At 62.5% G+C, this 56,575-nt stretch carries 52 protein-coding genes and 4 pseudogenes; 33 read left to right on the top strand and 23 right to left on the bottom strand.

Going from position 1 to position 56,575, the window contains the following annotated elements:
• Positions 1-111: 111 nt before the first annotated feature.
• Together J5Y06_RS17805 and J5Y06_RS17810 are read right to left on the bottom strand one after the other, a co-directional pair.
• On the bottom strand, positions 112-912 hold the full coding sequence (locus J5Y06_RS17805) for a hypothetical protein (protein WP_209336546.1): 801 nt from the start codon (positions 910-912) through the stop codon (positions 112-114).
• A gap of 409 nt (positions 913-1,321) precedes the next feature.
• Positions 1,322-1,636, bottom strand: a complete 315-nt coding sequence (locus J5Y06_RS17810) for a hypothetical protein (protein WP_209336547.1) — start codon at positions 1,634-1,636, stop codon at positions 1,322-1,324.
• Between the two features lie 589 nt (positions 1,637-2,225).
• Between J5Y06_RS17810 and J5Y06_RS17815 the strand changes: the two genes are divergently transcribed.
• The 19 genes and pseudogenes from J5Y06_RS17815 (at position 2,226) to J5Y06_RS17905 (ending at position 22,021) form a co-directional block, all read left to right on the top strand.
• Positions 2,226-2,651, top strand: a complete 426-nt coding sequence (locus tag J5Y06_RS17815; protein ID WP_209336548.1) for a hypothetical protein — start codon at positions 2,226-2,228, stop codon at positions 2,649-2,651.
• Positions 2,652-2,770: 119 nt separating this feature from the next.
• Positions 2,771-3,835 (top strand): mechanosensitive ion channel family protein, encoded by a 1,065-nt coding sequence (locus J5Y06_RS17820; protein WP_209336549.1) that lies wholly within the window; start codon positions 2,771-2,773, stop codon positions 3,833-3,835.
• 64 nt (positions 3,836-3,899) lie between these two features.
• Positions 3,900-4,079, top strand: a pseudogene (locus tag J5Y06_RS23605) (hydantoinase/oxoprolinase N-terminal domain-containing protein); the annotation flags it as partial.
• A 232-nt stretch (positions 4,080-4,311) separates the two neighbouring features.
• On the top strand, positions 4,312-6,351 hold the full coding sequence (locus J5Y06_RS17830) for a hydantoinase/oxoprolinase N-terminal domain-containing protein (protein ID WP_209336551.1): 2,040 nt from the start codon (positions 4,312-4,314) through the stop codon (positions 6,349-6,351).
• A 75-nt stretch (positions 6,352-6,426) separates the two neighbouring features.
• Positions 6,427-8,598: a malate synthase G gene (locus tag J5Y06_RS17835; protein ID WP_209336552.1), complete on the top strand. Its 2,172-nt coding sequence runs from the start codon at positions 6,427-6,429 to the stop codon at positions 8,596-8,598.
• Positions 8,599-8,606: 8 nt separating this feature from the next.
• On the top strand, positions 8,607-9,272 hold the full coding sequence (gene tsaB / locus J5Y06_RS17840) for a tRNA (adenosine(37)-N6)-threonylcarbamoyltransferase complex dimerization subunit type 1 TsaB (RefSeq protein ID WP_209336553.1): 666 nt from the start codon (positions 8,607-8,609) through the stop codon (positions 9,270-9,272).
• Positions 9,273-9,281: 9 nt separating this feature from the next.
• Positions 9,282-9,782 (top strand): ribosomal protein S18-alanine N-acetyltransferase, encoded by a 501-nt coding sequence (rimI, locus tag J5Y06_RS17845; RefSeq protein WP_209336554.1) that lies wholly within the window; start codon positions 9,282-9,284, stop codon positions 9,780-9,782.
• A complete protein-coding gene (olsA, locus tag J5Y06_RS17850) occupies positions 9,779-10,585 on the top strand; it encodes a lyso-ornithine lipid O-acyltransferase (RefSeq protein ID WP_245248071.1) in 807 nt (268 codons plus the stop codon). The genes rimI and olsA overlap by 4 nt, the downstream gene beginning before the upstream one ends.
• Positions 10,586-10,616: 31 nt before the next feature.
• Positions 10,617-12,005: a tRNA (N6-isopentenyl adenosine(37)-C2)-methylthiotransferase MiaB gene (gene miaB / locus J5Y06_RS17855; protein WP_209336555.1), complete on the top strand. Its 1,389-nt coding sequence runs from the start codon at positions 10,617-10,619 to the stop codon at positions 12,003-12,005.
• An 86-nt stretch (positions 12,006-12,091) separates the two neighbouring features.
• On the top strand, positions 12,092-13,072 hold the full coding sequence (locus J5Y06_RS17860; RefSeq protein WP_209336715.1) for a PhoH family protein: 981 nt from the start codon (positions 12,092-12,094) through the stop codon (positions 13,070-13,072).
• Positions 13,069-13,605 carry an rRNA maturation RNase YbeY gene (ybeY, locus tag J5Y06_RS17865; protein WP_209336556.1) on the top strand — a complete coding sequence of 179 codons (537 nt, stop codon included), beginning with the start codon at positions 13,069-13,071 and terminating at the stop codon, positions 13,603-13,605. The genes J5Y06_RS17860 and ybeY overlap by 4 nt, the downstream gene beginning before the upstream one ends.
• Positions 13,592-14,656 (top strand): hemolysin family protein, encoded by a 1,065-nt coding sequence (locus tag J5Y06_RS17870; protein WP_385932576.1) that lies wholly within the window; start codon positions 13,592-13,594, stop codon positions 14,654-14,656. The genes ybeY and J5Y06_RS17870 overlap by 14 nt, the downstream gene beginning before the upstream one ends.
• A 70-nt stretch (positions 14,657-14,726) precedes the next feature.
• Entirely contained in the window at positions 14,727-16,307 is a 1,581-nt protein-coding gene (gene lnt, locus J5Y06_RS17875) for an apolipoprotein N-acyltransferase (protein WP_209336557.1), read from the top strand.
• 98 nt (positions 16,308-16,405) lie between these two features.
• A complete protein-coding gene (locus J5Y06_RS17880) occupies positions 16,406-16,816 on the top strand; it encodes a helix-turn-helix domain-containing protein (protein ID WP_209336717.1) in 411 nt (136 codons plus the stop codon).
• 117 nt (positions 16,817-16,933) lie between these two features.
• Positions 16,934-18,196 carry a methionine adenosyltransferase gene (gene metK / locus J5Y06_RS17885; RefSeq protein ID WP_209336558.1) on the top strand — a complete coding sequence of 421 codons (1,263 nt, stop codon included), beginning with the start codon at positions 16,934-16,936 and terminating at the stop codon, positions 18,194-18,196.
• Positions 18,197-18,203: 7 nt separating this feature from the next.
• Entirely contained in the window at positions 18,204-18,938 is a 735-nt protein-coding gene (trmB, locus tag J5Y06_RS17890; RefSeq protein WP_209336559.1) for a tRNA (guanine(46)-N(7))-methyltransferase TrmB, read from the top strand.
• 96 nt (positions 18,939-19,034) lie between these two features.
• Positions 19,035-19,985 (top strand): Bug family tripartite tricarboxylate transporter substrate binding protein, encoded by a 951-nt coding sequence (locus J5Y06_RS17895; RefSeq protein ID WP_209336560.1) that lies wholly within the window; start codon positions 19,035-19,037, stop codon positions 19,983-19,985.
• Positions 19,982-20,467, top strand: a complete 486-nt coding sequence (locus J5Y06_RS17900; protein ID WP_209336561.1) for a tripartite tricarboxylate transporter TctB family protein — start codon at positions 19,982-19,984, stop codon at positions 20,465-20,467. The genes J5Y06_RS17895 and J5Y06_RS17900 overlap by 4 nt, the downstream gene beginning before the upstream one ends.
• Before the next feature lie 9 nt (positions 20,468-20,476).
• Positions 20,477-22,021 carry a tripartite tricarboxylate transporter permease gene (locus J5Y06_RS17905; RefSeq protein WP_209336562.1) on the top strand — a complete coding sequence of 515 codons (1,545 nt, stop codon included), beginning with the start codon at positions 20,477-20,479 and terminating at the stop codon, positions 22,019-22,021.
• A 67-nt stretch (positions 22,022-22,088) separates the two neighbouring features.
• On the opposite strand, the gene J5Y06_RS17910 is transcribed toward J5Y06_RS17905, so the two are convergent.
• Positions 22,089-22,253, bottom strand: a complete 165-nt coding sequence (locus J5Y06_RS17910; RefSeq protein WP_209336563.1) for a hypothetical protein — start codon at positions 22,251-22,253, stop codon at positions 22,089-22,091.
• Between the two features lie 244 nt (positions 22,254-22,497).
• On the opposite strand from J5Y06_RS17910, the gene rimP reads away from it, so the two are divergent.
• From rimP to J5Y06_RS17970, 12 genes and pseudogenes are all read left to right on the top strand, one after another.
• Positions 22,498-23,145, top strand: coding sequence for a ribosome maturation factor RimP (gene rimP / locus J5Y06_RS17915; protein WP_209336564.1), 648 nt, complete (start codon positions 22,498-22,500; stop codon positions 23,143-23,145).
• Positions 23,146-23,191: 46 nt separating this feature from the next.
• Positions 23,192-24,784 (top strand): transcription termination factor NusA, encoded by a 1,593-nt coding sequence (nusA, locus tag J5Y06_RS17920; RefSeq protein ID WP_209336565.1) that lies wholly within the window; start codon positions 23,192-23,194, stop codon positions 24,782-24,784.
• A 12-nt stretch (positions 24,785-24,796) separates the two neighbouring features.
• Positions 24,797-25,468, top strand: a pseudogene (locus J5Y06_RS17925) (RNA-binding protein); the annotation flags it as partial.
• The gene (gene infB / locus J5Y06_RS17930; protein WP_209336567.1) at positions 25,465-28,053 is read left to right on the top strand and encodes a translation initiation factor IF-2; all 2,589 of its coding nucleotides are present in this window, start codon (positions 25,465-25,467) and stop codon (positions 28,051-28,053) included. The pseudogene J5Y06_RS17925 and the gene infB, both read left to right, overlap by 4 nt.
• A 49-nt stretch (positions 28,054-28,102) precedes the next feature.
• A complete protein-coding gene (locus J5Y06_RS17935) occupies positions 28,103-28,648 on the top strand; it encodes a hypothetical protein (protein WP_209336568.1) in 546 nt (181 codons plus the stop codon).
• Between the two features lie 36 nt (positions 28,649-28,684).
• Positions 28,685-29,095, top strand: a complete 411-nt coding sequence (rbfA, locus tag J5Y06_RS17940) for a 30S ribosome-binding factor RbfA (protein WP_209336569.1) — start codon at positions 28,685-28,687, stop codon at positions 29,093-29,095.
• On the top strand, positions 29,095-30,036 hold the full coding sequence (gene truB, locus J5Y06_RS17945; RefSeq protein ID WP_209336570.1) for a tRNA pseudouridine(55) synthase TruB: 942 nt from the start codon (positions 29,095-29,097) through the stop codon (positions 30,034-30,036). Before rbfA ends, truB begins: the two co-directional genes overlap by 1 nt.
• A 66-nt stretch (positions 30,037-30,102) precedes the next feature.
• Complete coding sequence (corA, locus tag J5Y06_RS17950; RefSeq protein ID WP_209336571.1) at positions 30,103-31,179, top strand: magnesium/cobalt transporter CorA; 1,077 nt, start codon at positions 30,103-30,105, stop codon at positions 31,177-31,179.
• A gap of 80 nt (positions 31,180-31,259) precedes the next feature.
• Positions 31,260-32,984, top strand: a complete 1,725-nt coding sequence (locus J5Y06_RS17955; RefSeq protein WP_245248073.1) for a sensor histidine kinase — start codon at positions 31,260-31,262, stop codon at positions 32,982-32,984.
• A 137-nt stretch (positions 32,985-33,121) separates the two neighbouring features.
• Positions 33,122-33,391 carry a 30S ribosomal protein S15 gene (rpsO, locus tag J5Y06_RS17960; protein ID WP_209336572.1) on the top strand — a complete coding sequence of 90 codons (270 nt, stop codon included), beginning with the start codon at positions 33,122-33,124 and terminating at the stop codon, positions 33,389-33,391.
• 284 nt (positions 33,392-33,675) lie between these two features.
• A complete protein-coding gene (pnp, locus tag J5Y06_RS17965) occupies positions 33,676-35,820 on the top strand; it encodes a polyribonucleotide nucleotidyltransferase (RefSeq protein ID WP_209336573.1) in 2,145 nt (714 codons plus the stop codon).
• A gap of 74 nt (positions 35,821-35,894) precedes the next feature.
• Entirely contained in the window at positions 35,895-36,905 is a 1,011-nt protein-coding gene (locus J5Y06_RS17970) for a class I SAM-dependent methyltransferase (RefSeq protein ID WP_209336574.1), read from the top strand.
• Positions 36,906-36,913: 8 nt separating this feature from the next.
• Here J5Y06_RS17970 and J5Y06_RS23480 read toward each other — a convergent pair whose 3' ends face one another.
• The 5 genes and pseudogenes from J5Y06_RS23480 to fabA form a co-directional block, all read right to left on the bottom strand.
• Positions 36,914-37,726, bottom strand: coding sequence for a putative bifunctional diguanylate cyclase/phosphodiesterase (locus tag J5Y06_RS23480; RefSeq protein ID WP_342453455.1), 813 nt, complete (start codon positions 37,724-37,726; stop codon positions 36,914-36,916).
• Between the two features lie 68 nt (positions 37,727-37,794).
• Positions 37,795-38,430, bottom strand: a pseudogene (locus J5Y06_RS23485) (GGDEF domain-containing protein); the annotation flags it as partial.
• Between the two features lie 103 nt (positions 38,431-38,533).
• Entirely contained in the window at positions 38,534-39,343 is an 810-nt protein-coding gene (fabI, locus tag J5Y06_RS17980; protein ID WP_209336575.1) for an enoyl-ACP reductase FabI, read from the bottom strand.
• Positions 39,344-39,357: 14 nt separating this feature from the next.
• Positions 39,358-40,578 (bottom strand): beta-ketoacyl-ACP synthase I, encoded by a 1,221-nt coding sequence (gene fabB / locus J5Y06_RS17985; protein ID WP_209336576.1) that lies wholly within the window; start codon positions 40,576-40,578, stop codon positions 39,358-39,360.
• A 35-nt stretch (positions 40,579-40,613) separates the two neighbouring features.
• A complete protein-coding gene (fabA, locus tag J5Y06_RS17990; protein WP_209336577.1) occupies positions 40,614-41,141 on the bottom strand; it encodes a 3-hydroxyacyl-[acyl-carrier-protein] dehydratase FabA in 528 nt (175 codons plus the stop codon).
• Positions 41,142-41,349: 208 nt separating this feature from the next.
• Between fabA and irrA the strand changes: the two genes are divergently transcribed.
• Entirely contained in the window at positions 41,350-41,784 is a 435-nt protein-coding gene (gene irrA / locus J5Y06_RS17995; protein WP_209336578.1) for an iron response transcriptional regulator IrrA, read from the top strand.
• A gap of 29 nt (positions 41,785-41,813) precedes the next feature.
• Here the strand turns inward: irrA and J5Y06_RS18000 are convergent, their stop codons facing one another.
• Positions 41,814-42,371: an SH3 domain-containing protein gene (locus J5Y06_RS18000; protein ID WP_209336579.1), complete on the bottom strand. Its 558-nt coding sequence runs from the start codon at positions 42,369-42,371 to the stop codon at positions 41,814-41,816.
• 158 nt (positions 42,372-42,529) lie between these two features.
• On the opposite strand from J5Y06_RS18000, the gene J5Y06_RS18005 reads away from it, so the two are divergent.
• Positions 42,530-43,531 carry a 2-hydroxyacid dehydrogenase gene (locus J5Y06_RS18005; protein WP_209336580.1) on the top strand — a complete coding sequence of 334 codons (1,002 nt, stop codon included), beginning with the start codon at positions 42,530-42,532 and terminating at the stop codon, positions 43,529-43,531.
• On the opposite strand, the gene J5Y06_RS18010 is transcribed toward J5Y06_RS18005, so the two are convergent.
• From J5Y06_RS18010 to J5Y06_RS18070, 14 genes and pseudogenes are all read right to left on the bottom strand, one after another.
• Positions 43,528-43,938, bottom strand: coding sequence for an aconitase X swivel domain-containing protein (locus J5Y06_RS18010; RefSeq protein WP_209336581.1), 411 nt, complete (start codon positions 43,936-43,938; stop codon positions 43,528-43,530). The genes J5Y06_RS18005 and J5Y06_RS18010 overlap by 4 nt on opposite strands.
• The gene (locus J5Y06_RS18015) at positions 43,935-45,185 is read right to left on the bottom strand and encodes an aconitase X (protein ID WP_209336582.1); all 1,251 of its coding nucleotides are present in this window, start codon (positions 45,183-45,185) and stop codon (positions 43,935-43,937) included. Before J5Y06_RS18015 ends, J5Y06_RS18010 begins: the two co-directional genes overlap by 4 nt.
• The gene (locus tag J5Y06_RS23140; protein ID WP_245248092.1) at positions 45,182-45,571 is read right to left on the bottom strand and encodes a GNAT family N-acetyltransferase; all 390 of its coding nucleotides are present in this window, start codon (positions 45,569-45,571) and stop codon (positions 45,182-45,184) included. The genes J5Y06_RS18015 and J5Y06_RS23140 overlap by 4 nt, the downstream gene beginning before the upstream one ends.
• Positions 45,572-45,661: 90 nt before the next feature.
• Positions 45,662-46,417, bottom strand: a pseudogene (locus J5Y06_RS23145) (molybdopterin-synthase adenylyltransferase MoeB); the annotation flags it as partial.
• Between the two features lie 39 nt (positions 46,418-46,456).
• Positions 46,457-47,599 carry a DNA replication/repair protein RecF gene (gene recF, locus J5Y06_RS18025; RefSeq protein ID WP_209336584.1) on the bottom strand — a complete coding sequence of 381 codons (1,143 nt, stop codon included), beginning with the start codon at positions 47,597-47,599 and terminating at the stop codon, positions 46,457-46,459.
• Positions 47,600-47,622: 23 nt separating this feature from the next.
• Complete coding sequence (gene dnaN, locus J5Y06_RS18030) at positions 47,623-48,741, bottom strand: DNA polymerase III subunit beta (RefSeq protein ID WP_209336585.1); 1,119 nt, start codon at positions 48,739-48,741, stop codon at positions 47,623-47,625.
• Positions 48,742-48,915: 174 nt separating this feature from the next.
• Positions 48,916-50,394, bottom strand: coding sequence for a chromosomal replication initiator protein DnaA (dnaA, locus tag J5Y06_RS18035; protein WP_245248094.1), 1,479 nt, complete (start codon positions 50,392-50,394; stop codon positions 48,916-48,918).
• An 860-nt stretch (positions 50,395-51,254) separates the two neighbouring features.
• The gene (gene rpsT, locus J5Y06_RS18040) at positions 51,255-51,527 is read right to left on the bottom strand and encodes a 30S ribosomal protein S20 (protein ID WP_209336587.1); all 273 of its coding nucleotides are present in this window, start codon (positions 51,525-51,527) and stop codon (positions 51,255-51,257) included.
• Positions 51,528-51,677: 150 nt separating this feature from the next.
• Positions 51,678-52,451, bottom strand: a complete 774-nt coding sequence (locus J5Y06_RS18045) for an enoyl-CoA hydratase (protein ID WP_209336588.1) — start codon at positions 52,449-52,451, stop codon at positions 51,678-51,680.
• A 47-nt stretch (positions 52,452-52,498) separates the two neighbouring features.
• Positions 52,499-53,389: a bifunctional DNA-formamidopyrimidine glycosylase/DNA-(apurinic or apyrimidinic site) lyase gene (mutM, locus tag J5Y06_RS18050; protein ID WP_209336589.1), complete on the bottom strand. Its 891-nt coding sequence runs from the start codon at positions 53,387-53,389 to the stop codon at positions 52,499-52,501.
• Complete coding sequence (locus J5Y06_RS18055; protein WP_209336590.1) at positions 53,382-54,614, bottom strand: phosphopentomutase; 1,233 nt, start codon at positions 54,612-54,614, stop codon at positions 53,382-53,384. Before J5Y06_RS18055 ends, mutM begins: the two co-directional genes overlap by 8 nt.
• A 62-nt stretch (positions 54,615-54,676) precedes the next feature.
• On the bottom strand, positions 54,677-55,306 hold the full coding sequence (locus J5Y06_RS18060) for a TadE/TadG family type IV pilus assembly protein (RefSeq protein WP_245248075.1): 630 nt from the start codon (positions 55,304-55,306) through the stop codon (positions 54,677-54,679).
• Positions 55,299-55,895 (bottom strand): TadE/TadG family type IV pilus assembly protein, encoded by a 597-nt coding sequence (locus tag J5Y06_RS18065; RefSeq protein WP_209336591.1) that lies wholly within the window; start codon positions 55,893-55,895, stop codon positions 55,299-55,301. The genes J5Y06_RS18060 and J5Y06_RS18065 overlap by 8 nt, the downstream gene beginning before the upstream one ends.
• Before the next feature lie 127 nt (positions 55,896-56,022).
• Complete coding sequence (locus J5Y06_RS18070) at positions 56,023-56,442, bottom strand: pilus assembly protein N-terminal domain-containing protein (RefSeq protein WP_209336592.1); 420 nt, start codon at positions 56,440-56,442, stop codon at positions 56,023-56,025.
• Positions 56,443-56,575 lie beyond the last annotated feature (133 nt).

A 56,575-nucleotide genomic window follows, 5' to 3' on the forward strand; every position in this document is an offset into this window, starting at 1 on the left:
ATCGACGACTACTGTGAAGTCCACCCGCACTCCGGTCTCAAGTTCCGCTCACCACGCGAGTTCCTGCGCCTCAGTGCTTAAACCAACCGCCGCCTGTCCGGTGAAACGGGGTCAACTCCAGCTGTCTGCTAGGTAGCGGTTCCAGATGATCGGTTCAAGTCGCCTCATTTTCCGGAAGCTTGTATGCGATTGTGTCATCTCGACACCCATGTCGCGGATCAGAAAATAATGAACCGCAGAAATGTCGATCAATGTGCAATCTTTGGCTTGCAATCGCTCTCGGATGGCAGGTGAAAAATTACGTCTCTCATTTAGACGAAACTCGATGATTTCGCTGGTAGAGATTGTGCTTAAAAAGGCTGAGTCTTTTGGGTTGATGGCAGAAACAAAGCCATTTTCAACTCCAATGGGAACTTTGATCCTTATTCTAAAGTAGTGGTCGCCTACGTTCTGCCTCATGCGATTGAAAAATTTGTCGCTAATATTGATTATAGTACCTGTTTCGCCATCCCCATCGATAGTCGAATACTGAAGTTCATCATCTGAGCATCGCCAAACAAAAAACTGAACTCGCTTGCTCTCTGGTTCGGAGGCCTCAAAGCATTTTCCGCCATCTACCATGCTCCCGGGTATAAGGGTTTGGTTGAAGATCGCTGATAAAGTCGACGTATCATGCATCACCTCAAACAAGTCATTTACCTGCTCTGGTTCAGCAACGAATGGTAAGCTGATTGACAGGGAACGTAGAGCTCGCAACTCTTCAAAACGAAATCCGATGTCAAACAAGTCAAAGTGTTTGTGCTTTTTACGCTGCCCGTTTCGCCAAATATTTATGTGTACCTCGGCACGAGGCGCGTAACCGGCTGCATCGATCGGAAAAGTGTCATGCCAGACGGCGATGCTGCCACGCATAAGGAATCAAGCTCGGTCTATCTTGATTGGGATGGTGTGCTCGCAATCGTTAATCTAGAGTGATTGTTGTTCGGCTCGGTGCGTTGAAAAAAGCTCAACAAGGCTACTCGTTTACAAACGATATTATACGCCTGGTAGCTCTTCCCTCATGGGGGCGCAAAGAAAATCCTCCACCCAATCCATCCACGCCCCTACCTTCCCCGCCTATCCTCCACTTATCGCTCTCACGGGAACTCTGGTGCGCACCGGGGAAGGGGAGGGCAGCGGTGTCCGGGTTGGTTGCGCAAACGGTAGCGCGATCTGGAGGTAATCAGTCCCCGCAAACCCGAGCGTCGGGTCGTTCACCTCAAATAAAAAACCCCGCCGTCTCCAGCGGGGCTCCACCTCTTCCTGATCCCGTCATCCGACCCTAGTACACATACCGGCCGTTACGCACCTTCCGCGCGATGTTGCGCGAGGCGCGGTCCTGTTGGCGCTCGATGCGGCGGCGTTCGCGTGGGGTGATGTAGCCGTCGCGGGCAGCGCGCCATTGCGAGCGGTCGATGCGGCGCTGTTGCCGCTCGATCTGGCGCATCTCCTGGCGGGTCAGGTCGCCGCGCACCGCGCCGCGGAGGATGCGGTGCTCCTGCCGGTATTCCCGCGCTTCTGTACGATAGGTTTGCGCGAGGCTGGGCACCGCCGACGCGATCACAAGCGCCAGGGCGCCGAGGATGACGTGCTTCATAAAACTTCTCCTGTTGCGGTTGGCACGAAGGCCAAGCTGCTGCAGCAACGTTGAAGCGTCGCGGAAGGATGCCTGGGCGCGGATCACATCGTGTGACAGCGCGAGCCGGTGGACGGAAAGGCAGGCCAACCCCGCGTGAACCCGCCGCGCCCCAAAATTCGGTCCACGCCCCTTGGCTCCCGTCCTATGCTCACCCCGTTCTTCCAGCCGGGATCGCCGATCATGACGGTGGTTGGCGAGGAAGAACCGGCGTTTCGGCGCCGGCCTGACGTGGGCCGGAACCGGAGCGGGCGTGAGACCAAGGTCGCGGCTATCCCCTTCCCGCTAAGGCAGCGGGGGCGTGGCGCGAAGGCCACTTAAGCCAGGGGGCCACAAACCCCGCGGCGAAGCGGACGCGGCGTTTCACTCCCAGCGCTGAACGGGCGGTCGCGAGATCGCAAACAAAACCTCAACGAGCGATCCCGCGACCGCCCGTTTCCCGGACCCATGATGGTGGAACCCGCCGGCAAAAAGCCCGCGGGGCGCTGCCCTCTGCGCGGGCGACAACCACCGAGAAACCCCTCGAAACGGCAAGAAAGGAAGCGCGGGCATGGATTGCGCGGCGTGGATCAAAAGGTGGGAACAAGACAACGGCCCGGCCACCTGGGCGGCCTACCAATGGGGCAGCCCCGCAAACCCGGGTGGCGTGTTGCGCCCGTTTCGCCGCTGCCGGCGCTGGTCGAACGCGCAATGGTTCACCAAGCGCCAGCTCAACGCGATCGACTGGATGGTGGACACGCCGCCGGGCTTGCGCACCCTGGTGGTCGTGGATGAAGCGGGCTTCTGGCAAACCTGCGACCGCGGGCGCTGCCGGCGCGACCGGCGCTGCATGGGCTGGATGGCGGGTGACGACGATGCGGTTCCGCCCTGCTGCGATGCAAGCGAGCGTTTCCGTCTCGTGGAGGAAAAGCGGCTGGTGCGCGACGCCGCCACCTGGGCGCTCCTGCGCGAAAGGCGAAGCGAAAACGAGGGGTAGGGGCGGCGCAGACGCGTCAGCCGGAACTTGGCAGCAGGAGGCGGCGTTGCGCAGGCAACAAATCGTGCTCGACGGGAAGGAGGGCGCGGTGTTGCTCGTGAAAGGAAACCGCGCCGCCCATGCAAGCCTTTGCCCAGGAAACCGCGCCCGCTGCGGGTGGCGTCGCCGGCCCGGCGGCCCCCGTCACCGCCACGACCCCGCCGCCGGATGCGCCGGAAACGGTCGACCAGGCGGTGAACCTCGACCCCGCTTACATGCTCGACAAGGTGGAAAGCTGGGTGGTGGGGTTCCAGCGCCTGCTGCCCAACATCGCGGTGGCGCTGGTGGTGTTTGCGCTGTTTTTCCTCGTGGGCTGGCTGGTCCGCCGCTCGTTTCTGCGCTGGGCCGCGCTGCACGACCGCGACAATCTCGGCGATGTGCTGGGCTCGTTTTTGCGCTGGATCATCGTGGCCGCCGGCACGCTGATTGCGCTCACCATCGTGATCCCGTCCTTGAAACCCGGCGACCTCGTGGCGGGTCTGGGCATCGGTTCGGTGGCAATCGGCTTTGCCTTCAAGGACATCCTGCAGAACTGGCTGGCCGGCCTCCTGCTCCTGATCCGCCAGCCGTTTCGTCCCGGCGACCAGATCGTGGTGAAGGATTATGAAGGCACGGTGCAGCGCATCGAAACCCGCGCCACGATCATCAAGACCTACGACGGCCGTTCGGCAATCATCCCCAATGCCGACGTGTATTCCAACGCGGTGATCGTCAACACCGCCCACCAGACCCGCCGCTCCGATTATGATGTCGGGATCGGCTATGGCGACAGCATCGATGAAGCCCGCGCGGCCATTCTCGAAGCCGTCAGTGGCATCGACGGCGTGGAAGCCAATCCGGCACCGGAAGCCCTGGTCTGGGATCTTGCGGCGTCCACGGTGAACCTGCGCGTGCGCTGGTGGACCAATTCGGTGCGCACCGATGTGGTGCATGTGAAGGCGCAGGTGCTGGAAGCGATCAAGAAGGCGCTCGATGCGGCTGGCATCGACATGCCGTTTGAAACGCAGGTCATGCTGGTTCACGACCAGACCGACGAAGACGACGGTATCCGCGGCAAGCAGCGCGAGGGCTGGCCGAAAAAACGCGGCGCCGATGCTCCGCGTCCGGTGCGTCACCTGCGCGGGGAGGATGCGGCGAAAAGCTGACCTTGGAGCGGGCGAAGCGATGCACTAAAGCGGGGCTCGGCCTTCCTCATCCGGTTCCCCGTTCATGCCTGATCCCTCCGCCGCCCCGCTCTTTTCTGGCCCGTTGTTCCTGGGCATCGACACGGGCGGCACCTACACCGACGCCGTTCTTTGGACGCCGGAGGGCGGGAACAAGGGCACCGTGATCGCCAAGGCCAAGGCGCTCACCACCCGCCACGATCTGGCAGAAGGCATTGCGGGTGCGGCCGGCATCGACATGCCGTTTGAAACGCAGGTCATGCTGGTTCACGACCAGACCGACGAAGACGACGGTATCCGCGGCAAGCAGCGCGAGGGCTGGCCGAAAAAACGCGGCGCCGATGCTCCGCGTCCGGTGCGTCACCTGCGCGGGGAGGATGCGGCGAAAAGCTGACCTTGGAGCGGGCGAAGCGATGCACTAAAGCGGGGCTCAGCCTTCCTCATCCGGTTCCCCGTTCATGCCTGATCCCTCCGCCGCCCCGCTCGTTTCTGGCCCGTTGTTCCTGGGCATCGACACGGGCGGCACCTACACCGACGCCGTTCTTTGGACGCCGGAGGGCGGGAACAAGGGCACCGTGATCGCCAAGGCCAAGGCGCTCACCACCCGCCACGATCTGGCAGAAGGCATTGCGGGTGCGGCCGGCCGGGTGTTGCAAGCCGCGGAAGTTGCGCCGGGCGAAATCAAGCTGGTGTCCATGTCCACCACGCTCGCCACCAACGCGCTCGTTGAAGGCCAGGGCGGCCGCGTGCTTCTGGTGATGGTGGGCTTCGGGGAAGTCGATCTTGCTCGCGACGGACTGAAGGAGGCGCTGGGGTCTGATCCCATTCTTTTCCTGCCCGGCGGCCACGATGTCCACGGCAACCCCACGCCGCTGGACACAAGCGCGCTGGAAACGGCGCTCCCGGACCTGGCGCAAAGCGTTTCGGGTGTGGCCGTGTGCGCTTATTTCGCCACCCGCAACCCCGCCCATGAACTCGCGGTGCGCGACCTGATCCGGGCCCGCACGGGCCTGCCGGTGACAACCAGCCATGAGCTCACCTCAAAGCTCGGTGGTCCCCGCCGTGCGCTCACCACGCTCCTCAACGCCCGCTTGATTGCCATGATCGACCGCCTGGTCGCCGCCACCGAAGGCTGGCTCGATCAGCAGGGCATTCGCGCCCCGCTGATGGTGGTGCGCGGCGATGGCGCCCTGGTATCTGCCTCCTTCGCTCGAAACCGGCCCATCGAAACCATCCTGTCCGGCCCGGCCGCCAGCCTGGTTGGCGCGCGCCACATGACCGGCCTCGACGATGCGCTGGTGTCGGATATCGGCGGCACCACGACAGATGTTGCCGTGCTCGACAAGGGCCGTCCGCGCCTTGACCCGGAGGGTGCAACGGTTGGCGGGTTCCGCACGATGGTTGAAGCGGTCGCCATGCGCACCTTCGGTTTGGGCGGCGACTCGGAAGTGGCGCTCGACGATGACGGCCTCGCGCTCGGCATCAAGCTGGGTCCGCGCCGGCTTGTGCCGCTGTCGCTGCTCGGCCAGGCACATGGCCCTCTCGTGCATGAAGCGCTGGAACGGCAGTTGCGAACGCCCAATCCCGGCCGGATGGATGGTCGTTTTGCCTTGCGCACCGGCGTGCCCGACCATTTGGCCGCTGGCCTGACTGCCCCAGAGGCCAGGCTTTACGACGCGATCACCGCGACCCCCCAGCCGCTTGATCGCCTGCTCACCTCCACCGCGCAGGTCGCCACCCTCAACCGTCTGGTCGGGCGAGGCCTGATCCACGTCAGCGGCTTTACCCCGTCGGACGCCGCGCATGTGCTCCGGCTTCAGTCGAACTGGGATCATGGCGCTGCGGATCTTGGCGGGAAACTCTTTGCCCGACGCAAAAGCGGCCGTGGCCAGCCGGTCGCGCCCGATGCCGAAACCCTGTCTGGCCGCGTGCTGGCGGCACTCACCCGTCGCTCCGCAGAAGTGATCCTCGAAACAGCCTTCGCGGAAGACGGCCTCGACGGTCCCGCAACGGTCGCCCACCCGCTGGTCCAGAACGCCTTGAACGGACGCGGAGGGATTGCCGGGATGAGCCTTGCGGTGGATCGCCCCGTGATTGGTTTGGGCGCGTCCGCCCCGTTGCATTACGCAACACTGCCGGATCTGCTCAACCAAGGCTGCGTGGTGCCGGAAGATACGGACGTCGCCAATGCGCTCGGTGCCGTGGTCGGCCAGGTTCGCGTGTCGGTGGAAATCCGCGTTAGCCAACCCAAGGAAGGCCTGTTTCGCGCCAGCCTTGGGGAACGGCAGGCCGATTTCAACGCGGAAGCACCGGCTATGGCTGCAGCCGAGGATTATGCGCGCTTGATCGCCGTTGAACGCGCAGGGCAAGCGGGCGCTCAGGACCCGCAGATCACGATCAACCACGACGTGAGCGCTGCCACTGTTGAGGATCAGCGCACCTTTATCGAGGCGATCATCACGGCGACCGCAAGCGGCCGCCCGCGGATTGCCGTTTGAAGCGACGGTGAATTGACCGTCCCCGGCGAAGATGGTCAAAGCGGCGAAGGGCGCTTTTGCAAGGGAGGAACGCTGGTGGCAGATCGTTTGGAAATCCACGGCTTGAAGGTGGATGCGGCGCTTGCGGCTTTCGTTCGCGACGAAGCGCTGCCGGGCACCGGTGTTGAGGAAGATGCGTTCTGGACCGGCTTTGCGAACCTTCTTGCCGATCTCGCGCCGAAGAACCACGCGCTGCTTGCAAAGCGCGACGAGCTTCAGGCCAAGATCGACCAGTGGCATCGCGACAAGGGTGCGCCGTCCGACATGGCCGCTTACCAGGCTTTTCTGCGCGAGATCGGCTATCTTCTCCCCGAAGGTGAAGACTTTTCCGTCGCCACGGAGAATGTTGACCCCGAAATCGCCAGCGTCGCGGGCCCGCAGCTCGTTGTTCCGGTGATGAACGCCCGTTATGCGTTGAACGCCGCCAATGCCCGCTGGGGCTCACTCTATGACGCCCTCTACGGCACCGATGCCGTTTCTGAAGAAGACGGCGCGGAAAAAGGGCGGGGCTACAATCTCAAGCGCGGCGAAAAGGTCATCAACTGGGTGCGCGATTTCCTGGATCGCGCCGTGCCGCTTGAGCATGTGTCCTGGAATGACGCCACCAAGCTCACGATCACCGATGGCGTGCTGACGGTCGGCACCGATATCCAGCCGGCCGGCCTCGAAGATCCCGGCCAGTTTGTCGGCTATCTCGGCGAGCCCGCGCGTCCCGAGCGCATCTTGCTGGTCAAAAACGGCTTGCACATCGAGATCCTGATTGATCCCCAAACGGAAATCGGCCGATCGGACAAGGCAGGCATTTCCGATGTTCATCTGGAGTCCGCGCTGACCACCATCATGGACTGCGAGGATTCCGTCGCCGCCGTGGATGCCGAAGACAAGATCACCGTGTACCGCAACTGGCTCGGCCTGATGAAGGCTGACCTGGCGGAAGAAGTGACCAAGTCAGGCAAGACCTTTACCCGCAAGCTCAACCCGGACGAGGACTTCATTGCGCCCGATGGCGGCAACCTTCCGGTGCGTCGCCGCTCCTTGATGCTGGTGCGCAATGTCGGCCACCTCATGACAAATCCTGCGATCCTCTTGGCTGACGGTTCGGAAGTGCCGGAAGGCATCATGGACGCCGTAATGACGGCGATGATCGCGCTGCACGACATCGGTCCGGACGGCAGGCATTGGAATTCGCCGGAAGGCTCGATCTATGTCGTGAAGCCGAAGATGCATGGGCCCGAAGAAGTGGCCTTTGCCGTGGAAATCTTCGCCCGTGTCGAGGACCTGCTCGGCTTGGAGCCGAACACCATCAAGATGGGCATCATGGATGAGGAACGGCGCACCACCGTCAACCTCAAGGAATGCATTCGCGCGGCACGGGATCGCGTCGTTTTCATCAATACCGGCTTCCTCGATCGCACCGGCGACGAAATGCACACCTCGATGGAAGCGGGTCCGATGATCCGCAAGGGCGACATGAAGCAGGCTGCCTGGATCCAGGCCTATGAAAACTGGAACGTTGATGTCGGCCTCGCCTGCGGTCTCGCTGGCCACGCGCAGATCGGCAAGGGCATGTGGGCGATGCCCGACCTCATGGCAGCGATGCTGGAACAAAAGATTGGTCATCCCAAGGCCGGCGCAAACACCGCCTGGGTGCCTTCCCCCACTGCTGCGACCCTTCACGCGACCCACTACCACACGGTCGATGTCCGCTCCGTGCAAAAGCAGATCAGGAACCGCGAGCGCGCCAAGCTGGAGGACATCCTGTCCGTGCCTGTCGCAACACGGCCGAACTGGACGCCTGATGACATTCAGAAGGAACTCGACAACAACGCTCAAGGCATCCTTGGCTACGTCGTGCGCTGGGTCGACCAGGGCGTCGGCTGTTCCAAGGTGCCGGATATCAACGACATCGGCCTGATGGAGGACCGCGCGACCTGCCGCATTTCCTCTCAGCACATGGCGAACTGGCTGCGCCACAAGGTGGTCAGTGAGGAACAGGTGACCGAAACCATGAAGCGCATGGCCGCGGTGGTGGATCGCCAGAACGAAGGCGATCCGCTTTACCAGCCGATGGCGAAGAACTTCGACGCGTCGATCGCCTTCCAGGCCGCATGCGACCTCGTGTTCAAGGGCACCGAACAGCCGAACGGCTATACCGAGCCGGTTCTGCATCGCCGGCGACTGGAGCTGAAGGCGGCGGGCAAATCCTGACCTGAACGATGCTGCTCGCGATCGACACATCAGCGAATCTCTGCGCCGTCTGCGTGTGGGAAGGCAATGCTGCGCTCGCGAGCATCACGGAGGACATCGGCACGGGTCATGCCGAGCACCTCATGGGCATGATCGATGAGGTGCTGGCGCAAGCAGAAGCAACTTACGGGGACCTCAGCCGGATCGGCGTGGTGATCGGCCCCGGATCGTTCACCGGCGTTCGGGTCGGCGTTTCCAGCGCACGCGGCCTCGCGCTGGCGCTGAGCATCCCGGCAGTGGGTGTCACCACGCTCGAAGCATTGGCGGCAGAAGCGCGTGCAGCTGGAGCTGCCCACCCGACGCTGGCGGTGATCGATGCGCGCCGAGACCAGTTCTATTCCGCGCTTTATGATGAACACGGCTCCGAGCTGCTGCGGCCCGCGGTTCTGGACATTGAGAACACAACAAGCCGTTTGCCGGCAGGGGATCTCGTGCTGACCGGCTCCGGAGCATCCGTTTTTGCCGATCGGCTCGGCCACTCGGGTCTTGGATCGGGGGCCACGGCTTCCATCGACACCTACGCGCGGTTGGCCGCAGCCAAAGCCGTAGTCGCGGAAAAGCCAAAGCCGCTTTACCTGCGCGGCGCCGATGCAAAGCCGCAGGCAAGCTTTGTTTTGCCGAGCCGGGAAGGCTGAACACGCGCCATGCGGTTGCCGTTTCTTCGTCGCGAGCATGCCATCCTCGACTTGGAAGCCGACGATTGCGCTGCCATTGCCAGGCTGCATGCGGAGGATTTTGGCCGCCCCTGGTCAGCCGAGGAGTTCGAGGCGCTGCTGGCGCAGGATACTGTGTTCGGTTTTTCTGCCCGCGAGATCGGCAATCCCCGCCTCGGTCTTGTCGGCTTCGTGCTGGCGCGATTGGCGGCGGGGGAGGGTGAGATCCTGACCGTCGCGGTGGCACGCTCTCATCGCGGGGTCGGCCTTGGCCGCGCCTTGATGGACGCAGTTTTGCGGAAGCTCCACAGCGAGCGCGCCGAAGAACTGTTTCTTGAAGTGGACGAAACCAACGCACCGGCGATCGCGCTTTACAAGCGCCTTAGCTTCAAGGAAGTCGCGCGTCGGCCAGGTTACTACGAGCATGAAGGCCGCCGGCGCACGGACGCCGTGGTGATGCGCCGCGATCTGCGCCGGACCAGACCCGCTTGAACGAAAAGCTCCGCTTCTGCTGGACGATCGCAGCGGTCATCCTGCTGACGCTTCTTCTTGCGCCCTACCAAGCCCTGGCCCATTGGACGGGATGGATGGACCCAACTGCAGCGCCACGACTGTGGTATCGCTGTGCTGCACGGATCCTGCGGTTGCGCATCCACACCTTTGGCCGCGTGGAAGAAGGGCGGCCTTTGCTGATCGCCGCCAATCACAGTTCCTGGACCGATGTGATCGTGCTGGGATCGATCTTCAAGGGCAGTTTCATCGCCAAGGGAGAAGTGGGCCGCTGGCCTGTGGTCGGTTTTCTGGCGCAGCTGCAAGGAACGGTGCTTGTGGACCGCCAAAACAAGCGCAGTTCGGGCAGCCAGGTGAGCGAACTTGCCGGCAAGCTCGCCGGAGGGCGCGCCATGCTCCTGTTTGCGGAAGGCACGACATCGGATGGCACCAACATCCTGCCCTTCAAGACGACGCTGTTCGGAGCGGCAAAGACTGCCGTCACGGAGGCCGGTGCGCCAGAGGTTCTGATCCAGCCGGTGGCAATTGCCTACACGCGGACAGGCGGCTTGCCGATGGGGCGGCGTTTGCGGGGGCTGTGTGCCTGGACCGGCGATGAAGAACTGCTGCCCCATCTGACCACGCTTCTGCGGCTGCCGCCGATCGACGTGGAGGTGCATTGGGGTGAACCGGTTGCGTTCACTGCGACGACCGATCGGAAAACGGCGAGCCGCGAGGTGGAACAACGCGTCCGCGCGATGTTTGCTGCCGCGCTTGCCACGCCTGTGCCATCATCGCGCGGTTGAGGCGGGGTCGGAAAACCAGTAGAAGCCGCCCATGAACCAGGTCGCCCCGATCATCACCGCTGACGCCGAGCCGCTCCCGACGCCCAAGAAGGTGTTCGTGAAGACCTATGGCTGCCAGATGAACGTTTACGACTCGCAGCGCATGAGCGATGCGCTGGCGGCAGACGGGTATGTCGGCACCGAGGTCATGGAAGATGCCGACCTTGTGCTCCTCAACACCTGCCACATCCGTGAAAAAGCGGCCGAAAAAGTATATTCCGAGCTCGGCCGCATCCGCGACCTGAAGAATGAGCGCCGTGCCGAAGGCCGCAATCTCGTGATCGGCGTGGCCGGGTGCGTTGCCCAGGCGGAAGGCGAGGAAATCATCCGCCGCGCTCCCGCAGTGGATCTCGTGATCGGACCGCAAACCTACCATCGCCTGCCCGACGCGATCCGGCGCGTTCGCGCCGGCGGCAAGGTCGTCGAGACGGAATACGCGCTCGAAGACAAGTTCGAGCATTTGCCGGCACCGGCGCGTAAGGTCGTTCAAAGTCGCGGGGTGACAGCCTTCCTGACCGTTCAGGAAGGCTGCGACAAGTTCTGCACCTTCTGCGTGGTGCCGTATACGCGCGGATCCGAAACTTCGCGCTCCGTGGCGCAGATCGTGGCCGAAGCCGAGCAATTGGCAGGGGCGGGTGTTCGCGAAGTGACGCTGCTCGGCCAGAACGTCAATGCCTGGCACGGCGAAGGCCCGGATGGCCGCGACTGGGGCCTGGGGCAACTCCTGTTCCGCCTCGCTGAGATCCCCGGCATCGCACGCCTGCGCTACACAACCAGCCATCCGCGGGACATGGACGACGCGCTGATTGCCGCCCATCGCGACCTGCCGCAGCTGATGCCCTACCTGCATCTGCCGGTGCAATCGGGCTCCGACCGCATTCTCAAGGCAATGAACCGTCGGCATACGGCGGCCGATTATCTTCACCTGATGGACCGTATTCGGACTGCGCGGCCTGATATCGCCTTGTCGGGCGATTTCATTGTCGGCTTCCCCGGAGAAACGGAAGAAGACTTTGCCGACACGCTCCAACTGGTGCGCGAGGTCGGCTACGCGCTGGCATTTTCGTTCAAATACTCGCCGCGGCCAGGCACCCCAGGTGCATCCATGAAGGATCATGTGGATGAAGCGGTGAAGACCGAACGCCTGGTGCGGCTTCAAGCAGCGCTGGCCGAGGAGCAGGCGAAATTCGTCAACAGCTTGATCGGCAAGACGATCTCCGTTCTGATCGAGAAGCCCGGTCGGCAAGCGGGGCAGATCGTGGGCCGTTCTCCCTGGCTGCAGCCAACGATTGTTGATGAAAGTGCCGGGCGAATCGGTGACATTATCGATGTGCGGGTACACGGCACGGGCTACAACAGCCTGTTTGCCGACCCTATTTAAGCTCCGGGCCGCCAGTGGCCTTCGAGAAGGAGACGCGGTTGACCGCAAAGGCAGACGTCAAGACGAGCCCGGCCGGCGCTTCCGATATGGCGCACATCGTTTTAACCTTCGACAACAACCGTTTTGCCAGCGCGCTCTATGGCCAGTTCGATGAGAACCTGGCCCGCTTCGAGCAAAAGCTCGGAGTGGACCTGCGCTCCAAGGGCAACCAGTTGTCGATCCGGGGTGAGCCGACGGCCGCTGAACAAGCGCGTCGTGCGCTCGACCAACTTTATGGCATGCTGCAAAAGGGCGCGGAGATCGGCCAGTCCGATGTGGATGGCGCAATTCGCATGGCGATGGCGACGGACGACCAGCTGAGCCTGCCCACGCTTGAAAAGAAGGGGCGGATGTCGGCCGCGCAGATTTCCACCCGCAAGAAGACGATCTATGCCCGCTCGGCCAACCAGGACGCTTATATGCGCGCGCTGGAGCGGTCGGAGCTGGTTTTCGGCATCGGTCCGGCTGGCACCGGTAAAACGTACCTCGCCGTAGCCCATGCCGCGATGCTGCTTGAACGAGGCCTGGTGGAGCGCATCATCCTGTCGCGCCCGGCCGTGGAAGCGGGCGAGCGCCTGGGCTTCCTCCCCGGCGACATGAAGGAAAAGGTCGATCCGTATCTGCGGCCGCTTTACGACGCGTTGTACGATATGATGCCGGCTGACAAGGTCGAGCGGGCAATTGCCGCCGAGGTGATCGAGATCGCGCCGCTTGCCTTCATGCGTGGCCGCACGCTGGCGCATTCCGCGGTGATCCTGGACGAAGCCCAGAACACCACGCAGATGCAGATGAAGATGTTTCTGACGCGCCTGGGTGAAAACAGCCGCATGATCGTCACCGGCGATCCCTCCCAGATCGACCTTCCACCGCATACGAAGTCCGGGCTCGTGGAAGCCTTGAAGGTCCTGGACGACGTTCCAGGCATCGTGAAGGTCCGGTTCGAGGACAAGGACGTCGTGCGCCATCCTTTGGTTGCAGAGATCGTGCGGGCTTACGACCGCGCCGGCAATGGTGGTCCAGCGGTTTGAGCCTGCCGGAGATTGCGGTCGAGCTTCAGGTCGAGGCCGGCGACTGGGGCGATGAAGCAGCGCTCAGAAAGGTTGCGGCAAGCGCCGTGACTGCCACCTTCAGCGCGCTCGCCACCAATGGCGGCGAAAGCGAGATTTCGCTCCTTTTCACCGACGACGACGCCGTTCAAGACCTCAACCGGGAATGGCGCGGCAAGGACAAGCCAACCAACGTCCTGTCCTTTCCCGCCTTTCCTGTGGCACCGGGCGATCCGCTTCCGCCGATGCTGGGCGACATCGTGCTTGGGTGCGAAACGGTTGCCGCCGAAGCGCGCGACGAGAACAAGCCCTTCGACCACCATATGACGCATCTTCTTGTTCACGGTGTTCTTCACCTCCTCGGATATGATCACGAAGACGAGGAACAAGCGGAGGAGATGGAAGGTTTAGAGGTGCGGATTCTCTCAAGCCTTGCCATTCCCGATCCCTATGGCTACTTGAAGACCTCGCGATCAACACGGACCGGCGATTGGCCGGAAGATGATGAACGATAAAGACATAGCCGTCGCTGGCCACGAGCCGAGCAGCGGATCGCCCGACCAGAAGGAAGACGGGCCGAGTAGTCAGGCCGAGACCACAAGTCTCAGGCGGCCCTTGATTGACCATATCGTCAGCTTCTTTCGTCCGAGGAACGGCACGTCTTCGCTGCGCGAAGATCTGACGGATGCCCTTGCTGAGACCGAGGATGAGACCGGCGACGCGGCGTTCACGCCGCTGGAAAGGGCGATGCTCAACAACGTGCTGTCGCTTCGCGACGTGCGCGTGGAAGACGTCATGGTGCCGCGCGCCGACATCGATGGTGTGGACATCACCACTTCGCTCGGCGATCTCCTGCGGGCTTTCCAGGAAAGCGGCCATTCCCGTATGCCGGTTTACTCGGAATCGCTCGATGATCCGCGCGGCATGGTTCACATCCGCGATGTTCTGAACCACATCACGCGTGCCGCCCTGGCAACCACCGTTGAGCCGGGCGCGCCCACGCCGTCGAAGACGGTGGAAGCGTCTTATCTCGGCAATCTCGACCTGACGCGCACGATCGGCGAGTTCGACCTCATCCGCTCCGTTCTGTTCGTCCCGCCCTCCATGCAAGCATCCGAACTGATGGCGCGCATGCAAGCGTCTCATACGCAGATGGCACTGGTGATTGACGAATACGGTGGCACCGATGGCCTCGTGTCGCTGGAAGACATCGTCGAGATGATTGTGGGCGACATCGAGGACGAGCATGACGATGAAGAAGATGCCGTGCAGCGCCTGGAAGACGGGATCTACATCGTCAATGCGCGCGCCGACCTTGAAGATGTGGCCCGCGCCATCCCCGGCTTTGAAGCTGGTGAACTGGGTGAAGACGTCGACACGTTGAGCGGCCTGATCTTCGGCGCAATCGGAAGAGTTCCGGTGCGCGGGGAGGTGATCCACGTTATTCCGGAGTTCGAGATCCAGGTTCTGGAAGCCGATCCGCGGCGTGTCCGCAAGGTTCGCCTAGTGCACCAAGCAAACGGGCAGATCCTTTCTGGGGAACCGGCAATCGCGCGATCAGCTTGAACGCGCGAGGTTGGACGGCGCACGACAGCCTGATACAGCTTCCCTCGTGATTCTTTGTGCGGGCTGAAGCATGCAGCGTCTATGGAGCCGGATCGTCCTGATCGATGGCTGGCGCCGGGCTGTTCTTGCAGCCTTGTCCGGTGCGTTGCTGGTCTTGGCGCAGGCGCCATACGACTTCTTCGCCGTCGGCTTCATCTCCTTTCCCATTCTGGTTTGGCTGCTGGACGGCGCCACAAGCGACGAGGCAGGTGGCTGGTTCACGCGCTTGCGTCCGGCCCTCGGCGTCGGGTGGTGGTTTGGCTTCGGTTACTTCGTGGCCGGCCTGTGGTGGATCGGCAATGCCCTTCTTGTGGAAGCGGAGGCGTTCGCCTGGGCCTTGCCTTTTGCGGTTGTCGCGCTTCCCGCCGTGCTGGCCATCTTTTGGGGACTGGCTGCCGTTTTCGCTCGCCTGTTCTGGAGCGAGGCGCTCGGCCGGATCGCCATGCTTGCCGCGGCCTTCGCGCTCGCGGAATGGCTGCGTGGCTTCCTTTTCACGGGCTTTCCCTGGAACGCGATCGGTTATGCCGCGATGCCCGTGCCGCTTCTCATGCAAAGCGCCGTCGTTGTTTCGGTAACGGGCATCACCGCGCTGACGGTTTTTGTTTTCGCTATGCCCGCCATGGCAGCGTCGCGCAAAGGGCGACGTGCCGGGTTCATTCTGGGGCTCTTGATTGTCGCGGCGCATGTTGGCTTCGGCTACGCACGCCTTTCGGCTGCCGTGCCGGCGGAAACCACCATGCCGGTGCGGCTGGTGCAGCCTTCCATACTTCAAAGCGCCAAATGGGATCGGGCGGAGCGCGACAAGATCTTCGGCACCTATCTCGAGATGTCGGCGGTGCCGCCAGCGGCCGGCGCGCCCGCGCCCCAGCTGATCATCTGGCCGGAAACCGCCGTTCCCTTCATTCTCAATGACCGTCCGGACGCCTTGTCCACGCTGGGCGACCTGCTGACCGATGGTCAGCAACTCCTGGCCGGAACAATCCGGTCCGAAGTGAATGGCACGCAAACCCGCTACTACAACGCGGTGACAGCGATCGGCGACGCCGGCCAGATCCTCGACGCGGTCGACAAGGTCCACCTTGTTCCCTTTGGGGAATACGTGCCCTTTTCGTCGCTTCTGGAGCGATTTGGTGTCAGCAAGATCGTGGCGCTGCCGGAAGACTTCTCTGCCTCCAAAAGCAGGGGAACCCTGACGCTGCCCGGCGGCCTCAAGGCAGCAGCCTTTATCTGCTACGAAATCATCTTCGATGAAGTGGTGCGCCGCGACGCCCAAGACATGGACGTTCTGATCAACGTCACAAACGACGCCTGGTTCGGCGATACGGCTGGGCCATACCAGCACTTTAGACAAGCCCAGCTGCGCGCGGTGGAAACGGGACTGCCGTTGATCCGGGCTGCCAACAACGGGATCTCCGGGGTCGTGGACGCCTATGGTCGGGTCAATGACGCTTTCGGGATCGACGCGGTCGGCACGTTGGATGTTGCAGTTCCGCTCGGCAAAGCGCTAGAAAGCCGCTGGGTGGATCCTTCAGCGGTTGGCTGGTTGATCGTGGGGGTTCTTGCTTGCGCAGGGCTCATCGGAACCATCCGTGCCCGCAGGCCTGACGCATAACGGCCATGATTAGGCCTTCGGGATGACGATACTGACGGATGGATGACTGCTGATTGTTCCGGTGGGGGCACAGGCAATCAGCAGGTGACGAGGGCATGATGACGGAAAACAAGAAACGGCCGAACCCGATCGACATCCACGTCGGGTCCCGCATCAGGCTGCGGCGCAACATGATCGGGATGAGCCAGGAAAAGCTCGGCGAGCAGCTCGGCATCACGTTCCAGCAGATCCAGAAATACGAAAAAGGTACGAACCGCGTGGGCGCCAGCCGTCTCCAGGCGATCGGCGGGATCATGAACGTCCCGGTTTCCTACTTCTTCGAGGATGCGCCGCGGGACGGCGCGGGCGGCCCTGAATTCGGAGAACCGCCGGCTCCGAGCTTTGAAACCGACTTCCTGAGCACCACGGAAGGCATCCAGCTTTTTCGGTCCTTCACAAAGATCACCGATCCCAAGGTCCGGCGCCGGGTACTCGACCTCATCAAGGTTCTCGCTGCCGAGGAAGAATAGTTCGCCGTGTCCCCGGCAACGGGAGATCGGCTGTTCTTGACGCCAAGCCTAGCGCTTCGTTAACAGTGCCGCATTATCCGGCCGGTGGCCGGATTTTGCTTTCCAGAGGGGACACCCGTGGCACGTTCGAACTACCTTTTCACCAGCGAATCCGTTTCAGAAGGTCACCCGGACAAGGTCTGCGACCGGATTTCGGACGAGATCGTGGATCTCGTTTACCGCGAAGCCAAGAAGTCCGGCATGAACCCGTGGGACGTTCGGGTTGCATGCGAAGCGATGGCCACCACCAATCGCGTGGTGATCGCAGGCGAGGTGCGCGTGCCGCATACGCTGTTGAAGAAGAACAAGGACGGCCAGCCAGTCGCCGATGCCAAGGGGCATCCGGTGATCAACCCCGCGAAGTTCAAGGCTGCGGCGCGCAAGGCGATCCGCGAAATCGGCTATGAACAAGACGGCTTCCACTGGAAGACCGCCCGGATCGACGTGCTTCTTCACGCACAATCGGCTGACATCGCACAAGGCGTTGACCGAGCCGCGGACGCCAACGCGGAAGGCGCGGGCGACCAGGGCATCATGTTCGGCTATGCCTGCACGGAAACGCCGGACCTCATGCCGGCGCCGCTTTATTACAGCCATAAGATCCTCGAGCTGCTGGCTGCTGCCCGCCATGCCGGCGAAGGCGATCCCGGCAAGCTGGGACCCGATGCCAAAAGCCAGGTCACCGTGCGCTACAAGGACGGTGTAGCTAGCGAAGTGACTTCCATCGTCTTGTCCACGCAGCACCTGGACGACGGATGGGACTCGGCCAAAGTCCGAACCGTTGTGGAACCCTTCATTCGTGAAGCGCTCGGCGACCTGAAGATTTCGGACTCCTGCAACTGGTACATCAATCCCACGGGCAAGTTCGTGATCGGTGGCCCTGACGGGGATGCGGGCCTGACAGGCCGCAAGATCATCGTGGACACCTATGGCGGCGCTGCCCCGCATGGTGGCGGCGCATTCTCGGGCAAGGACACGACCAAGGTCGATCGTTCGGCCGCCTATGCCGCGCGCTATCTCGCCAAGAACGTGGTGGCCGCAAAGCTAGCCGATCGCTGTACCATCCAGCTTTCCTATGCGATTGGCGTCGCTCAGCCGCTGTCGGTTTATGTGAACCTGCACGGCACCGGAAAAATCGACGAAGCGAAGCTCGAAAGCGTCCTGCGCGAGGTGATGGACCTGTCGCCTTCCGGCATCCGGCGCCACCTCGACCTCAACAAGCCGATCTATGCCAAAACCGCGGCCTATGGCCATTTCGGCCGCAAGGCCGGGCGCGACGGATCTTTTTCCTGGGAAAAGACGGATCTGGTGAAAGCGCTGAAGCAAGCTCTTGCGGCGTGACGGGGTGATGGCGGTGACGAGCTCGCCTCCAGGCGACGCGCCGGACAGGGAACCGCGTCGCTCGCGGTCCACCGAAGCGTTTTATGGGCGTCGTCACGGCCGGCCGGTGAGCCCGCTTGCCGCCGATGCAGTCGCCCGCCAAGCGCCGCGCGTGATGCTGGAGCTCGATGAGCCGGCGCCCGCCGATCTGCGCTCTCTTTTTGCGGACTCAGTCGGCGACGTCAGGCTGGAAATCGGGTTTGGCGGCGGCGAGCATCTTCTGGCGGAAGCGCGGCGCGAAAGAGGCTCCGGCTTCATCGGCGTGGAACCGTTTGTTGGCGGGATGGCCAAGCTCCTGCAGGCGCTCGACGGGGAACCGCTCGGCAATATCCGCGTCTACAACGACGATGCGACGCGTGTCCTCGACTGGCTGCCGGCCAACAGCATCAGCGAACTCGATCTGCTTTATCCCGACCCGTGGCCAAAAAAGAAGCACTGGAAGCGACGCTTCGTGAGCAGCGCCAACCTTGCGCGCTTTGCCCGCGTGGTGAAGCCCGGCGGCTTGTTCCGGTTCGCCTCCGACATTCCGCATTACGTGAACTGGACGTTGCTTCATGTTCGCGCGCAGGGCGACTTCACATGGTTGGCGCAACATGCGGGCGATTGGCGCGAGCCTTATCCGCACTGGTGCTCGACGCGCTATGAAAGCAAGGCGTTGCGCGAAGGCCGGACGCCGGCCTACCTCACCTTTCGCCGCCACTAGAGCCGTCTTGATCTCCGCAAGGCCTTATTGACAACGGGGCTGCGGAGGAACTTAGTGGCCGCAAAACGAGCACTGCAAAACCTCGGGAGGTTCCTTATGCGTCACTACCTTCTTGCGGCCCTTGCCGCAGGCAGCCTGCTTTTGGCTGCGCCGGCGTTCGCGGCAGATTATACGATCATGGCGCCGGCAGCACCGGGCGGCGGCTGGGACCAGACGGCCCGCACCATGCAGGCCGCCCTTCAGGACGAAGGCATCTCTTCCAACGTGCAGGTGATCAACGTGCCCGGCGCCGGTGGAACCATCGGCCTGGCGCAGTTTGTGAACCAGTCCAGCGGCAATCCGGAAGCGCTCATCGTCGGTGGTTATGTGATGGTGGGTGCGATCCTCACCAACGCTTCGCCGGTGACGCTCGACCAGGTGACGCCGATTGCACGGTTGACGGGCGAATATGAAGCGATCGTCGTCCCGGCAGGCTCCGACATCCAGGACATGGCGGGGCTGGTGGCCAAGCTGAAGGAAGATCCGGGCGCTGTCTCTTGGGGCGGCGGTTCGGCCGGCGGAACGGACCACATCACGGCCGGCCTGGTGGCAAAAGCGGCCGGCGTGGATCCCACCAAGGTCAACTACATCGCCTTTTCCGGCGGCGGAGAAGCGCTGGCTGCGATCCTTGGGAACCAGGTGACCGTGGGCATTTCCGGATACGGAGAATTTGCCGAACAGGTGAAAGCGGGAACGCTGCGCGTGATCGGCATTTCAAGCGACGAGCCGGTGGAAGGCATCGACGCGCCGACCTTCAAGGATGCCGGCATCGACGTTTCAATCCAGAACTGGCGCATGGTGGCGGCTGCCCCGGATATTTCCGCGGAACAAAAGGCGGCAATCACGGCCGACATCGAGAAGATGGTGAAGTCGGAAAGCTGGCAGAAAGCCGTCGCTGACAAGGGCTGGGCTGATACCTATCTCGCTGGCGACGCTTTCGACGCACAGCTGAAGAAAGATACGGCAGCAACGGCGGGCATTCTCAAGGAGATTGGCCTGGTCAAATGAGCCTCGAGGCCGAACAACCCGTTGCGCGCCGCCCTGACCGGGCGGCGCTTCTTATTGCACTGGTGCTCGCCGTGGTGGGCCTGGCGATCGGCTGGAGCACACTGCAGGCCGGCGGTGTGGCGGCCTACACGCCGGTTGGGCCAAAGACGGTCCCCTTCATCGTCGCGGCCTGCCTCATCGGTCTGGCCCTTTGGACGGCCGTGGAAGCCTGGCGCGGCAATTTCCCCGAGCGCGAAGAGCAGCAGACCGCACCGATCCTTTGGGTTGTGGGTGGCCTGATCGTGCAGATGCTGACCATCAAGACGATCGGGTTCTCGCTTGCCACCGGGCTGTTGTTTGCCGCCACCGCTTTTGCGTTCAACGAACGCCGGCTGTGGCTCACGCTGCCTTTCGGAATCGTGTTCAGCTTTGCCGTCTGGTTCATATTCGCGCGGGGCTTGCAACTGTCGCTTCCGGCCGGCTGGCTGGAACGCTTGGTTTAGGCAACGGCGATGAACACATTCGAGCTGCTGGGTGCCGGTCTCCTGACCGCGTTTCAATGGGGCAATCTGCTTTACGCCCTGATTGGCGTGACGCTCGGCACGGCCGTTGGGGTCCTGCCCGGAATCGGGCCCGCACTGACGGTGGCCCTGCTTCTGCCGGTGACGTACCGACTTGACCCCGCCGGTTCGCTGATCATGTTTGCCGGCATCTACTACGGCGGCATGTATGGCGGGTCCACAACCTCCATTCTCCTGAACACGCCGGGCGAAAGCGCGTCCATTGTCACGGCGCTCGAGGGCAACAAGATGGCGCGCAAGGGCAGGGGCGGACCGGCTCTGGCAACTGCCGCCATCGGCTCCTTCATTGCCGGGCTTGTGGCGACCCTGGGCCTCGCCTTTATCGCGCCATCGGTGGTGAAGTTCGCCCTGTCCTTCGGACCGTCCGAATATTTCGCGCTGATGCTGCTGGCCTTCATGACCGTGTCGGCGGCCTTCGGGGAAAGCACCCTGCGCGGCCTGACCGCCTTGTTTATCGGGTTGGCGCTGGGGCTGATCGGCATTGACCAACTGACCGGGCAAACGCGCCTGGCCATGAACACGCCCAATCTGTTTGACGGGATCTCGGTGACAACCCTTGCGGTGGCGCTGTTTGCCATCGGCGAAACGATTGCCGTGGTTGCGAGCCGCACGGCGATGGACGATCGGATCCAGGCGGTGAAAGGGTCTGTCTGGATGTCGCGCGAAGATTGGGCGCGCTCCTGGAAATCGTGGCTGCGTGGCACCGCGATCGGCTTTCCGATCGGCGCAATGCCGGCGGGCGGTGCCGATGTTGCGAGCTTCCTGTCCTACTCGGCCGAAAAGCAGTTTTCCAAGCATCCGGAAGAGTTCGGCCAAGGCGCGATCGAGGGCGTGGCGGGTCCGGAAGCGGCCAACAACGCGTCTGCCGCAGGCACCTTGGTGCCCTTGCTGACGCTGGGGCTTCCCACCACGGCCACGGCCGCAATCATGCTGGCAGGGTTCCAGCAGTTCGGTTTGCAGCCCGGGCCGCTCCTGTTCGTCACCAATGCGCCGCTGGTTTGGGGCCTCATCGCAAGCCTCCTCGTTGCAAACCTGATGCTGCTCGTGCTCAACCTGCCGCTGATCGGGCTGTGGGTCCGCCTGCTGATGATTCCGCGCCCCTGGCTTTATGCCGGCATTCTCATTTTTGCGACGCTTGGCACGATCGGTGCCAGCGCTTCCACTTTCGTGGTGTTCGGGATCCCGACGTCGTTTGAACTCGGCCTTCTGTTGTTGTTCGGCCTGCTCGGCTATTTGCTGCGCCGGTTTGGCTATCCCATTGCGCCGGTGGTGGTCGGGTTGATCCTCGGACCGATGGCGGAACGGAGCCTCCGCCAGGCGCTGCAGATCGGCCAAGGTGATCCGACAGTGTTGGTGGACTCGTGGATCTCCGTGACGCTCATCGGCTTGGCGATCGCGGCCGTGGTTGTACCGATGATCCTGCGAGCCCGCGGCAAGGGCAAGATGCTGGCCGCCATGGCCGGCGACGAGGATTGAGGCTGCGCAAAAGACAAAAAGCCGGGGCGCTGCCGCTCCGGCTTCGTGACGTGCAGTTTAGCGCGGCTTAGAAGCGGCGAATCTTGCGGAAAGCAACCGGGTCGATGCCCAGGCGTCGCAGGTCCTGCGTGCGGGCGGTGCGACCGTTTTCCTCAGCAGCGGCGACCGCAATCGCGCTGCCGATCATGCCGAACAGGGCGTTAACAGTGGAACGGGGCTGATTCTTGGACATGGTCTTTCACGTAGCTGGTTGTTGCGATGCAACATAAATAGGTGGTGGAGTTCGCAGTTGCGAGATCCGAAGTTGCAAAGGTGCCATGCGTGAGGCGCGCGGCCGGTTAACGGGCAGTAAAGCCCATTCTCCCATGGGGCTTGATAAAACCGGCTCTTTCAGCTACATGAGCCTCAAATTCTTGGTCGATATGACGAAGAGTGGGTCCACCCGGTCCCGCTCTTTTTTGTTACTTGGAGCTGGGATGGCCGACGCGCCAAGCCACGAGACACCGTTGAACGACGATCGCCTGATCCGCGAGACGGGCACGGATGCCCGCGTTGCTGCGATCATTATTCCGATCCTGAACGACATGGGGTTCCGCCTCGTGCGAGTCCGCTTGTTCGGTCAAAACGGGCTGACGCTGCAGATCATGGCCGAACGGGTCGACGGCACCATGACCGTGGAAGATTGCGAGGAAGTGAGCCGCGCGATCTCGCCGGCCCTTGATGTCGAAGATCCGGTTGAAAAGGCCTACCATCTCGAGGTCTCGTCCCCGGGGATCGACCGTCCTCTTGTTCGGGCGTCGGATTTTGCCGCGGCTGTTGGCCACCTCGTGAAGGTGGAGACCTCGGTGATGGTCGGCGACAAGAAGCGCTTCAAGGGCAAGATATCGGCTGCGGACGATACAGGCTTTGATCTGGAACGCGACCTGTCGAGCTACGGCGACGAGCCGCTCGTGCGCATCCCCTTCGATGTTCTGGCGGATGCGCGGCTTGTGCTCACGGATGCTCTGATCCGGGATGCACTGAGCAAGGATAACCGCGAGAAAAAGGCAGCCCGCAAGGGCGAGGCCGATGATCAGGACGAAACGGACGTCGACGCAGAAGGCGACGACGAAACCGAAGTTTGACAGCATCCAGGGCGTCCGTGACGCCGGATGATCGGGAGACAAAACAATGGCTGTAAGTGCAAACAGGCTGGAACTGCTGCAAATCGCCGATGCGGTTGCGCGCGAAAAGTCGATCGACAAGTCGATCGTTATCGCTGCCATGGCGGATGCCATCCAGAAGGCGGCACGCGCCCGCTACGGTCAGGAAACCAACATCCGCGCCGACATCAATCCGCAAACCGGCGAGATGAAGCTGCAGCGCCTGATGGAAGTCGTGGAAACCGTCGAGGACTACGATAAGGAAGTCGCGCTTCTTACGGCGCGCGAGCGCAATCCGGATGCGCAGGTCGGCGATTTCCTGGCCGAACAGCTGCCGCCGATGGAGTTTGGCCGCATCGCGGCGCAGTCGGCCAAGCAGGTGATCGTGCAAAAGGTGCGCGAAGCCGAGCGTGACCGCCAGTTCGACGAATACAAGGACCGCATCAGCGAGATCGTCAACGGCACGGTGAAGCGCGTCGAATACGGCAATGTGATCGTGGATCTCGGCCGTGGCGAAGCCATCATCCGCCGCGACGAGCTGATCCCGCGCGAAAACTACAAATACGGCGACCGCGTGCGCGCTTATGTCTACGACGTGCGCCGCGAACAGCGCGGACCGCAGATCTTCCTGTCGCGCACCCATCCGCAGTTCATGGCAAAGCTCTTCACCATGGAAGTGCCGGAAATCTATGAAGGCATCATCGAGATCAAGTCGGTCGCCCGCGACCCCGGCTCGCGCGCCAAGATCGCTGTTATCAGCCGCGACTCGTCCATCGATCCGGTTGGCGCCTGCGTCGGTATGCGTGGCTCGCGCGTGCAGGCCGTGGTTGGGGAACTGCAGGGCGAAAAGATCGACATCATTCCCTGGTCGCAGGATGCCGCTTCCTTCATCGTCAACGCCCTTCAGCCGGCGGAAGTCGCCAAGGTGGTGCTTGATGAGGATGCCGAGCGCATCGAGGTCGTGGTGCCGAACGACCAGCTTTCGCTGGCGATCGGCCGTCGCGGACAGAACGTGCGCCTTGCCTCGCAGCTGACCGGCTGGGACATCGACATCCTGACCGAACAGGAGGAAAGCGAGCGCCGCCAGAAGGAATTCGTGGAGCGTTCCAACCTGTTCATGGAAGCCCTCAACGTCGACGAGATGGTGGGCCAGGTGCTCGCCTCCGAAGGCTTCACCACGGTGGAAGAAGTGGCTTATGTCGAGCAGGACGAGATCGCTTCGATCGACGGCTTTGACGAGGACACCGCCAGCGAAATCCAGGCACGGGCGCGCGAATATCTCGAGCGCATCGAAGGCGAGCACGACGAGAAGCGCCGCGCGCTCGGTGTCGAGGACGAGTTGCGCGAGATCACCGGCATCACCACCGCCATCATGGTCAAGCTCGGCGAAGACGGCGTGAAGACGATTGAAGACTTTGCCGGCTATGCGGTTGACGACTTGACGGGCTGGAAGGAACGCAAGGACGGCGAAACCAAGTTTTTCCCGGGCGTTCTGGCCGACTTCGAAGTGTCGCGCGCGGAAGCCGAAGCCATGATCGTGGAAGCCCGCCGCAAGGCTGGCTGGATCACCGAAGACGAGGTCGAGGCTTCCGAAGAGGAAGCCGAGACGGCGTCGGCCTGATCATGAGACTGGGATCGGGAGCGGAAACGCTTGAAACAAACGCAAGAACGCACATGTATAGTGACACGGCGTGCGGGCGACGCGGGCAGTTTGCTTCGCTTCGTCGCCGGTCCCGACATGTCCGTTGTTCCCGATCTGAAGCGCAAGCTGCCTGGCCGTGGATGCTGGGTCACCGCTGACCGAGCCCATGTCGACCAGGCGGCCAAGAAGAACCTGTTCCGCCGCGCGCTGAAAGCAGAGGTGCAGGCGGCACCGGAACTGGGTGCAAATGTCGACGCGCTGATGGCGAAGTCGGCGTTGGGAGCAATCGGCCTGGCTCGCAAGGCCGGCAAGATCGCGCTGGGATCGGCAAAGGTCGACAGCGCGGTCCGCAGCGGCGAGGCGCTGCTGGTGCTGCATGCCACCGAAGCCTCTGATGACGGCATCCGCAAGATCGCCAACGCGCGTCGCGCGACGGTTCATCTGGGAGGCCCCTCGATCGAGGCCTACAAACTCTTTTCGGAAGCCGAAATGAGTTTGGCATTGGGGGGCACAAATGTGATACATGCTGCCGTCCTCGCGGGAGACGCGGGGCAAGCGGCTGCGAAGCGCGTGGTGGCGCTCGAACGATTTCGGGGCGGTTTCCCCGATGGCCCGCTAACAGGTGCGGTAGTCGAGGGCGACACCGCTGAGGATACGGAATGACCGATACGAAAGACGACAAGACACTGACGGTGACGCCGAAGAAGACGCTGACGCTCAAGCGCCCAGGGATCGAACAGGGCACCGTGCGTCAGAACTTCAGCCACGGCCGCACCAAGTCGGTGGTCGTCGAAACAAAGAAGCGCAAGTTCTCGTCGCCCGGCGAGCGCGAAGCTGCGCCTGTGATCACGCCATCCGCGCCGAAGCCGACACTGACCGTCGCGCCACCGCCGAATGTCGAACAGCGCCCACGCCCGGCCCCCGTTGATCGTGGCGGCGTCGTGCTGAATTCGCTCTCGCGTGGCGAAATGGATGCGCGCCGTCGTGCGCTCGAGGACGCCAAGGTTCGCGAAGTGGAAGAGCGTGCCCGCGCCGTTGAGGACGCCAAGCGTCGCGCCGAGGAAGAAGAACGCCGGCAGCGCGAGCGCGTGGAATCCGCGCGCCGCCAGGCTGAAGAAGAAGCCCGCTTGCAGGCCGAAGCCGAAGCCCGTCGTCGTGCGGAAGAAGAAGCGCGCCGTCGCCAGCCCGAAGTGGCCGACGATGAGGAAGAAGCGCCTGCGCCGAAGTCGCGCACGCCAACCGCTGCCCCGGCCGCTGCTCCCCGTGCGCCAGGTGTCGGACTTGGCGATATCCGTCGCGCTCCGTTGAAGCCCGAAGTCGCGCCGGCCAAGCCCACCAAGACCAAGGGGGAAGAGGATCGCCGTCGCGGCAAGCTGACGCTGACCTCAGCAACCGCTGACGGCGATGGTCGGTCGCGCTCGCTTTCGTCGATGCGTCGCCGCCAGGAGAAGTTCAAGCGCGCCATGCAGCAGGGCGAGCGCGAAAAGATCTCGCGGGAAGTGGTCCTGCCGGAAACGATCACGGTTCAGGAACTGGCCAGCCGCATGTCCGAGCGCGCCGTGGATCTGATCAAGTATTTCATGAAGCAGGGTCAGATGATGACCCCAGGCAGCGTGCTGGACGCCGACACGGCGGAACTCATCGCGAGCGAATTCGGTCACACCGTTCGCCGTGTGGCGGATTCCGACATCGAGGAAGGCCTGTTCAACATCCGCGACGAAGAAGACACGCAGGAAACCCGGTCGCCCGTGGTCACCATCATGGGCCACGTCGATCACGGCAAGACGTCGCTTCTGGATGCGATCCGCAGTGCAAACGTCGTGAAGGGTGAGGCCGGTGGCATCACCCAGCACATCGGCGCATACCAGGTCGAAAAGAACGGCCAGAAGATCACCTTCCTGGACACACCGGGCCACGAAGCCTTCACGGCCATGCGTGCCCGTGGCGCGCAGGCAACCGACATCGCCATTCTGGTGGTGGCGGCCGACGACAGCGTGATGCCGCAAACCATTGAATCGATCAGCCATGCCAAGGCGGCCGGTGTGCCGATCATCGTGGCGATCAACAAGATCGACAAGCCGTCGGCTGACGCGCAGCGCGTTCGCACCCAGCTTCTGCAGCACGAAGTTTTCGTGGAATCGATGGGCGGTGAAGTGCTCGACGTCGAGGTGTCCGCGAAAACGGGCGCTGGTCTCGACAACCTGCTCGAGGCGATCCTGCTGCAAACCGAAATCCTCGACCTGAAGGCCAATCCGAACCGGACGGCCGAAGGCGTGGTGATCGAAGCCCAGCTCGACAAGGGCCGCGGCCCGGTGGCGACGATCCTGGTGCAAACCGGAACGCTGAAAACGGGCGACATCCTTGTTGCCGGCAACGTCTACGGCAAAGTGCGCGCTTTGGTGAACGACCAGGGCAAGACCGTGCAGCTGGCGCCGCCTTCCATGCCAGTCGAGGTGCTGGGTCTTTCCGGCACGCCGTCGGCGGGTGACCGCTTCGCCGTTGTCGAGACCGAGGCCCGGGCGCGCGAGATCTCCGAGTACCGCCAGCGTGTTGCACGCGACAAGGCGGTTGCGCGGCAGTCCGGCCAGCGTGGTTCGCTCGAGCAGATGATGTCGCAGCTGCAGAACACCGGCCTGAAGGAGTTCCCGCTGGTCATCAAGGCCGACGTTCAGGGCTCGGCCGAAGCCATCGTGGCGGCGCTGGAAAAGCTCGGCACGGACGAAGTGCGCGCGCGCATCGTTCATGTGGGTGCCGGTGCTATCACCGAAAGCGACGTGTCGCTGGCCGAAACATCGAATGCCGTGATCATCGGCTTCAACGTGCGTGCCAACAAGCAGGCGCGTACGGCCGCCGACCAGGAAGGCATTGAGGTTCGCTACTACAACATCATCTACAACCTCGTGGATGACGTGAAGCAGGCGATGTCAGGTCTCCTGTCGCCGGAGCGTCGCGAAACCTTCATTGGCAATGCCGAGATCCTCGAAGTCTTCAACATCACGAAGACCGGCAAGGTCGCGGGTTGCCGTGTCACCGAAGGCAAGGTGGAGCGTGGCGCAGGCGTTCGCCTGATCCGCGACAACGTCGTGATCCACGAAGGCACGCTGAAGACCCTGAAGCGCTTTAAGGACGAAGTCGGCGAAGTGCCGGTCGGCCAGGAATGCGGCATGGCCTTCCAGAACTACGAGGACATTCGCCAGGGCGACGTCATCGAGTGCTTCCGCGTCGAAATGGTAACGCGTTCGCTTTGATCGACCGACATCCTCGCCATCCTCGGGCGAGCGCCCGGGGAGGGCCGCGATGGACAACTCTGCAGGCCATGCGACCCGGCGGCTGAGCTACAGGCTCAGCCGCGATGATCTCGTGGCTTGCGAGTTCCAAACGGCGAAGCTGGATTTCCCGCTCAAGGCGGGCTTGACGCTCATGATCGGGGCCGTCGGTTTAATCATCGCAAGCCTGCCGCCCACCATGGACCTGACGCTCTGGTGGATCACCACCATCGGCCTGTTGCTGCTGGCCTTGATGGCGGGGATCATGATCCCGACGTGGCGGGTGCGCAGGCGTGCCGATCGGGTCGTGGCGCCGGAGGGTGAAACGATCCTGGAAGTCCACGAGACCCATCTGGTGGAAACGAGCGGCGACATCCGCCGCGAGATTCCCCTGACGAGCATCTCGGATGTTCTGTTCGGGCCGCAGCATGTTTTTCTGCAGCGCAAGCGCGAAACCATCATCGTTCCGATCGGCGCCTTTGCCGACCTGGACGAAATGAATGTGTGGGGCCTGCAGATGGTGGATGCTGTGGCAAAGGCCAGACGTCGGTTACCGCAAGAACTTGATCCGCGCTGACGGCGCGCTTTTCTTCACTTGGAGTTTCGTAGAACCATGGCCGCAAGCGGTTCCAAAGGACCTTCCCAGCGACAGTTGCGCGTCGGCGAACAAGTTCGCCACGCCATTTCCGACGTGTTGCAGCGGGGGGAAATACGCGACGACGTGGTGGAAACGACGGTGATCTCGGTCTCTGAAGTGCGCATGTCGCCGGACCTGAAGATCGCTACCGCCTTTGTGTCGCCGCTGGGCGCCAAGGACGATGAGGCGGTGATCGCCGCGCTTAACCACAACGCCAAGTTCGTGCGCGGCCGCATCAGCCATGCGCTCCGCCAGATGAAATACATGCCGGAGGTCCGCTTTCGGCTGGACACCAGCTTCGACAACTACGCCAAGATCGACGCCCTTCTGCGCTCGCCGGAAGTGGCGCGCGACCTCGATGAGGATGGCGACGAGGATCAGAACTGATGGGTCGTCGCGGTAAAAAGAAGGGCCGGCCGGTTTCTGGTTGGGTCGTGCTCGACAAGCCGGTCGGCATGGGCTCCACGGAAGCGGTGGCCAAGGTGAAGTGGCTGTTCAACGCCGACAAGGCGGGGCACGCCGGAACACTTGATCCTCTCGCGTCCGGGATGCTGCCAATCGCGCTGGGCGAGGCCACCAAGACTGTGCCTTATGTCATGGATGGCACCAAGATCTACCGGTTTACGGTGGCTTGGGGCGAGGAACGCAACACAGACGATCTGGAAGGCGTGCCGACGCAAACATCGGATCAGCGTCCCACCCGGGATCAGGTCGAAGCGCTTCTGCCGAATTATCTTGGGGTGATCAGCCAGGTTCCGCCGGCCTTCTCGGCGATCAAGATTGCCGGCGAGCGCGCTTATGATCTCGCCCGCGGCGGCGAAGCGATCGAGATACCAGCGCGCGAAGTCGAGATCGACCGGCTGGAAATCGTCAGCCACAGCAACGGAGCAACCGAGCTCGAGGTGGAGTGCGGCAAGGGCACCTATGTGCGCTCCCTCGCTCGCGATCTTGGCCGCGACCTGGGCTGCTTCGGGCACATTGCCACTTTGAGGCGTTTGATCGTGGATCCCTTCACCCAAGACGATTTCGTCACGGTGGAAGAACTGCAGGAAGCGCGGCCCGCAATCGGCGATGAAGAAACCGCACCGGATTTTTCCGCGCTTGACGACTACCTCGTCGAAACGGCGGCAGCGCTGGACTGCCTGCCACAGGTGGCGCTAACCGACGATGCGGCGGCGCGGGTCCGGCTCGGCAATCCTGTGATTGTTCGAGGCCGCGACGCGCCCGTGGAAGCCGACGAGGCTTGTGCCACCGCGCGGGGAAAGCTCGTGGCGATCGGCAGCGTCGAAGCCGGACAATTCAAGCCAAAACGGGTGTTTACCGCCTGAGACCAATGCTGGACGGCCTCTCCCTCACGCCTAGATTATGGTGCTTGCGGGATGGGAACGGCGTGCATGCATATCGGCAAGAAGCGGCAGAAAAGGCGGTCGCCGGTCGGCGCGCCGCCGGGAACCCTGATTGCCGATCCGACCGCGATTGAGCCCGCCCTTTCCGTGACCGTGATTGCCCCTGACGGGTACAAGGCCGTGTCGCGCGTGAGCCTCGCCGAGGTGAAGGCACTAAAAGGCGAGTGGCCGCTGATCTGGGTTGATTGCGTGGGCCTGGCGGATGTGGCGCTGATCTCCGAACTGGGGAAGATCTTCGATCTTCATCCCCTGGCGCTGGAAGATACCGTCAATACCGGGCAGCGGCCGAAAACCGACTTCTACGACGAGCATGCCTTTGTTGTGCTCCACGCCACCGACGATCAACCCTCAAACCGCTTCGAGCAGATCTCGGTTTTTTTCGGCGAAAGCTTCGTGGTGACTTTCCAGGAGCGCTCCGGCGATCCGTTCGATCCCGTGCGCAAGCGTCTGGAAACCGAAGGGCCGAACCGCCTCAGAACGCGGAAAGGCGATTATCTGGCTTATGCGCTGATGGACACAATCATCGACAGCTACTTCCCTTCCCTTGAAGCGGCGGGAACCGCGGTCGAGGCGCTTGAAGAGGACGTCTTTGGGAACTGGGACAAACAACAGATGTCGCAGCTTCACCAACTGCGGCGCGATACTACCACGATGAAGCGGTGGCTTTCTCCCTTGCGCGATGCCGTGGCCGGTTTGACCCGTTCGGACGCGCGCTACGTGACGGCGGAAACCAAGCTTTACCTGAATGACACGCTGGACCATGTCACCACGCAACTGAGCCTCGCGGAAACCTATCGCGACACGGTGACGAACTTGATCGAGATGCACATGTCGATTGCCCAGGCACGCACGAATGACGTGATCAACCTCCTGACCATCGTGTCCACGATCTTCATCCCTCTGACCTTCCTGGCCGGCATCTGGGGTATGAACTTCGATCCCGAGGTGTCGCCCTGGAACATGCCGGAACTGCAATGGTATTATGGCTATCCCTTTGCTTTGGGGGTGATGGGCTTGGTTGCGATCCTGCTCGTCGCCTACTTTCGTTGGCGTCGCTGGCTTTAGGCGCTATAGACGGGGTATGACTGCAATACCGGTTCAGGCGCCTGGCCTGCTGCCGTCGTTCCGAGGGGAAGAGCGGGTTCTTGGCGGAAAACACCGGGCTTCCTGATGGGGTTCCCGCGGAAAGCCGCGGCAGGCTGACGCTTGCCGGCGTGCATCCGCGAAGAACCATTTCGGCGCTGCTCGTGCTGCTTGTGGCCATCGCCATCGCACCGATCCTCGCCTTCAGCATCGTTCTGCTGCAAAGCAACGCCCGCGCGCAGATGGAAGTCGTGGATACGCTGGCGGAAGCGGCAACCAATTCGATCGCCGAGTCGGTAGAGCGCGAAATCACGGGCATGATCACCACGCTGCGGGTGATTTCCACCGCACCTTCGCTGCGCGAAGGGCGCATCCGCGAACTCTACGATTGGGCGCGCTCTTCGCTTGCGGGAAGTGGCGGCCACCTGATTCTTGTGGATCCCGATTTCAACCAGATCTTCAACACGCGCGTGCCGATCGGGCAGGCGTTGGGTCAGACGTCCAACCCGGCCGCTGTGCAACACGCAGTCGACAGCCGACAGCCTGTGATCTCCGACATCTTTTTCGGGCGCACCGCGCAAACTTGGGTCTTCAACGTGGTGATGCCCGTGCCGGAGGAGGGGCGGGTGCCGGCGTTGATTCTGACGCAGAACGCCGAGAACCTGCAGCGCCTCCTGCAGCAGGGCAGGAGCGGCAACGGCTGGAGCACGGCCTTGCTTGATCGCGGAGGAAAGGTGCTCGCCTCCACCAGCGGAAGCACGGAAATCGCGCAGCCCTTCTTTCTTGATCTCGACCTCCAAAGCCACACCGATCCAGAGCACTTTTGGAAAACCGTCGGCGAGCGCGACTACGAGGTCGTGATTAGTCCTTCCCCGTCTTCGGGATGGTGGGTCGTGTCCTGGATCTCGAGCCAGGATGCATCGCGATCAACAAGGCGCGCGTTGCTGCTTCTCCTGGTCGGCGGCGGGATCGTGATTGCGGTGGTGATGCTGGCGGCTCTCTACCTCGCGCGCCAGATAGCGCGTTCGGTGCGGGGCCTTGCACTGGATGCCAAACGCCTGGGAACCGGCGAGCTCGTAGAGATGCGCACCTATCCAGTGGCGGAAGTCAACGTCGTGGCGCAGGCTTTGGCAGACGCGTCACGGGAGCGGCAATCGGCGGAAAACGAGATCCGTTTCCTGATGCGGGAGGTTGCGCACCGCTCGAAGAACCAGCTGACGGTGGTGTCTTCCATCGCCAAGCAGTCGGCGCGCAACGCGACGTCCTTTCCTGACTTCCAGGAGAGTTTCCAAAAGCGCATCCAGGGCCTCGCCCGATCTACCGACCTCCTGATTGCTGGTGGCGTCGGCGGCGTGGAACTGCGCGATCTCGTTTGCGCGCAACTCGAGCCGTTTCGCCCCGACAGCGCGAGCCGCTTGTCCATCACGGGTCCGGTGTTCCGCCTGGGGCACCACACGGCCCAGACGCTCGGCATGGCTTTCCATGAGCTGGCAACGAATGCCGCAAAATATGGCGCTTTCGCTGGTGGGAGCGGCCGGATTGATGTCAACTGGACGCTTTCGGCGGAACAGCTCACCTTGCGCTGGCGCGAAACGGTTGCCGGATTGGAAAAGCCTGCCGAACGACGCGGGTTCGGGACGGAGGTGATCGAGCGCATGGTTGGGCGCGCACTTGACGCGGAAATCACCCGCACCATGCATGAGGACGGTTTGGAATGGGTGTTCGTGATCCCGCTCGCCCGGCTGGAACAGGACGCACCAGCGGAGTCCGGCGCGGAGCGCGCCTAACAAAAGGCTGGTAAAACACCGGCACTTCCCTTATATGCGCGCCAGCTTTCGGCAATTGGCCGCAGGCTTTCAAGGCCTCCGCTGGACGACATCCCGGCCGCAGGCGTCCCCTTCCTCCCTTTAGAAAGGAACATCCGATGTCGATCACTGCCGAGCGCAAACAGGAATTGCTGCAGGAATACGCGACCGCCAAGGGCGACACCGGGTCTCCGGAAGTCCAGGTGGCGATCCTTTCCGAGCGGATCCGCAACCTGACCGAGCACTTCAAGGACCACAAGAAGGACAACCACTCCCGTCGTGGCCTCCTGAAGCTCGTGTCGCAGCGCCGCCGTCTCCTTGACTATCTTAATGGCAAGGACAGCGGGCGCTATCAGACGCTGATCGAAAAGCTCGGCCTGCGTCGTTGATCGTCTCGCGCAGCCCCATGGCGCTGCATTCGTGACGGCTTAATCTGGTCAGCCGGCGATCCCCAGCGGGTCGCCGGCCGATCGCGTAAGGATCGATGGTCGATCCTGAGGTTCCCTAGGGCAGATCGCCGGAAGGAACCCTCCTGAACCGGTCATGGGGCAGGATTGCAGGTGGCTCTCAACCGAGCTTCCCGTTGTCTTGCCCGTGGCGGGTTCGCCCGTAGGAGCCGGATAGGGTTTCGCGCCGACAGATGCGCGAACGGCCGGCACAAAGAGGACGAGATATGTTCAAGCACCACAAAGTTGAAATCGAATGGGGTGGGCGTCCGCTGACCCTCGAAACCGGCAAGATCGCGCGTCAGGCTGACGGCGCGGTTCTCGCTACCTATGGCGAAACGGTCGTTCTGGCGACCGTCGTGTCGGCAAAGGCGCCGAAGCCGGGTCAGGACTTCTTTCCGCTGACCGTCAACTATCAGGAAAAGACATTTGCCGCCGGCAAGATCCCGGGCGGCTACTTCAAGCGTGAAGGCCGTCCGTCCGAAAACGAGACGCTGGTCTCGCGCCTGATCGACCGGCCGATTCGCCCCCTTTTCGCGGAAGGCTACAAGAACGACACGCAGGTGATCGTCACCGTTCTCCAGCATGACCTCGAGAACAATCCAGACATCCTGTCGATGGTTGCGGCTTCTGCTGCGCTGACCATCTCGGGCGTGCCTTTCATGGGCCCGATCGGCGGCGCACGCGTTGGCTACGTCAACGGCGAATACATCTTGAACCCGCATCTGGACGAGATGCCGGAATCCAAGCTCGACCTCGTTGTGGCCGGCACCGCCGACGCCGTTCTGATGGTGGAATCGGAAGCCCAGGAACTGCCGGAAGACGTCATGCTCGGCGCTGTGGTGTTTGGCCAGAAGGGCTTCAAGCCGGTTCTGGACGCCATCATCAAGCTCGCCGAAGTGGCTGCCAACGAGCCGCGCGAGCACTCCGTTGCCGATCACTCCGCACTCGAAGCCAAGATCCTCGAAATTGCCGAGCAGGATCTCCGCGCGGCCTACAAGATCATCGACAAGCAGGACCGCTACACCGCCGTTGATGCTGCCAAGGCGAAGGTAAAGGCTGCTCTCCTGCCGGAAGATGGCGAGGGCGAGTATTCTGCCGAAGACGTTGGCGCGGTGTTCAAGGAACTCCAGGCCAAGATCGTTCGCTGGAACATCCTCGACACCGGCAGCCGCATCGATGGCCGCGACCTCAAGACGGTTCGCGCCATTGTTTCGGAAGTCGGTGTTCTGCCGCGCACGCACGGTTCGGCGCTGTTCACGCGTGGTGAAACCCAGGCGCTGGTTGTTGCCACGCTCGGCACCGGCGAAGACGAGCAGTATGTCGACAGCCTGACGGGCATGTACAAGGAGCGGTTCCTCCTTCACTACAACTTCCCGCCCTATTCGGTTGGCGAAACCGGCCGCATGGGTTCGCCCGGCCGCCGCGAAATCGGCCACGGCAAGCTCGCCTGGCGCGCCATCCGTCCGATGCTGCCGACTGCCGAACAGTTCCCTTACACGCTGCGGGCGGTGTCCGAGATTACCGAATCGAACGGCTCGTCGTCCATGGCAACCGTTTGCGGCACCTCGCTGGCCCTCATGGATGCAGGCGTTCCGCTGCAGCGTCCGGTGGCCGGCATCGCCATGGGCCTGATCAAGGAAGGCGATCGCTTCGCAGTTCTGTCGGACATCCTGGGTGACGAAGATCACCTCGGCGACATGGACTTCAAGGTCGCGGGCACGGAAAACGGCATCACCTCGCTGCAGATGGACATCAAGATCGATGGCATCACCGAGGAGATCATGCAGGTGGCACTTGGCCAGGCCAAGGATGGCCGTATCCACATCCTCGGCGAGATGGCAAAGGCGCTGACGGAAGGCCGGTCCGAACTCGGCGAGTTCGCGCCGCGCATTGAAGTCATGCAGATCCCGACGGACAAGATCCGGGATGTCATTGGTTCGGGCGGCAAGGTGATCCGCGAGATCGTCGAAAAGACCGGCGCCAAGATCAACATCGAGGATGACGGCACGGTGAAGATCGCGTCGTCTTCCGCCAAGGAGATCGAGGCGGCCCGCAAGTGGATCCACACCATCGTGGCCGAGCCGGAAGTGGGCGAGATCTACGAAGGCACGGTCGTGAAGACCGCCGACTTCGGCGCTTTCGTGAACTTCTTCGGCCCGCGTGACGGCCTGGTGCACATCTCGCAGCTGTCCGACGAGCGCGTGGCCAAGACCACGGACGTCGTGAAGGAAGGGCAGAAGGTCTACGTCAAGCTGATGGGCTTCGATGAGCGCGGCAAGGTTCGCTTGTCGATGAAGGTCGTGGACCAGTCCACCGGCAAGGAAACGGCCAAGGAAAAGAAGAAGGAAGGCGACGAAGACGCCGCCTGAGCTTTTCCAGTGCTCTGACCCAAGAACAGGCGCGCTTCGCAAGGAGCGCGCCTTTCTCTTACCAAAGATCGACCATGCAAGCCGACCAAACCTGGCGCACCCTATTCCACCCCTTTGAAGCCGGTGACTTGCCCGTCCCGGGGCCGAGCGAGCGTGTGCTTTTCCTTGGCGCGCGGCCAGGCTTTCGACTGCCGGACGGCTTTGGAGCTGAGCTCACCTGCGTGCAAGGGTTTCGGCCGGACTTCCTGATGCTGAAGCGACAGGGAAGGGCTGTTGTCCCGGAGCCGGACGGCGACAACTACGATTTGGTGCTCGTGCAAGGCAGCAAGCATCGAGGTCAAAACGAGGGGTGGATCGCGGAAGCGCTGAGGCGCGCAAAAGCCGGCGGGCTGATCGTGGTGGCTGCTTCCAAAAAGGACGGTGCGGACAGCCTGCGCAAGCGCATGACCAATCAACTGGCCGTTCAGAACCATGCCGCAAAGCACCATGGCACGGTGTTCTGGCTGCAGGCTGGCGGCCAAACAATGCCGCTGCCGGAGCCGGTGCTGGTGGATAACCGCTTTCAGACGCGTCCTGGCATGTTTTCGCACGGGCATGCGGACGCAGGCTCGCAGTTTCTGGCCGAACACCTGCCGGCGGACCTCAAAGGTGATGTGGCTGATTTCTGTGCGGGCTGGGGCTACCTGGCAGCTGCGCTGGAAACCCGCGACCCCATTCGGAGCATCGACCTTTATGAAGCCGACCACGCGGCTCTGGAGGCGGCGAAAGAAGCACTTGCCGGATCCCGCAGGCCGTTCAGCTTCTTTTGGCATGACCTGGCGAGTGAGACGGTGACCCGTCGCTACGACGCGATTGTAATGAACCCGCCGTTCCATGCGTCAAGCCAGAAGGCGGAGCCGGATCTTGGTGCCACCATGATCCGGGCTGCTGCGCTGGCCTTGAAGGGGCACGGCCGGCTTGTTCTCGTGGCGAACCGAGCCCTGCCTTACGAGCGTGCCCTGGCGGGCGTCTTTGCGGCTTCCGGCGAAACGGCGCGCAACGACAGCTTCAAGGTCTTGTGGGGCGCAGGGCCACGAACCCGCTAAGAAGAGCGTCAGGAAACGAGGCGCAGGGCCTTGATCGTGATCTGCTCCGGGAGGGGCTCAGGGCGCCCGAACAGATAGCCTTGTACCACGCGGCAGCCCGCAGCGCGCAGCAGCGTCGCCTGATGTTCGGTTTCCACGCCTTCAGCAATCGTATCAACGCCAAGCGCGCGGGACAGTCCGACGATGGTCGAAATCACGGCGCCGCTGTTTTCGTCGGCTTCGAGACGGCTGACGAAGGACCGGTCGATCTTGAGCTTCTGGAACGAGAAGTCGATGAGATAGCTGAGGTTTGAGTATCCGGTGCCGAAATCGTCGACGGCAACCGTGATGCCCATATCAACCACTTCGCTCATGATGGCCGCAGCGCGCGTCTTGTCCTGCATCATGGCCGTTTCGGTCACTTCGAGTTCAAGACGCTGTGGTGCGAGGCCGCTGTCGTGCAAGGCACTGCGCACAAGGTCAACGAAATCGCGTGCCATGAACTGCACGGGAGAGATGTTGACGGCAACGAAGCAGGTGTCGGGCAGCCGCAAGGCGTCCTGGCAGGCGGTCCGCAACACCCATTCCCCGATCGGCACGATCATGCCGGTCTCTTCCGCGATCGGAATGAACTCCATCGGCGGGATGGTGCCGCGTTCCGGGTGCTGCCAGCGGATCAGGGCTTCGTAGCCGACCACAGCCTTGGTGTTGAGGTCGATCTGCGGCTGGTAATGCAGGTGGAAGTCGCCGCGTTCAAAGGCGATCGACAGCTCGGACTCGATCCACTGCCGGTAATCCGCGACCTGGCCCATATCAGGATGATAGGCAGCCCAGCTTCCCATACCGCCGGTGCGTGCTGAAGCGCAAGGTTCGAGCGGCGCAGCAGGCGGATCGGGTCGACACCGTCCTTTGGAATGGCAACAACGCCAACCGAAATGTTGACCGACTGAAGATGCGTTCCGAGCTGGTACGGCGCCGCCATGGTTTCCACCAGGCCTTCGATCAGGCGGTCAATGTCATCCACTTCCGCGCGGTCGGGCAAAAGGACGCCGAACTCTCCGGCGCCCAGCCGGCCGATCTCCACGCCGGCCGGAAAGTACCCCTTGAGCCGCTTGGCGAAATGCTTGATCAGGCGATCGCCGGTTTGGTAGCCGATGGCATCGTTGATCTGCTTGAAGCGATCGATGTCGATGTCGATCAGGAAGGTCGGTTCGCCGGTTTTCACCGACTGGGCCGCGGCTTCGGCCGTTTTGCCGATCATGGCCGTGCGTGCGTGCATGCCGGTCAGCTTGTCGACCTGCGTTTCCCGGAACACGTAGTTGACGGATTCATCGACGCCGGCAAAGAACGACAGGGCCGCAGCGCCTGCGGCAGCGGCACCGAGAGCGGCGATCACAAACGCCAGTGTCTGAGCCGAAAGCGCAGAAATATTCCCGCCGAGCCCAACATGAAGCGCCCAAAAAGCAAGCACGAAGCTGCCAAGACCGGCCGCAGCAACGGTGATCACGCGGAAAAGCGGCGTCCGGGACGGGTTGAGTTCTGACATGCGGTCATTCCAACGACGCCGCAAGCTAACCCGCAAAAGCCTTATAATGCGTTTCCAACAAGGAACTCTGTTTTAGAGCTCCCTGTAGGAGGGTGCGTGGCCGTCAGTCTGCTTCGCCTACGTTCTTCAGTTCCGCCAAACGCGGCATCAGAACGCTGTTGTAGCCGGCATCCACGTAGTGGATTTCACCGGTGACGCCGTTCGACAGGTCCGACAGGAGATAAAGCGCGGAGCCCCCGATGTCATCGAGCGAAACCGGTCGCCGCAGCGGTGCGTTGCGCTGCTGGAAAGCAAACATCTGGCGCGCATCCGAAATGCCTGCACCGGCAAGCGTGCGCACCGGCCCGGCCGACAAACCGTTGACGCGGATCCCGCGCGGGCCGTAGTCGGACGCGAGGTAACGCACCGAGGCTTCCAAGCCTGCCTTAGCCACGCCCATGACGTTGTAGTTCGGCATGGTGCGCATGGAAGCGCCATAGGTCAGCGTGATCATGGAACCCGCGCCATCCATCATGGTGGCTGCCTTGCGCGCAACCTCCGTGAAGGAGAAGCAGGAGATCACCATGGTGCGGACGAAGTTCGCCTTGCTGGTGTCGGCGTAAAGACCCTTCAGCTCGCTCTTGTCGGAAAACCCGATGGCATGCACGAGGAAGTCGATCTTCGGCCAAGTCGCCGCGATCTCATCGAATGCAGACTCGATGGAAGCAGAATCCTCCACGTCGCAGGGGATGGTCAGCGCGGAGCCGACCTTCTCGGCCAGCGGCTTCACGCGCTTGCCGAGCGCTTCGCCCTGGTAGGTGAAGGCCATCTCGGCGCCGTGCTTGTGCAGTTGCTGCGCAATACCCCAGGCAATCGAATGGTCGTTGGCGACGCCCATGATGACGCCGCGCTTGCCCTGCATCAAACCTTCCATGACCGCCTCTGCGCTCAGCCGGCGTAGCGCTGGAACACCAGCGTCGCGTTGGTGCCGCCAAAGCCGAAGGAGTTCGACAGCACGGTGTCGATGGTGGCGTTGTCGATGCGTTCGCGCACGATCGGCATGCCCTCGAATTCCGGATCAAGCGTCTCGATATGAGCACTCTTGCCGATGAAGCGATCCTGCATCATCAAGATCGAATAGATGGACTCCTGCACGCCCGCGGCCCCGAGGCTGTGGCCCGTCAGCGATTTGGTGGAGGTAATGTGTGGCATCTCCGTGCCGAACACCTCGCGAATGGCGCCCATTTCCTTCGAGTCACCCACCGGCGTCGAAGTGCCATGCGTGTTGATGTAGTCGACCTTGCCGTTCACTGTGGACAGCGCCTGGCGCATGCAACGCACGGCACCTTCGCCGGACGGGGCAACCATGTCATAGCCGTCCGACGTCGCGCCATAGCCCACAAGCTCGCAATAGATCTTGGCGCCGCGCGCCTTGGCGTGCTCGAGCTCTTCCAGAACCAGAACGCCTGCGCCGCCCGCGATCACGAACCCATCGCGGTCCACGTCATAAGCGCGCGAGGCCACCGGCGCGCGGTCGTTGTACTTGGACGACATGGCGCCCATCGCGTCGAACAGGTTCGACATGGTCCAGTCGAGATCCTCGTGGCCGCCGGCGAACATGACGTCCTGCTTGCCCCATTGGATCATTTCCGCGGCGTTGCCGATGCAATGCGCCGAAGTCGAGCAGGCGGACGAGATGGAGTAATTGACACCGTGGATCTTGAACCAGGTGGCCAACGTCGCCGAGGCTGTGGATGACATCGCTTTCGGCACGGCGAACGGCCCGATGCGCTTGGGGCTGGTGTTCTTTTCGGTGATGTCGGCGGCTTCCACGATGGTGCGGGTGGATGGTCCGCCCGAGCCCATGATGATGCCGGTGCGCTCGTTGGTGATATCGCCTTCACCGAGGCCGGAGTCGGCGATCGCCTGCTTCATCGCGATGTGGTTCCACATGCCGCCCTGAGACAGGAAGCGGGCGGCACGGCGGTCCACCTGTGCGGCGGCATCGATCGTCGGCGAGCCCCAAACCTGGCACTTGAAGCCATGCTCGGCAAAGGAGTTCGAAAACGTGATGCCGGACCGGGCATCGCGCAGGGAGGCGGCGACCTCTCCGGCATCGTTTCCGATCGAGGACACGATGCCCAGGCCGCTTACAACGACACGTCTCATGGTTTGCTCCGGTATGTTGGCGCGTCTGGTTGCCGTTAAACGGCGGTTCCGACCGCTTCCTGCTTCGACAAACCGACTTTCAGGTCGGTTGCCTTGTAGATGGGCTCGCCATCGGCTTTCAGCCAGCCATCGGCAATGCCAAGCACAAGGCGGCCGCGCATGACGCGCTTGAAGTCGACGCCGTATTCGACCTTCTTGACCGACGGCGTGACCATGCCCTTGAACTTCACTTCACCGGTGGAAAGCGCCATGCCCTTGCCGGGTTCGCCCAGCCAGCCGAGATAAAAGCCGGTCAGCTGCCACATGGCATCGAGGCCTAGACAGCCGGGCATGATCGGATTTCCCGGGAAGTGGCAGGGAAAGAACCAAAGGTCGGGGTGGATCGCGAACTCAGCCCGGATGTATCCCTTGTCGAACTCGCCGCCTGTTTCGCTGATGTCGGTGATGCGGTCGAACATCAGCATGGGGGGAGCGGGCAGTTGCGCATTACCCGGCCCGAACAGTTCGCCGCGGGCGCAGGCCAGCAGATCCTCGTAATCGAAGCTCGTTTTGCGGTCGGCCATGCTGCTTGCTTCTCCCTCCGGATGTCCGCAGCGGACAGGCCGGTTTTGATCCTGTTCTTGTTTCGCACCGTTGAACGGCGCAGATTCTCGCGATTAGCCCGCCTGAGAGGGCGGGTCAACGTGCCGCTCTTGATCGGTTTGTCGCTTCAGAATATATGCAAAGCAGCGCCAGATGGCCACATCACGGCCGAACTGCGTTTGGAGAACGATGAGCGAGACGGCAGAAACAGCAGTGTGTCTGGAAGCGGTGGAACGGCGCGTTCGCGATGCCGGCCTGCGTCCGACGCGCCAGCGCGTTGCGCTTGCACACCTGATTTTCGCCAAGGGTGATCGTCATCTGTCGGCCGAAGAGCTGCACGAGGAAGCATGCCTTGCCGGGGTGCCGGTGTCGCTTGCAACCGTTTACAACGCGCTCCACCAGTTCACGGAATCTGGGATGTTGCGGATCCTGGCTGTGGAGGGTGCGAAAACCTATTTCGACACCAACACCTCCGACCACCACCATTTCTACGTCGAAGGCGAAAACCGCGTGGTGGATATCTGCGACGGTCCCGTTCAGTTCGTGAAACTGCCACAGCCTCCCGAAGGCATGGAAATCGCCAACATCGACGTGGTGATCCGCTTGCGGCCGAAGCGCGGCTGAGGCCCTCCGAAGTGGACCGAGGCGCCGCCTCAGTCCTTGACGGTTTCGCCGGGATACGCGCCCCACAAAAGCGCCTGACTGACCCAGCCTTCATGGCCTGCGAAATTGACCTCGCACCACTCGCCATTGCAGGTCTTGATCGTTCCGATCACGCCAGGCTCGACCTGTGCCACAACGCGGGCTTCCCTGGACGGTTCGCCGAGAACTGAAATCAACGTTTCCTTGCCGCGCTGCCAGGGCGTGACGATCCCGGTGCGTCGACCCGATAGGAGCGACTGGTTGATCCACCCTTCCGCGCCGTCGGCATCCCGCACGCGCCGCCAGTTGTCGAATTCCTGGATGATCTCCATCGGCATGCCAGCCTTCAGGTACATCCAATCAACCGGATAGTTGAGGCCTGGCCCGATGCGGGAGTTGACGCGTCCGGATTTCAGGCTGACGAAACGGGGCAGCGGCAGACCTGTACCGCGTGGCGTTGTTTGCTCGAGGGCCGATGTGGTTTGCGCACTCGCAGGACCCTCCGGCGCAAGCAGCGCGAAGGCCAGGAAAGCGGCTGCAGCGGAACAACGCAGAAGGCGGCCTTTCATGGTGTCTTTTCCCGATCGTGGTGGCGGACAGCCCGCCTTTTCCCTTTGTCTTCCGCAAAGGCGCTTGGTAGGACCTGTCAGGTGCGGAGACAGTTCGAAGTCTCCCAAATCTTGGTTAAAGAGGTCTCAACAGACCCGCGCGGGGAGTGCGCAGCACCATGGTGAACCGCAAGCGACCGCTCGTGGTCTTGTCGCGCAAATTGCCGGATCCGGTGGAAACCCGGATGCGCGAACTGTTCGACGCGCGGTTGAACGAAGACGACCACATCATGACGCAGCCGGAACTGGTGGCGGCTGTGCGTGAAGCGCAGGTTCTGGTGCCAACAGTTGCCGATCGCATCGATGCCGCGGTCATTGCGCAGGCCGGTCCAGAGTTGAAGCTGATCGCCAACTACGGCAATGGCGTCGACAATGTCGATGTCGCCGCAGCGGCTGCCAAGGGCATCACCGTCACGAACACGCCCAACGTCCTCAACCAGGATACCGCCGACATGACCATGGCGCTGATCCTGTCCGTCCCCCGGCGCCTGGCCGAGGGTGCGGAAATCCTGCAAACGCAGGGTAAATGGGCTGGCTGGTCGCCGACCTGGATGCTCGGCCGCCGCATTTCCGGCAAGCGCCTGGGCATCGTCGGCATGGGTCGCATCGGAACGGCCGTGGCCAGGCGCGCCAAGGCGTTTGGCCTGTCCATCCACTATCACAACCGCAAGCGCGTTTCGGCCGCAGTGGAAGATGATCTGGAGGCAACCTACTGGGAAAGCCTCGACCAAATGCTGGCGCGCATGGACTTCATTTCGGTGAACTGTCCCTCGACGCCGGCGACTTTCCATCTGCTTTCGGCGCGACGCCTGGCTCTGATGCAGCCTTCCGCTTATCTCGTGAATACGGCGCGCGGCGATATCGTCGATGAAGCGGCGCTGATTGCGATGATTCAGGAGGGCAGACTGGCGGGCGCGGGGCTCGACGTCTTTGAACAGGAGCCGGTGGTGAACCCCAAGCTGGTGAAGCTCGCCAGGCAGGGGAAGGTGGTGCTTTTGCCGCATATGGCCTCCGCCACCATCGAAAGCCGCATCGACATGGGCGAGAAGGTGATCATCAACATCCGCACCTTCTTTGACGGCCATCGTCCGCCGGACCGCGTTCTGCCGAACCGGATCTAGCGTGCGCTGATCCGGCCGTCCGCGGCTACCGTGACGATCCGGCTGGCGAAAGCCGGTTGCTCTGCGGCCGCCATCTGCACCGCGACGGGCGTGGGCCAGCCCATCTCCCGGGCAACAAGCAGGCCGAGCAGCAGGATTGCATCCGGAGCATCCAGAACAACGGCTGCCGGCGCATGCCCCGCATGCACCAGTTCCAGAAGCACGGCGGATGCTGACGACGATCCGATCGTGCCCGGCAGGAAGATCACCTTGCCAGAGATGCATTCGCCGCATTGGGGATGGCGCACATCGCTGACACGACCAGTCGCCGGATCAATGCCGCCCCAGAAGCTGATCGGCGCCTCAAACACCAGTGCCGGGCCGCAACCAGCCTGGCCGGGCACCAGCACCTTGGCCTGACTGCTCATGCTGGCAGGCTCCCGTAAACGGGGCGGCCCACAACGGCACTCTCGATGCAATCGGCAAGCGCTGCGTAAAGCACGGAATAGCCGGTGTTGCCGGGCGCGTAATGCGCGAACTTGCCGGAATTGGTCATGAGGACACCGGAAGGCAGCGTGTCCATGATCGGCGTGACCACCACGCACGTATCCACCACGAGGGTGATACCGGCGCTTTGCAGGTCCTGATGGAGGCCGAGCCGCTCAAGCTCCGCCACCACATGGCGGCCGGTGCAGGCGTAGAAGGGAACGCGCACCTTTCGTCCGTCGAGCAGCCGCAGAAGCGATCGGCATTCGTCCAGCGAAAGATGCGGACTGCCGATGGCCACAGCGTCCAGTTGGTCGCCGGCTTGTGCGGTGGATAAGGCCGCCTGCGCGGATCGTATCAACGCCGTATCAACCGTGACGGACTCGACGGGACCATCAGCGAGCACGGAGGAAAGATTTGGTGCTTCCGGCGTTACGCCGACGATGTGGAACAGGCCCACTGCCCCGGAAGAGGCTGCGGCGGCGCCGAACGCCTTCAGTGCATCCTCGCCGGGATGGGCGGCGATCCCCATCACCACGCCAACAGCGTCTCCAACCGTTCGGCCGTAAAGCGATCCGAGAATCGGCCACGCCACATCTGATTCGAGGAAACGGCGCGGCAGCGCCGAAACGTCGAACACAAGGGTGGCGCGGCGGTTTTCCGGCCGGTGCAGCCCTGTGTCGGGTGCGCGGCCGGTGACGGCGCAGGCGATGTCGAGAAAGTCGCCGTAGCGGTTGGTCCGCGCGCCCAGCACGGAGTTGCAGAACACAACGGCGTTGGACTCGCCCCAGGCCACATCGGTGCCGAAGGTGGGGCGGTGGCCCGCCTGGTAGGGCGCGCAGGTCCAACTCGGCTCGCAGCCAAGCGCACGATACGCTCGCATCATCCGCCGCGCCATCTCCCGCGGGTGGTCCGCAAGCCTGACGCGGCAGGATCCGGTAAGGTCGAGCGCGCCGACATTGAGCGTGGCGCGCACACTCGCTTTGGCGCCACCGTTCACCAGCCGCTCGGCAAACAAGGTGCCGGAATCGCCATGATAAAGCGCGCCGTCGATGTGGGCAGAGGCAATGGGAAGGAGCCGTGGGGCGCCGAGGAGGCGGGCGCTTTCGGCCACGAGGCGCATGGCCACCGCGGCACCATCCGTGCCGGAAGCGACAGCCTGCTCCTCGGCCGTGAGCATCAGGCTCATAGCTGCTTCCGGAAGGTGATGGAGGTTGGGCGATCATAGCCCGGATGGCTGGTACGCTCGGTCTCCTTGAAGCCGAAGCGGCTGAAGATCGCGTGGTTCTTCGTCAGTTCAACGCGCGCTTGCAGCTCGATGGCTTCGCGGCCCAGCGCCTTTGCGTGATCGATGGCCTTCGTGATGAGGGCGCCACCCACGCCTTGCCCGTGCAAGGCAGGATCGACGGCAAGCCGGCCGAGGTAAAGGTGATCGCCCTGATCGTGGAGAAACACGCATCCGATTAAGCGGCCGCCCTGTTCAGCGACGAAGACGGTCTCGCGCGCGGCCTTCTGCTGCAAGTCCTGCGGCGTGACGTCAAGGGTGGAGGACGGGGGATCGATCACGCCATCCATGGGCGCATAAGCGCGACGGATCAGGGCAAGGAGATCGCCCCAGGCACCGAACGTTGCGGGAAGTTGCGCCACCTGAAATGCCGGTTTGCGACGCTTGTAGGTGATCGTGTCGAAGCGGGCGGCGAGCGCATCGTAAAGCAGAAGCCGGCCCACTAAAGGCTCCCCGATCCCGGTGATCAGCTTGATCGCCTCCATGGCCTGCAGCGTGCCGATCACGCCGGCCAAGGCACCGATAACGCCAGCCTGCGCGCAGGACGGCACCAGTCCTTCCGGTGGCGGTTCGGGGAACAGGTCGCGATAGGAAGGCAGGAGCTGCCCGTTCGGTCCTTCGGCGTAAGGCATCAGCACCGTCAGGGACCCGTCGAACCGTCCGATCGCCGCGTGCACCAGGGGTTTGCGGGTCGCAGCGCAGGCATCAGCCACGAGGTAACGCGTCTCGAAATTATCGGAGCCGTCCACCACAAGATCGTAAGCGCCAACAAGCGCTTCCGCATTGGCGGCACCCAGCCGCACCGGATGAAGTTCCACGACGACATGGAGGTTGACGGCCTGCACGGCTCGCGCGGCGCTAACGGTCTTGGCCTCGCCCACGGCGGCCGTGGTGTGGATCACCTGCCGCTGCAGATTGGAAAGCGACACGGTGTCGTCGTCGAGAATGCCCAGCGTGCCCACGCCGGCTGCGGCCAGGTAGGCGAGCACCGGGGCACCAAGGCCGCCCGCACCCACCACAAGAACCCGTGCGCGCTTCAGCTTTTGTTGCCCGGCCCCACCGACCTCCGGCAACACGATGTGGCGCGCATATCGGGCGAGTTCGTCGGGGGAAAGGGGAGGGGAAACAGCACTCATGGGGAAAGCATAGGCGTCCGCCCCGCGCCTGTCAGCAACTCAGCCCGCCTGAACTGCGGCATCCGAAACATGGAGGAATTGGGCTCGGCCTTCCAGGCTGGCAAACAGCGCCCGCTCGGTGCCGGTCATGAAGGTTTGGCAGCCGATCTCCTCGAGAATGGAAAACAGCGCGGCCCGCCGTCCTTCGTCGAGATGGGCGGCGATCTCGTCGAGGAGCAGGATTGGCACGAGCCCTGTGATGGCCGAGGTGAGCCGGGCATGCGACAGGATCAGGCCAATCAGAAGCGCCTTCTGCTCGCCGGTAGAGCAAAGGGCTGCCGGCATGTCCTTTTCGCGGTAATGAACAAGGAAATCGGCGCGATGCGGGCCATCCAGCGTGCGGCCCGACACGCGATCGCGGAAGCGGTTGTCGCGCAAGGCGGCGCGGAAGCTTTCCTCGATGTCCACTGCCGGCCGCGTGGCGACCTGGTCTTCCACAAAGCCGGACAGTGCGATGCCGGCGCGGGGAAACGCGGCACCATCCGGCATGCCGTCGATGAGGCTGGTGAGCAGACGCACGAGCTCGACGCGGGCGACGGCAATCGCGGTGCCGGTTTCGGCCATCTGCATCTCGATAGCATCGAGCCAGGCCGTGTCACGGCTCTCTTCCGCAAGCAGGCGATTGCGACCGCGCATGGCCTTCTCGTAGTCGAGTGCGCGACGTCCATGCTGCGGATCGATCGCCAGCACCAGCCGGTCGACAAAGCGCCGTCGGTCTGCCGCTGGGCCGGTAAACAGCGTATCCATGGCCGGTGTCAGCCAGATCACCCGCAGCCATTCCAGAAGATCATCGGCTCCTTTCGCCGGCGCGCCGTTGATGCGCACGCGACGGCCGCCATCGGCTGCCTCCTGAATGCCGGCCGCGCCCGTTCCGGTGCCAATCGCGGCATCACCGGCCGCGCCGGAAACTTCAGCGAAGATCGAAAAGCCATCCTCGGACCCGGCGCGCGCAATGTCGCCGTAGCTCGCGCGGCGTAGGCCACGGCCGGGTGATAGGAAAGAAAGCGCTTCAAGAAGGTTGGTCTTGCCGGCCCCGTTGGCGCCAAAGAACACCACGGCGCCGGGCTGGAAGCGAACCGACAGCTGCGCGTAGTTGCGGAAGTTCGCGAGCTGGAACTTCTGAATGAAGCTGGGTTCGGCCAAGACGACGGATGCTGAAGCGCGTTCTAGACGCGCATCGGCATGAGGACATAAAGCGTGTTGTCATCCGCCATGTCGTTGATCAAGGTCGGCGAACCCGCATCGGCCAGCATGAAACGCGCATCGCCGCCTGATAGCTGCCCCGCGACGTCGAGGAGGTAGCGGGCGTTGAAGCCGATCTCGATCGGATCCGAATCGTAGTCCGCTGCCAGTTCCTCGGTCGCGCTGCCCGAATCGGGATTGTTGACGGCAAGCACCACCTGACCGCTGGCGATCGAAAGCTTCACCGCCCGGCCACGCTCCGAGGAAATGGTGGAAACGCGATCCACGGCGGAGGCGAAGCTTTGCCGGTCTATGATGAGCCTGCGGTCGTTGCCGGTGGGGATCACGCGCTGATAGTCCGGGAAAGTGCCGTCGATCAGCTTGGAGGTGAGAACCACCGGTCCGATCGTGAAGCGGATCTTTGTGTCCGAGAGTTCCACGGTGACGGTTGTTTCCGGGTTGTCGAGGAGCTTCTGCAACTCGCTGACCGTTTTGCGCGGCACGATGATCCCAGGCATTCCCTCCGAACCCGAAGGGGCAGCCGTTTCCGATCGCGCCAGGCGATGGCCATCGGTTGCAACCGCGCGCAGCTTCAGGTCCGCCCCGTCGCCATGCGTGTGCAGGAAAATGCCGTTGAGATAATAGCGCGTTTCTTCCGTGGAGATCGCGAACTGGGTTTTGTCGATCAAACCCTTCAGGTTGGGCGCCGGAATCTGGAAGATATGGGTGAAGGTGCCGGCGGTGAGTTGCGGGAAATCGGACTGCGGCAGGCACTGGAGCCGAAAGCTGGAGCGCCCGGCCATCACCGTCATGGCGTTGCCGTCCTCGTCGAGCTTCAGCATCACCTCCGAGCCGTCGGGCAGCTTGCGCACGATGTCGTAAAGAAGATGCGCCGGAACGGTGGTGGAGCCGGCGCGCTCCACCATGGCAGCAATGGTTTCGGTGACTTCGAGGTCGAGGTCGGTCGCCTTCAAGGACAAATCCGCGCCGTCGGCTGCCAAAAGCACGTTGGACAGGATCGGAATGGTGTTGCGGCGTTCCACCACGCGGTGGACGTGGTTGAGCGACTTGAGAAGGTTCGAGCGTTCCAGAACTACGCGCATGACACTGTCCCGACAGAAAAGAAACGGGACAGGGTGCACGGAGAAGGGTCCGCTTGTCCCGCCGACCAAGGAGGAACCTGGGTCGGAATCGCGGCAGACTGACAACAATTCCGCCGCGAAAGCAAGTTTTTCGGCCTGTGTGAACAGGCCCGATCAACAGGGCTGATCGCGCCGTTATTGCGCCTCGTTGATGAGGCGGCGCAGGAACTCGATTTCCTGGGCAAGCTTGGTGTCGGACGTCGACAAATCCTCGATCTTGCGCACGGCATGAAGAACCGTGGTGTGGTCGCGCCCGCCGAAGCGACGGCCGATCTCGGGAAGGGAGCGGGGCGTCAGTACCTTGGACAGATACATCGCAACCTGGCGCGGCTTGACGATCGTGCGGGTACGACGGTTCGACAGGAGTTCCGTTTTCGACACGTTATAGTGCCGCGCAACAATGCGCTGGATCTCCTCGATGCGCACGCGCTTCGGTTCGCCGGAACGGAAGATGTGGGCGAGCATCTCGTCGATGCGCTCGATATCGAGCTGCGGTTCAAACGAGCGGCGAAACAGCACCTGGTTGAAGGCACCTTCCACTTCGCGGCCGCTGCCTGGAACCGCATGGGCGATGTGGTTGAGGATTTCATCCGAGATCTCGATCGTCGGATCCTCGGCCTGCGCGGCCAGGAGCCGCCCGCGCAGCATGGACAAGCGCATCGAGAAGTCCGGCGCCGCCATTTCCAGGGACACACCGCCGGTCAAGCGGGACCGCACACGGGGCTCCAGCGACTCCAGGTCGGCCGCTGGACGGTCGGCCGCAACCACCACCTGCTTGGCGCTGTCGAGCAGCATGTTGATGAGATGGCAGAACTCGTGCTGGATCGACTTGCCCTGCAGGAACTGCATGTCGTCGATGATCAGGAGGTCGATGTCGCGCAGATGCTCCTTGAGAGCCAGCGCACTGTTGTCGCGGATCGCGGAAGCGAAGCGCCACATGAAGTACTCGGCGGTCAGGTAAACAACCCGCGAGCCCGGCCGGTTGCGAATGGCTTCGGCGGCGATTGCCTGGAGGAGGTGGGTCTTGCCCAGGCCCACGGAGGAATGGATGTATAGCGGATTGAAGCGAACGGCGTTTGGCGCGGTTTCAGCCACGGCCTTGGCGGCAGCGAAGGCAACCCGATTGGAGGGGCCTTCAACGAAGGATTCAAAGGTGTAGCGGTGGTCGAGCGGCGACCCGACACTGGATCCGCGCGCTTCGATCTCGACCGGCGCCGCGTTGCGCGGAAGGGGAGCGCTGGAGTTGGCGGGCGCGGAAGACTTCGCAGCCGTGGCAGCGCTTCCCGTAGACTTGGTGGAGCGACGCGGCTCCTTCGTGGTTTCGGCTGGTGCGGCGGCGGAAGTGGATCGCGTGGCGGAGCGAACGATTACCTCGACCTTGAGCGTCGAAGGTTCTTCAGCCTTCCACAACTCGTCGATCGTCTTGATGTAGTGGTTGTTGATCCAAGAGCGCAAAAACGCAGTTGGAACCGACAAGCGGACGATACCGCGGGACGCTTCGGCGAGTTTCATACGGCCGAACCAGCTGTTGAACACTTCAGCACCGAGCCGAGTGCGCAGTTGGACTTTTACGCGCTCGAAAACCAGTTCGCCGGCTCCGCCGCCAATGTCCATTTGCCCCTCATGAAGTTCGATCTGCGCCGGATGGCTGTAGTCAATTCGTGCTGCAACGCCGCTTTGCATTCTATGCCGTCCCTCGTCCGTTCTTGTCAGGGCTCGCAAGGATTGCGAAGCCCGCATTTTGTTGCGCCTTCGCTCCTCGTAAGCAAAGACACAGCCCGTCAACTCTGCTCCGGTCTTCAGCGGACCGGTTCAAGATCTCCTTGTCGATGGGCAAACCTCCGGCGTGGCTGGCGAATCCACCATCCTCGCTTCACAACGGCTGTTGTGGGTTGGCACCTGTCGAAACCAGCGCAAAAGTATACAACGTCCGTTCATCGGCAAAACTGCCGACGCAGCGACCCTGCATGTCCGAGTTGGGTTAAAGACCCCCGTCCGACCCCTTTGGCTGAGAAGGACTTTACCGTTTCCCAACGACGCCAGACAAGCGCCCACTTCATCGAATTTTAACGTTTATTGAGCGATCGGCGGACTTTGGCAGCACTCCGAAAGCGCGTTAATCTTGTAAGCCCTTTCGGAATCTAGAGCTTTTCGCGACGGCCGGTTCTGTACGGTCACAGAATAAAAATTTTCAAAGAAATTGCTTGACTCTCACGCCTCCAAGACCGGTCGTCCTGCTTGTGGGAAGCCTGTGGATAACGTCCGGCAAAATGCTGTTTATACAACGTTTTTGACGATGGCCATCCGGAAAAGAATAGCTGCTACAACAGCATTTTCAAATGCTTAGCCGAAGTTGTCAGGCGGGCTGAAACAGCAAACGCAAAAAACCGCCTCGCGGCTCCGTTTGGAGCCTGCGAGTCGGCAAACAAAAACCTGGCCTCAGGCCAGGTTTCAAGATGGAACTGGAAAGTCGCTTAGGCGGACGCGGAAAGCGTCTTCAGCCGCGAAGCCAAGCGCGAAACTTTGCGCGACGCCGTGTTGCGGTGAATCACGCCCTTGCCGGCTGCACGCATCAGTTCAGGCTCGGCAGCCTTGAAGGCCACGGCTGCGGCTTCCTTGTCGCCTGCCAGCAATGCTTCCTCGACCTTGCGCACGAAAGTACGAACACGCGAACGACGCGTCTTGTTGACCGCGGTGCGGCGGGCGATCTTACGCGCCGCCTTCTTGGCCGAAGTTGTATTGGCCATAATGCCTCTCTATTAACCGTCAGGGGGTGCAGGCACGAGGCCGCACAAAAAACAAAGCGGCAGCCACGAGGCCACCACACGTGGCGCGGCTTATAGGCAGAGATTGGCAAAGCGTCAATGCCTTTCCGCCCTTTGCCGCGCCGCAAAGGCTCAGCGATTGTTGAAGGACGGCTTCCGCTTCTCGGAAAAGGCGGACATGCCTTCCTTCTGGTCTTCCAGCGCGAACATGGAATGGAAAACGCGACGCTCGAACCGCAGCCCTTCCGAAAGGCTGACCTCATAGGAGCGGTTCACCGCTTCCTTGTTCATCATCACGGCCGGCAAGGAGAAGCTGGCGATCTTGTCGGCGGCTTTGAGGGCTTCTTCCAGAAGCTCGCCCGCTGGAACGACGCGCGAAACCAGTCCGCTGCGCTCGGCTTCCGCTGCATCCATCATGCGGCCCGTCAGGCACATATCCATGGCCTTCGACTTGCCCACGAAGCGGGTCAGGCGCTGCGAGCCGCCCATGCCGGGCATGACGCCGAGCGTAATCTCCGGCTGGCCGAACTTGGCGGTGTCAGAAGCGATAATGAAGTCACAGGCCATGGCGAGCTCGCAGCCGCCGCCCAGCGCATAACCGGAAACCGCTGCGATGATCGGCTTGCGCACCCGCAGCATGGCATCCCATTCGGCGAAGAAGTCGTCGAGATAAGATTGGACGAAGCTCCGGCTCTGCATCTCCTTGATGTCCGCACCGGCTGCAAACGCCTTTTCCGAACCCGTGATGACGATGCAGCCGATCGTGGTGTCCGCTTCAAAGGCCTGGAGAGCGGCCAATACGTCCCGCGTCAGGCCGCTGTTGATTGCATTCAGCGCTTGCGGTCGGTTCAACGTGATCAGCCCGACCTTGCCACGGGTTTCAGTCAGGATCGTTTCGTAGGCCATGGTGTCCTCCAGTTGGTCCGCTCAGCGCTTCATCAGCGCGACCAATATCAGCGCTGACAGCGGGGGCAATAGAAAGTGGACCGTCCCGCCTGCACGATACGCTGCACAACGCCTGTGCACGACAGGCGAGCGCAGGGCGATCCCTCCTGGTCGTAGACCTGAAAGGAGTGCTGGAAGTAACCGAGCGACCCATCGGCCTGCCGGTGGTCCCGCAGGGTGGATCCGCCAGCCGCAACGGCATCGGCGATAACGGTTCGGATTGCTTCGGCCAAACGCCGGCTGCGCACGGTTTCCTTGCCTGGCTTACCCGCAATCGTTCCGGCCAGCCGCTTGGGCGACAAGGCTGCCCGCCACAGTGCTTCGCAGACATAGATGTTGCCGAGGCCGGCAATCAGGTGCTGGTCAAGCAACGCCGACTTCAGCGGCGTCTTCTTGTTGCGCAGCATGTCGGACAGGAGCGCGCCGTCAAGCGCGTTGCCGGTTGGCTCGACGCCGAGATCAGCCAGCAGCGGGTGGGCCGTCAAGGTATCCGCTTCGGCCAGAAGCATGAAGCCGAAGCGGCGCGGATCGTTGAAGATGACCTGCGCTTCTCCTTCCGGCCGCGAAAGGTGGAACACGACGTGATCGTGCTTTTGGTCCTTGGACCGCGGGTGGTGAAAAGCGCCGGGCTGATCGGTCTCGCTTTCTTGCTCGATTCGAAACGAACCCGACATGCCGAGATGGGCGATCACAACGGACCCGTCGTCGAGATGCATCAAGAGGTATTTCGCGCGCCGCGCGAGAGCATCGATGCGACGCCCCTGGAGACGCATCGCGAAATCCGGGGGAAACGGGAACCGCAAATCCGGTCGACGCAGATCGAGCCGCGTGATCGAGGCGCCTTCCATCAGGGGCTGCAAGCCGCGTCGAACGGTTTCGACTTCCGGCAGCTCAGGCACGAGGACCCCTGATCTGCGGCAGGAAGGACGTTCCGGGACCAACGGGTTCCAGCCCAAGATGCGCGGCAACCGTTTCCCCGACGTCGGAATAGGTTGCGCGGATGCCAACTGACACAGGCTGGAGGCCCGGTCCCGCGCCGAGGATGGGCACGCGTTCACGCGTATGGTCGGTGCCCCGGAAGGTCGGGTCGCAACCGTGATCGGCGGTGAGGATCAACATGTCGCCCGCACGAAGTCGGTCCAGCGCCTCAGGCAACCTTGCATCAAACGCTTCCAAGGCAGCAGCATAGCCGGGCACATCGCGGCGATGGCCGAAATTGGTGTCGAAATCCACGAAGTTGGCAAAAACGAGGTCGCCATCTGCGGCATCGTCCATGGCGCTCAGGGCCTTGTCGAACATGGCCATGTTTCCGGCACCCTTGCGCGTTTCCGTCACGCCGCGATGGGCAAAGATGTCACCGATCTTGCCGATCCCGATCACGCGGCGGCCTCGTTCGGTCAAACGGTCCAGCAAAGTCGGTCCGGGCGGAGGCGTGGCGAAGTCGCGCCGGTTGGGCGTGCGCTGGAATGTTCCCGCCGTTTCGCCAAGAAAGGGACGAGCAATGACGCGACCGATGTTCAGGGGATCCACGAGGCGGCGCACTGTTTGGCACAGCGCGTAAAGCCGCTCCAATCCGAAATGCTCCTCATGCGCTGCAATCTGGAGCACGGAGTCTACCGATGTGTAGCAGATGGGCTTGCCGGTTCGGATATGTTCTTCGCCGAATGCCTCCAGAACGCCCGTGCCGGAGCCATGGCAGTTTCCGAGGATGCCCGGCAAGGCGGCTTCCTCAATCATGGCCCGGGTTAAAGCGGGGGGGAAGCTCGGAATGGTGTCCGGGAAATAGCCCCAGTCTGTCGACACGGGAAAGGACGCGAGCTCCCAATGACCGGATGGCGTGTCTTTGCCGCTCGAGATCTCCGTTGCCGCGCCAAAAAACCCGATGGTGGAAGGTGGTGGAAGGGACGCGTTGTGGGACAACGCGGATGCGTGCAGCAGTCCCAGCGCTTGCATGTTGGGCAAAAGCAGCGGCCCCCGCCGCAGGCCCTCCGCGTTGCCCCGTCCGTCGGCGCAGGCAGCGCGGATGTTGCCGAAGGTGTCGGCGCCGAGATCGCCGTAGCGATCCGCGTCGGGCGCGCAGCCGACGCCAAAGGAATCAAGAACGAATAGGAAAGCGCGCGCCATGCCAGGTCCCTTGCAACACGCAACAGATAAACTGCCGGCGCGCTTTCTCCAACGCCGGGAGATCAGCAGTCGTTGCAGGGGATCTCGGCACTCATGCGCGGCCGCAGGTAATAGGTCTCGTTCATGGAGATCCCGTCAAACGCTGCTTGCAGCCCGAGCGCCTGCTTCTGGCCCGCCGTGTAGGTAATCACGGGCTCATAGGCGAGGCCGCTGTCCACTCGGATCAGGAAGGTGTTGGGAGTACGCAATGCGGCGGGCACCGTGACGGTCGCATTCTTCGCCAGGCCGGCAGTGAAGCTCCCGCCCGCCATCTTGCGCGACCAGGCCACGGTTGCCTTCGGTGTGGTTTCGTCGCTGATGCGGATGGCGGTGACGTTGATGATCGGCTGGCTGCGGTTATAGGGCTGCAGCAGGGAATCGCCGATGCGCATGATTGCCTGCACTTCGCTGCGCGTGATTTCGGGCTGCTGGGCAATCAGGTCGCCCACCATGCTGCCGGCGCGGCCAAGCTTCTTGTTGGCCTCGATGCCCTGCGAAACTTCCATGGTGACGAGGTACATGCACAGGAGGATCGGCGCGATGAAAGCGAACTCAATGGCCGCGACGCCGCGCTTGTCGTGCAGGAAACTGCGCGCGACTTTGAAAGCCCTGTTCGGAAGCATGGCGAAAACTCCGGAAGCGAGGTCAGTCATCGAACGGCTCATTCTGCCAGGTGGCGGTGGCGAATTGCAGTGTGTTTCCGCCCTTGAGATTGGACATGGAGCGGCGCATGAGATCGGTGATCACAGGCCAGCGGTAGAACACGCGCAGCATGTTGATGGTGCCCGAAGCGCCGGGATTGATGGCGAAGCCGGATGTGTCAATATCGTCGTCGGCCGTCAGACGGATGCGAACCGCCGCGGCATCGGCGAAGCTCGTGAACTGCCGCAGATCGACTTCGAGGTTGGCTTTACAATCGCCGGGAGCGATGACGCCCATACGCTCGCAGATCATGTCTTCCAGCTTGGTGCCAGAGACCTGGGCCGGACGCAGTTGGCCGGTGCGCAACTCACGGGCGATGTCGTCGGCCGTGTTGGAAAGCATCTGCTGCCCAGCAAACGAAAGGCAGCTTTCCAGGATCGCAAAAACAAGCAACGAAAACGGAATGGCCAGCGCCACGAACTCGATGGCCGTGCTGCCGCCCCGGTGCTGGCGAAAAGACCGAAACAAGCCGCGCAAGCTCGTGCAGCGAGGGGCCGGTGTGGTGTGATCGAGCCTCTTGCGAGGTTGGAAGGGTTGCATCGATGATCCTCAGCCGTGGCTGGATTGATGCTGACACCCTACACGGAGCGCCTTGCTGTCCCGTTTTGAAAGTAGATTGGATTCAAAGCTGCGAAAAAAGGATCCGTTAACCGAAGGCCTCGACGGATTACTGACTGCTGATTTCGCTTTCTGATTGCCGTTCCGCGTCATTCTTATAGGCGCCCTCGCAGAACGGGGTGCAAGACAGTGTTTGCACCTGGGCGCGGCGATAAACCCGGATTGAGCCCGCTTCCTGGCGCGAGACGGTGACCTGCTGGTCCACGATCGGGGAGCCCTGCTGGTCCAGCACCACCACATTGGTTCTGCCGAAGCCCTTGCCGGTCAGCACGATCGTCTGCGAGTCCTGAACCGAGGCGTCCACGATGGCCGAGTTGCCGATGACAATGGTGTCGATCGGGCGTGCAACCTTCACAATCTTGGCCTGGTTCATCACCACCTCTATTCCCTCCGCCTGGGCGTTGGCCGGCACAGCCCACAAAGCGGCTGCCAAAAACATCGGCGCGGCGGCGAACTGAAAAAGGCGCATGGTGATCTCCGGAAGCGAGTTCTTCACGGAACATGAAGGAGATTGGTGAAACAAGCGTTAAGTCTCACCAGTGGCCCCTAAGGCGACACGATTAGGACTTTCGTAACCATAAAAACGGCGCTTCCAAGATCCG

The sequence above is a fragment of the Tianweitania sediminis genome (genome assembly GCF_017813335.1).
GTDB classification, from domain to species: Bacteria; Pseudomonadota; Alphaproteobacteria; order Rhizobiales; family Rhizobiaceae; genus Tianweitania; species Tianweitania sediminis.

Coding starts and splice junctions, on each gene's coding strand:
- J5Y06_RS17805 (WP_209336546.1), bottom strand. CDS start 912: ATGCGTGGCAGCATCGCCGTCTGGCATGACACTTTTCCGATCGATGCA.
- J5Y06_RS17810 (WP_209336547.1), bottom strand. CDS start 1,636: ATGAAGCACGTCATCCTCGGCGCCCTGGCGCTTGTGATCGCGTCGGCG.
- J5Y06_RS17815 (WP_209336548.1), top strand. CDS start 2,226: ATGGATTGCGCGGCGTGGATCAAAAGGTGGGAACAAGACAACGGCCCG.
- J5Y06_RS17820 (WP_209336549.1), top strand. CDS start 2,771: ATGCAAGCCTTTGCCCAGGAAACCGCGCCCGCTGCGGGTGGCGTCGCC.
- J5Y06_RS17830 (WP_209336551.1), top strand. CDS start 4,312: ATGCCTGATCCCTCCGCCGCCCCGCTCGTTTCTGGCCCGTTGTTCCTG.
- tsaB (WP_209336553.1), top strand. CDS start 8,607: ATGCTGCTCGCGATCGACACATCAGCGAATCTCTGCGCCGTCTGCGTG.
- rimI (WP_209336554.1), top strand. CDS start 9,282: ATGCGGTTGCCGTTTCTTCGTCGCGAGCATGCCATCCTCGACTTGGAA.
- miaB (WP_209336555.1), top strand. CDS start 10,617: ATGAACCAGGTCGCCCCGATCATCACCGCTGACGCCGAGCCGCTCCCG.
- J5Y06_RS17860 (WP_209336715.1), top strand. CDS start 12,092: ATGGCGCACATCGTTTTAACCTTCGACAACAACCGTTTTGCCAGCGCG.
- J5Y06_RS17870 (WP_385932576.1), top strand. CDS start 13,592: ATGATGAACGATAAAGACATAGCCGTCGCTGGCCACGAGCCGAGCAGC.
- lnt (WP_209336557.1), top strand. CDS start 14,727: ATGCAGCGTCTATGGAGCCGGATCGTCCTGATCGATGGCTGGCGCCGG.
- J5Y06_RS17880 (WP_209336717.1), top strand. CDS start 16,406: ATGACGGAAAACAAGAAACGGCCGAACCCGATCGACATCCACGTCGGG.
- trmB (WP_209336559.1), top strand. CDS start 18,204: ATGGCGGTGACGAGCTCGCCTCCAGGCGACGCGCCGGACAGGGAACCG.
- J5Y06_RS17895 (WP_209336560.1), top strand. CDS start 19,035: ATGCGTCACTACCTTCTTGCGGCCCTTGCCGCAGGCAGCCTGCTTTTG.
- J5Y06_RS17900 (WP_209336561.1), top strand. CDS start 19,982: ATGAGCCTCGAGGCCGAACAACCCGTTGCGCGCCGCCCTGACCGGGCG.
- J5Y06_RS17905 (WP_209336562.1), top strand. CDS start 20,477: ATGAACACATTCGAGCTGCTGGGTGCCGGTCTCCTGACCGCGTTTCAA.
- J5Y06_RS17910 (WP_209336563.1), bottom strand. CDS start 22,253: ATGTCCAAGAATCAGCCCCGTTCCACTGTTAACGCCCTGTTCGGCATG.
- rimP (WP_209336564.1), top strand. CDS start 22,498: ATGGCCGACGCGCCAAGCCACGAGACACCGTTGAACGACGATCGCCTG.
- nusA (WP_209336565.1), top strand. CDS start 23,192: ATGGCTGTAAGTGCAAACAGGCTGGAACTGCTGCAAATCGCCGATGCG.
- infB (WP_209336567.1), top strand. CDS start 25,465: ATGACCGATACGAAAGACGACAAGACACTGACGGTGACGCCGAAGAAG.
- J5Y06_RS17935 (WP_209336568.1), top strand. CDS start 28,103: ATGGACAACTCTGCAGGCCATGCGACCCGGCGGCTGAGCTACAGGCTC.
- rbfA (WP_209336569.1), top strand. CDS start 28,685: ATGGCCGCAAGCGGTTCCAAAGGACCTTCCCAGCGACAGTTGCGCGTC.
- truB (WP_209336570.1), top strand. CDS start 29,095: ATGGGTCGTCGCGGTAAAAAGAAGGGCCGGCCGGTTTCTGGTTGGGTC.
- corA (WP_209336571.1), top strand. CDS start 30,103: ATGCATATCGGCAAGAAGCGGCAGAAAAGGCGGTCGCCGGTCGGCGCG.
- rpsO (WP_209336572.1), top strand. CDS start 33,122: ATGTCGATCACTGCCGAGCGCAAACAGGAATTGCTGCAGGAATACGCG.
- pnp (WP_209336573.1), top strand. CDS start 33,676: ATGTTCAAGCACCACAAAGTTGAAATCGAATGGGGTGGGCGTCCGCTG.
- J5Y06_RS17970 (WP_209336574.1), top strand. CDS start 35,895: ATGCAAGCCGACCAAACCTGGCGCACCCTATTCCACCCCTTTGAAGCC.
- J5Y06_RS23480 (WP_342453455.1), bottom strand. CDS start 37,726: ATGGGAAGCTGGGCTGCCTATCATCCTGATATGGGCCAGGTCGCGGAT.
- fabI (WP_209336575.1), bottom strand. CDS start 39,343: ATGGAAGGTTTGATGCAGGGCAAGCGCGGCGTCATCATGGGCGTCGCC.
- fabB (WP_209336576.1), bottom strand. CDS start 40,578: ATGAGACGTGTCGTTGTAAGCGGCCTGGGCATCGTGTCCTCGATCGGA.
- fabA (WP_209336577.1), bottom strand. CDS start 41,141: ATGGCCGACCGCAAAACGAGCTTCGATTACGAGGATCTGCTGGCCTGC.
- irrA (WP_209336578.1), top strand. CDS start 41,350: ATGAGCGAGACGGCAGAAACAGCAGTGTGTCTGGAAGCGGTGGAACGG.
- J5Y06_RS18000 (WP_209336579.1), bottom strand. CDS start 42,371: ATGAAAGGCCGCCTTCTGCGTTGTTCCGCTGCAGCCGCTTTCCTGGCC.
- J5Y06_RS18005 (WP_209336580.1), top strand. CDS start 42,530: ATGGTGAACCGCAAGCGACCGCTCGTGGTCTTGTCGCGCAAATTGCCG.
- J5Y06_RS18010 (WP_209336581.1), bottom strand. CDS start 43,938: ATGAGCAGTCAGGCCAAGGTGCTGGTGCCCGGCCAGGCTGGTTGCGGC.
- J5Y06_RS18015 (WP_209336582.1), bottom strand. CDS start 45,185: ATGAGCCTGATGCTCACGGCCGAGGAGCAGGCTGTCGCTTCCGGCACG.
- J5Y06_RS23140 (WP_245248092.1), bottom strand. CDS start 45,571: ATGGATGGCGTGATCGATCCCCCGTCCTCCACCCTTGACGTCACGCCG.
- dnaN (WP_209336585.1), bottom strand. CDS start 48,741: ATGCGCGTAGTTCTGGAACGCTCGAACCTTCTCAAGTCGCTCAACCAC.
- dnaA (WP_245248094.1), bottom strand. CDS start 50,394: ATGGACATTGGCGGCGGAGCCGGCGAACTGGTTTTCGAGCGCGTAAAA.
- rpsT (WP_209336587.1), bottom strand. CDS start 51,527: ATGGCCAATACAACTTCGGCCAAGAAGGCGGCGCGTAAGATCGCCCGC.
- J5Y06_RS18045 (WP_209336588.1), bottom strand. CDS start 52,451: ATGGCCTACGAAACGATCCTGACTGAAACCCGTGGCAAGGTCGGGCTG.
- J5Y06_RS18055 (WP_209336590.1), bottom strand. CDS start 54,614: ATGGCGCGCGCTTTCCTATTCGTTCTTGATTCCTTTGGCGTCGGCTGC.
- J5Y06_RS18060 (WP_245248075.1), bottom strand. CDS start 55,306: ATGACTGACCTCGCTTCCGGAGTTTTCGCCATGCTTCCGAACAGGGCT.
- J5Y06_RS18065 (WP_209336591.1), bottom strand. CDS start 55,895: ATGCAACCCTTCCAACCTCGCAAGAGGCTCGATCACACCACACCGGCC.
- J5Y06_RS18070 (WP_209336592.1), bottom strand. CDS start 56,442: ATGCGCCTTTTTCAGTTCGCCGCCGCGCCGATGTTTTTGGCAGCCGCT.